Source organism: Flavobacterium sp. LC2016-23, from assembly GCF_009674775.1.
In the GTDB taxonomy this organism is placed as follows: domain Bacteria; phylum Bacteroidota; class Bacteroidia; order Flavobacteriales; family Flavobacteriaceae; genus Flavobacterium.
On record NZ_WKKE01000001.1, the window covers coordinates 288,356 to 345,504 of the forward strand.

Sequence of the window (57,149 nt, forward strand, 5' to 3'; positions counted from 1 at the left end):
TACAAACCTCTGCACCTTTGTAGCTCTGCCTCTTTGCACCTTAAAATCAAGATAACGCATCATGAAAAATAATTCCCAGAGTATGCCTTTCGCCGCTATGGATTTCGCTTACACCATGTCTCATATTCACACGATAATATCCTTTCGTGCCTTTTACAGGACGGAAATTTGTCGTAAAAACCAAAACATCTCCTTTTTTAGGTTTTAGTACAATTGCTTTAGATTGTGCTCTCGGCGTTTGTTGCGTTAATACAAATTCGCCACCGGTAAAATCTTCGTCAGGTTCATTTAGGAAAATAACAATTTGAATCGGAAAATAAACAGCGCCATATAAATCCTGATGGAGGGTATTAAAACCACTTTTGCCGTATTTTAATATTAAAACGGTTGCCTTTAACTGATTATTGGCGTGACATTGTTCAAGCAATTTTTCGTGTGTTTCAGGAAAAAAAGTGTCGATATTCAGTGCTTTCATCCACGCATTAGCAATTGGCGTTAGTTTGGGATAGATAGTAGCCCGTATGGTCTGAATTAAATCAGGCAGCGGATAATTAAAATATTTGTATTCGCCCAAACCGAAACGATAACGCTCCATTACAACCGTTTTTCGATATAAATTAGGATTATCATAATCGAATTTTAAATCTTCACATTGTTCGTTATCAAGTACATTCGGAATAATGGCGAACCCATTTTCGTGCATGGATTCGGTGATGCTGTCCCAGTTGAGGGAAGCAATTTTAGATTGTATATTTTGCATTGAAATTATTTTGAAGTAGAGCCGCACAGCAGTGCGTCTTGTTTATAGGTTTTCCTGTAGGTGTTCTTTAATTTCCGGAGTCAGATTGTGCACCTTCCCAACCAATAATAGCCGTTTTTCGGGTATTTCCCCACATATAACCGCCAAAGGTGCCTGAAGATTGAATAACGCGATGACAGGGAATTAAAAAGGCTACCGGATTGCTGCCAATAGCAGTTCCGACTGCTCTTGAAGCATTTGGTTTTTCGATTTGCTGTGCAATAGAACCATAAGTAGATAGCTGGCCCATTGGAATTTTAAGCAATGTTTCCCATACTTTCAACTGAAAATCGGTTCCTTTTAAATGCAGTTTTATTTCAGACAGTTTACTCCAGTCGTTTTGGAAAATAAATAAGGCATTTTGTTGTGCTAAATCCAGTTTTCTGGAAAATGTGGCGTTTGGAAATTTATGTTTTAAATCTTCAAACCCGATTCCTTCATTTTCGGCGAAAGCCATAAAGCAGACTCCCTTTTCGGTTGAAGCTACAATGATATTCCCAAACGGACTTTCGGCAAAGCTATAATTGATAAAAAGGTTTTTGCCCCCGTTTTTATATTCTGCCGGTGTCATTCCTTCGATGTTTACAAATAAATCATGTAGACGGCTCGTTCCTGAAAGGCCAGTTTCGTAGGCGGTGTCAGACAAAGTCGCCTGACTGTTTTCCTTAAGGATTTTCTTGGCATGTTCAACACTGATGTATTGCAGAAATTTCTTCGGACTTGTTCCTGCCCATTCCGTAAACAAACGCTGAAAGTGAAACGGACTTAAGTGTACCTTTTCGGCAACGGTATCCAGATTTGGCTGTTCGCGAAAATTAGCTTTTATATAATCGATCGCTTCTGCAATTCGATTGTAATTGATATTTTCCTGTGTGTTCATTTTTGTTCCATTTTATAGTACAAATGTCGACTGGTTTTTGCAGAGATAAAATCCGAAACTTGCTTTGTTTTTCTAACCGCAAAGAGCGCTAAGATTTTCGCAAAGCACGCAATAGTTTTTGCTGGCAAGTCATAAATTTATTTCGCAATATTGTCATCCTGACGGAGAAAGGATCACACAGGAAGCTCCGCAAAGAGAGGTATATTATTTAAGGTCTTCTTTTCTTAAAGAAACACTTATCAATTTATACCCATTTTCAGTTCTTAAAAACTCAAAATGATCTTGTCCTGAATCTGTTTTCTTCTTTGGCGAGATCACAATATTTTTAACCGGATATCTCCAGTCTTTAGGTTCATTGCAATTGTTGAAATAGGTTTCGAATTCGATTGTTTCGAAAATGAACTTATTTAAGCCATCAGTTGAAACAAAGTAGTCACAATCTGTGGAGTTAAGTTCCTGAAGTTTACGTTTTATAAAGGTATAATTTTGATTAATAAATTTAGTGTTCGACTGCTTTATCCAGCCATTTGGTTCTTTCCAGTAGGTTATGGTAGCAAAAGAATGTTTTAGTAAATTCTCTCTGGATAAATCAGAAAGTAAATTGTTTTTCAGCCACAATTTGAACTCCTTATCAAAATTGACAAATGAATAATATTCGCCATCAACTCCACGGAAATTTTCTCTTATTGGATCTTTACTTGGATCTTTAGATTTTTCTACAGAATAAAAGTCCAGTTCACTATTATATCCGAAATTTTCAATTAAAATTTTATTGTTACTATCGATTAGGAATTCTTTTCCTCCAGACCAGAAAAAATGTTCTCCATCTATTTCTTTTTTAGCATCTTTTAATCCTATGAACATTCCGTTTTTTAATTTGGTTAAATCACTATAGTCGGGTGGAATTGCAATTTTTCCGTCACCATTAAAGAAACCCATTTTATCTGTTTTAGGATCTCTAAAACGGATAAAACCTTCATTTTCACAATCAGGGCCATTATCAAAAATGTATAAGCTGTCGCGGCCAACTATTTTCCCGGTTTTGGTTAAATAATAGCTTTTCCAATTGTCGTTTTCTTTTTCAGAAACAGCAATTATATTTTCAAATTTATTTGCAATAGTATATCCTGTAAATTTTGGTTCGATTTTGATAACGCCGTTTTTATCTTTATATCCAATTTTTGTGGTGTCTTTGCTCCAAAATGAAATCCATATATCATTGGTTTGTGCGAATAGCGAAGAACTTAGAATAAGGAATATATAGAGGTAGATAATCTTTTTCATGAAATTTATTTATCGTAGATGAATTTCTAATTCATTGTTTTTTGCTTCTTCAAAACAATCGCTACACAACATTTTAAAATCAGCTTTAGCTTGAAAAACTTCGGTCCATTCTTCACCATTATCTAAAAGATATTGTTCGCATTCACCACACCACGCAATTTGCGGAAGATCTTCTTCGGCTTCTGAATAGAAGAAACCTACTTTTTCTTTCGGGTCTATTGCCGTTGCAATGTGAATACAGCTGAATGTCATTTCTTTAGATCCGTGTATTTCACATAAAATTTTTTCAATCATAATTTTATATTGGCGAGTTATTTAATTTCAAATTTAAACTGAAAATTTCAAATTTTAAATAGAAAACCCGACAGGTTTTTAAAACCTGTCGGGTTTGATATAGATAATCGAAAAAATCTAAAATCAGAAATCTTCAATCTAAAATTTACTAGTATCTGTAATATTCCGGTTTAAACGGACCTTCAACAGGAACACCAATATAAGCAGCCTGATCGTCACGTAAAGTTTCCAGTTCAACGCCTAATTTAGCTAAGTGCAAAGCAGCCACTTTTTCATCTAAATGTTTTGGTAACATATAAACGTCATTGTTGTAAGCAGCACTATTTTTCCATAATTCGATTTGAGCCAAAGTCTGGTTGGTGAATGAGTTACTCATTACAAAACTTGGGTGACCTGTAGCACAACCAAGGTTTACCAAACGACCTTCAGCCAAAATGATGATGTCTTTTCCATTGATAGTATATTTGTCAACCTGAGGTTTGATTTCGATTTTAGATGCACCGTGGTTTTTGTTTAACCAGGCCATGTCAATTTCGTTATCAAAGTGTCCGATGTTACAAACAACAGTTTTGTCTTTCATTTGTTCGAAATGACTTCCAAGAACGATATCTTTATTTCCTGTAGTGGTAATGATGATATCAGCAGTAGCAATTACAGTATTTAATTTTTTAACTTCATAACCGTCCATTGCAGCTTGTAAAGCACAAATTGGATCGATTTCAGTAACCGTTACAATAGATCCTGCACCTCTGAAAGAAGCAGCAGTTCCTTTTCCAACATCACCGTATCCGCAAACGATAACTCTTTTTCCGGCTAACATTAAGTCAGTAGCACGACGTACAGCATCTACAGCAGATTCTTTACAACCGTATTTGTTATCAAATTTAGATTTAGTAACAGAATCGTTAATGTTGATGGCAGGCATTGGTAAAGTTCCGGCTTTTACTCTTTCGTAAAGTCTGTGAACACCAGTTGTAGTTTCTTCAGAAAGACCTTTGATTCCGGGAACCAATTCCGGGAAACGGTCAATAACCATGTTAGTTAAATCTCCACCGTCATCCAAAATCATGTTCAATGGTTTTCTGTCTTCGCCAAAGAATAAAGTTTGCTCAATACACCAGTCAAATGACTCTTCATCAAGACCTTTCCAGGCATACACCTGAATTCCTGCAGCAGCAATAGCAGCAGCAGCCTGATCCTGAGTAGAGAAGATGTTGCAAGAAGACCATGTAACTTCAGCACCAAGAGCAATTAAAGTTTCGATCAAAACTGCAGTCTGAATCGTCATGTGCAAACATCCGGCGATACGAGCACCTGCAAGAGGTTGTTCGTCTTTATATTCAGCACGAAGCGCCATTAAACCTGGCATTTCAGCTTCAGCCAGTTCAATTTCTTTTCTTCCCCAAGCCGCTAGAGAAATGTCTTTTACTTTGAAAGCCACAAAAGGCGTAGTTGTAGTACTCATTTATAGTATATTTGTATATTGTAATTTTTTTGCAAATTTACGGAATAGCTTTTTAATTTTGACTACTTTATATAAGATTTGTGAAATGTTTAATTTCTTAATTTATAGAGTATTAGTCGATTGCCATGATTGCCATACTGAGCGCAGTCAAAATAAGAAGCTAATCGGGCTGTCCACTATATCTTTTAGAGCTATAAAGACCAGACGTTAAATTAGAAACTCAGTTTTAAAATCACCGAAATAATTCATAATTTAAAACTCATAATTCATAACTAAAAAAGGATGCCTTTATTCCAGACGATACAATTCAACGAAACAACTAAAATCTTAATTTGGGAAATAACCGAATCTTTTGACGAGTTATTGAGCAAAGTAGTATTGAAAGAAAAAACGCAGCTGCGATTGAACGGAATGAAATCCCAAATGCATCAGCGTGCTTTTCTGAGCGTTCGCATGCTGATTCAGGAAATGGGTTTTACAGATCATGATTTGCATTACGACGAGTTTGGAAAACCTTATTTTGATTGTCACAATCATATCTCCATAACACATTCGTATCATTTTGCAGCCATCATCGTCAGTCATGAAACGGTTGGAATTGATATGGAGTTACAACGGGAAAAAATTATTCGTATTGCCGATAAATTTACAGATTTCGAATGCGATTATTTAAAACCGGACCCTATTGAGAAATATGTAAAAAAACTCACTGTAATCTGGGGAGCTAAGGAAGCGATTTTTAAAATCAGAAACGAAAAAGGGATCAGCTTTAAAGATCACATCAAGGTTGGAGATTTCTCTTTAAATAAAAGCCAGACAGAAGCGAGCCTTCATTTTGATGATTTAATCAAAGATTTTGAGGTGCATTATGAAGAAATCAAATCAGATAATTTTGAAGGGAAATTTACTTTGGTGTATGCTTTTGAGAAACAGAATTGAATAAAATTCCAATTTTTAAATTCTAAATTCCAAAGTGTTTCATTTCGAGGAACGACAAATCACATTAGAGGATTGGCAAAGATTGGCGATTTTCTGTACTAAATTTTGTGTTACCCGAATGATAAAATGCGCTAAATAACCAGGATTATAAAGGATTCTCCATCATTTTTTTGCGATGTTCAAACATACTCATAAACAGGAAAGTTCCCATTTTTCGGGCACGTCGTTTTAGTGTTTCTGCATTTTCGCCTTCGAAGTGTTCTTCTAAAGTCTGAAACCAATAGTTGAGCCATATTCCAAACTCGTTTGACGTAATTTTTCCATCAAAATGTGCATCAACTTCATTGTGCACGGCATGGGGATTGCCTTTGTATTTTTTAACCGCAAATAAATTGGTCTCCCAAAAATCGGTTAGTTTTTCCAGATGTGCGTCCCAGTCTTTTATGATTGTATTAAAATAAGAGCCGATTTCCTGATCGGCTCTTATTTTAGCATAGAACTGATGGACTAGAAAAGAAATATCAGTTCTGTTTTCGATTTGTTTTTTCACAGAATGAAATTATTTAAAATGATAAGGGATACACTTAAAACGGCGCTTAGAATCAAAAGATTAAAAACAATTTTGTGTTTCATCTGTGCCAGTATTGAAGTGTTTACAAAAATACAGGCTAATACAATAATGGCCAGCTGAATCATTTGAGGAATAGAAGTTCCATTTGCTAAAACGTACATTGCGGCAGCACCACCTAAACAGCTCTGACCAATTACAGCCATTGCAGCAGAACCCATGTAACTTTTATTGAAATTTTCGAATGTTGTTTGATATAGTGTCATGATATTGAGATTTTTACACCACAAAGATACGCTCACAATACCGCTGCGTTTTATGACTTAAATCATAAAACAAGAACTTTTTTATCGATATACTTTTCTGTTAATAATCTTCAATTCACCTTTTTTTTCTAAAGCTTTTATGGCTCTAATCACAGTTTCTACGCGTAAGCCGGTGAGATCTCCGATTTGCTGCCTGGTAAAATTGATCAGATATCCGTTCGTCTCTTTCTTAAAATTAAAATAGAAAATGCCGTGATCAATTAATTTTAAAACACGATGTTCCGGTTCATGCGTAGAGATTTCGGCAGCCATTACCGATTTATAATACAACCGCTGCGCTAAATTTTCGATTATTTTAATGCTTACTGCCGGATTCTCTTCCAATAATTTCATGAAATTTGGTTTGGGGAGACAAAGAATCCAGGTTTCTCCAACAGCCACAGCACTTGCAGGATACTTTTGATTTAAGAATAAGGGCGGTTCTCCAAAAGACTGGTTTTTATAGAAAATTCCCTGAATAAATTCGCGTCCGTCATCATTGTAATTGTTCATTTTAATTTCACCTGACACAATCTGATAATAATGGGTAGGTAATTTTCCTTCTTCAAAAACAGTTGAGGCTTTCTCGTAAAATTTCTTTGAGGCACCATATTTTTCTAAAAGATCGGTAGCAATCATAATTCGGTTCTTAGGTTGTCAAAAGCGCTACGCAAATATAATTCATTCAAAATAGTTCTTGTGCATTAAAAAACTTTTACTTTTACGCCCGATTATGAGACAAAGAATACCGAATATTTACCAGCAAATTATCCAGGCCAAGATTAATGGGCAGAAACTGCTTGCTATTCTTTTGGATCCTGATAAAATTATCTGGGAGAATTTGGATGCTCTTTTGTTTAAAATAAACCAGTCACCTGCCACTCATATTTTTGTGGGAGGAAGTATCGTCCAGACTACTATTTTAGAAGAATTAATGACGGAATTAAAACAAAAAACAAACTTGCCCGTTGTTATATTTCCGGGAGATCCGTCACAGATTTCAGCTCAGGCTGATGCTATTTTGTTCCTGTCTTTATTGTCTGGCCGAAACGCTGATTACTTAATAGAATATCAGGTTCAGGCAGCACCAATTTTGAAGAAGACAAAACTGGAAGTGCTGTCAACAGGATATATTTTAATAGAAAGCGGTAACGAAACGGCTGTAGCCAGAGTGAGTAAAACACAACCGCTGGATCGCACAGATCTTGATCTGGTCCTGGCAACGGCGCAGGCTGGAGAAATGTTGGGAAATAAACTGCTCTATCTGGAAGCCGGAAGCGGTGCCAAAAAAGCTGTTCCGCTGGAAATGATAGCGTTAATTGCTCAAAATATTGAAATTCCGATAATTGTTGGAGGAGGAATTGTAGATTTGCAGGGAATTCAAAAAGCATATGAAGCAGGTGCAGATTTAGTAGTGATTGGAACTGCTTTTGAAAATAACAGCCACTTTTTTGAATCATAAAGAGTAAATAAAAACCCAAATAACCTGCTATAATGATTGATTTTTTTCTCGACAGTTATAAAAATGCTCCTTTATGGCATATTGCTTTGGAGTTTCTGGTTTTTGTCTGTGGAATTTTAAGTGTCTGGTTCGCGAAGAAAGAAAATATTTGGGTATATCCAACGGGTTTAGTTGCTACATTAATTTCGGTATACCTTTTATATGTTGCCGGTTATATTGGAGATATGATCATAAATGGATATTTTTCTATTATGAGTATTTACGGATGGTATGTTTGGGCAAAAGGAGGAACAATTGATGAAAATCTGCCCATCACACGAACTAATTTTAATGAAAAAATAATCGGGATTATACTTTTCATTGTGACTGTTTTTGTGGTCTTTGGTATTTATAAATATTTTGATTACGAAATCAAAAACGACAATTATGTTGATATGATTTCATCAGGAATATTTTTCGCAGGAATGTGGTACATGGCCAGAAAAAAGATCGAAAACTGGACACTTTGGATTATTGGTGATATTATTGTAGTGCCTCTTTACGCTTATCGTGGCTTAGGGATGCTGTCACTTCAATATTTAATTTTTACAATTTTGGCTATTTCAGCTTATTTAGAATGGAGAAAAATCTTAGACAGCAAAAAACAGCTATCCTGAAAATTGCTTTGTTTGGCCCTGAAAGTACAGGGAAAACGACTTTGGCAAAACAGCTTGCGGAATATTACGAAACGGAATGGGTTCCGGAATTTGCACGTGATTATTTGCAGGAAAAATGGGAAAAGAATCAGCATATATGTGAAGCTGATGATATGATGCCGATTGCTTACGGACAAGTTGCATTAGAAAATCAAAAACTTTCTTCGGCAAAAAAATATCTGTTTTGCGATACCAATCTTATGGTTACCAAGGTTTTTTCCGAAATGTATTATGGATTTTGCGATCCGCTTCTGGACGAAGCTGCACTTGAACATGAGTATGATTTATTTTTTCTTACCGATATAGATGTACCCTGGGAAAAAGACGACATCAGAGATACCCCTGACGGAAGGGAAACGGTGTTTTCTGTTTTTAAACAAACCTTAATCAATACCCAAAAGCCATTTATTACCCTTTCTGGCAATAAAGAAAATCGTCTGGCAAAAGCTACCGCTATTATCAAAAATCTGACAATTGCCAAAGAAAAAGGTTTCTCATCTGCTGATTTTGTTGAGATTTATGAACATGGAATTCCTTTTGAAAAAATAGTAAAGCAACTGGATATTTTTAAAAATGGCATTTCAAAGAGTAATTTAATAAGTCCGGCAACCAGTAATAACGGGATTTTAAGCCTGACAGAAAGTGATTTCGAAGAAAAAGCTGCTTTTTTTGATCTTCAGAAGGAGAATTTAAAACTGAAGAAATTTGTTCCGGCTTCCGGAGCTGCCAGCAGAATGTTTAAGTTTCTAACTGCTTTTCTGAACGATTTTGATATTCAGACAGAAACTATAAATGCCTATATCAATAGAAAAAAAGACAGTAATTTGTCCATTTTTATCGTAGCGATGGATAAGTTTCCGTTTTTTGAAGCTTTAGATAAAAAGTTGAGGGAAGTATATCCGGATTTTGAAACGCTGGATAGAGATTATAAAAATTATTATTTTATAAAATTGCTCTTGTCGCCTGATTACTTTGACTTTGCAAACAAACCAAAAGCAGTTTTACCCTTTCATCAGTATAAAACGCATATCGCAATTCCCATTGAAGAACATTTAAATGAATGTGTACATTACGCGACTGCAAATCAGATTTCGAATTTGCATTTTACCGTATCGGAAGCGCATCAAAGCCTGTTTGAAAAAGCGGTTGAAGTGGTTAAAGAAAAAGTAGAAAAGGATTCAGGGACTAAAATAAATATCGCTTATTCGTATCAAAATAAAAGCACAGATTCCATTACTGTTGATGCTAAAAATAAAATGGTAAGGGATAAAAACGAATCATTGATTTTCAGGCCAGGCGGGCATGGCGCATTAATTGAAAATTTAAATGAACTGGATGCAGACATTATCTTTATCAAAAATATTGACAATGTAATTCAGAATCATATTGATAAAATTACGCTCTACAAAAAAGCTTTGGCTGGAATTTTAGTTGAAATTCAGAAAAGAGTTTTTAGTTATCTGAACGCTATTGAAAGTCAGGAAATCAAAGAAGATCATATCGATGAAATAGTTCATTTCCTGACTAAAAAGCTGAATATTCAGATGACTAAAGATTTTAATAAATTTACTTTCGAGAATAAAATTATTAAAATTAAAGACCTTTTAAACAGACCCATCAGAGTTTGCGGAATGGTTAAAAATGAAGGAGAACCGGGTGGAGGACCCTTTTGGGTGATGAATAAGAAGGGAAAAATTTCGCTTCAGATTGTAGAAACATCCCAAGTAGATTTAACGAATAAAAAGCAACTTGAAATTTTATCGGCAGCTACACATTTTAATCCCGTAGATTTAGTTTGCGGAATAAAGAATTATAAAAATCAAAAATTCGACCTCAATGAATTTGTGGATTCGAAAGCAGGTTTTATCGTAGAAAAAAGTGTGGATGGGAATACCGTGAAGAGTTACGAGTTACCAGGTTTATGGAATGGTGCAATGGCAAATTGGTTAACTATTTTTGTTGCTGTTCCGCTACTCACTTTTAATCCGGTAAAAACAGTAAATGATTTATTAAAACCAGCACATCAGCCACAATAATGGACACCGAAAAAATCATATCAGAATTAAGTTTCAAGGCTGTCAGAAGCAGCGGAGCAGGAGGACAAAATGTAAATAAAGTGTCTTCAAAAGTGGTCTTGACTTTTGATCTGAATACTTCTCAGGCCTTATCTGACGAAGAAAAATTACTTTTACTAACCAATATTTCGTCACGCTTAACTTCTGAAAATATCTTAATTTTAAATTGTGACGAAGACAGAAGTCAGCTTAAAAACAAGGATATTGTTGTAAAACGTTTTTTAGAAATCATCAAAAAAGGATTATTCGTTCCTAAAATCCGTAAGGCAACTAAGATTCCAAAATCTGTAATTAAGAAGAGAATTAAGGACAAAAAGAATATTTCTGAGATAAAACAATCCCGTAGAAAACCGAATTTGGATTAGTTTTTTTATATTTCTCAGGATGACAGCAGATCAGTCTTTGCTTCATAAAAAGTTAAGTTTGATTTAAAACGCTGCGTTAAAAAATTGCAGAGTTACCAAAAAGTGGTAATTTTATAAAAAAAAATCAATTTTATGGGAAAGAACACATCCATATCTTTAGGCAATCATTTCGAAAGTTTTATTGAATCAAGTGTTTCAGAAGGCAGATTCAACAATGCAAGTGAAGTAGTAAGAGCCGGACTAAGACTTTTAGAAGAAGAAGAAAATCGCATCATCGCTTTAAGAAAAGCAATACACGAAGGACTTGAAAGCGGAAGAGCAGTAAATTTTGATCCAAAAGAACATTTGAGAAATTTAAAAGCCAGAAATAAATAATGGCTGAATTTTTTCTAACAAATAAAGCCGTTGAAGATTTAACCGATATTTGGGATTATACTGTTGAAACCTGGTCTGAAAATCAAGCAGAACATTACTACCTTTTGCTTATGGATTCTTGCAAAGAGTTGGCCGAAAAACCGGCAAGAGGAAAATCTTACGATACAGTTGATAAAAATCTTTTCGGGTATAAAACAGGTCAGCATGTTATTTTCTATCGAATACTTTCAGAGAATGAGATAGAAATTGCAAGGATCCTTCACGGTATGATGGACTTAAAAAGTAAAATCTGAGAAGCCGAACAAAATAAAGGGTAAACTATACTAAATAGTTTTGCAGGTGACTCGTTTGATTTTTGGAATTTGGAATTTTCATTTTTGGGAGTTTAATTTTTAAACACTACATTTGCCCCGTCTCAAAGGGGTGCTCTAAATAACGAGCTGAGATCATACCCAAAGAACCTGAGCAAGTAATGTTGCTAAGGGAAAAAACGACAGATTTTATCGCATAGTATCATTTTGTCGTGAAACAATTTTATTAATTTAACAACAAGAATAATTCCCCCTTTTATTCGTAATTTTTTACGGATGAAAACTATTATTAAAGGTACTGAGGTACTAAGTTACAAAGGTTCTAAGGTTCAAAATGCAGCCGGAACAAAATCTATTTTCTTTTTTCTGTTTTTTATTTTCTCAACTCTTTTTTCTTTCGCACAAGAACAGGACTCTACCAAGGTCAATCAGCTTGATGATGTGTTGGTTTCGGCTGTTCGTGTTACTACGAAAACGCCGGTTTCTTTTAGTAATATGGATAAGAAGGAAATTAAATTCAGAAATCTGGGTCAGGACATTCCAATTCTTATGAATTATTTACCCTCAGTGGTTACCACTTCCGATGCCGGAAATGGCATGGGCTATACCGGAATACGCGTACGTGGAAGCGATGCTACAAGGGTCAATGTTACGATTAATGGAATTCCGTATAACGATGCAGAAAGTCAGGGTACGTTCTGGGTAAATATGCCCGATTTTGCTTCTTCAGTTGAGAGCCTGCAGTTACAGCGTGGTGTTGGAACTTCAACTAACGGATCAGGAGCTTTTGGTGCGAGTTTGAACATGCTGACCGACAATTATGCTTCTAAACCTACGGGTGAAATTTCAAATTCTTTCGGGAGTTTCAATTCCCGTAAACATACGGTGAAATTCAGTACCGGTTTATTAAACGATCATTTTGAAATTGCAGGACGTTTGTCGGCTTTAAAATCTGATGGATATGTTGACAGGGCAAGTTCTGATTTAAAGTCCTATTTCCTGCAGGCCACCTATGTAGGGAAAACCACTTTAATTAAAGCCCTGGTTTTTGGCGGAACAGAGAAAACCTACCAATCCTGGAACGGAATTGATGGCGAAACATTAAACGATAACCGCACGTATAATTCGGCGGGAAAATTTACAGATGAAGCCGGTAATATTCGATTTTATGACAATGAAACGGATAATTACAAACAAGACCACTACCAATTGCACTGGAGCGAATCGTTTTCGGATAAATGGAATACAAATTTCGCTCTTCACTATACAAAAGGACTGGGCTATTATGAAAATTATAAATTTGATGAACCGGTTGCTGGTTATGGAGGAATTCAGCCCACTAAAATGGTTGAAAATGATAAGGGGGAATTGGTTCCGGGAACTGATTTAATTCGTCAGAAATGGTTAGACAATGATTTTTACGGAACGACTTTCTCTTTAAAATATAAAGATGAAAAGCTGGATGTTATTTTTGGCGGAGGCTGGAATAAATATGAAGGCGATCATTTCGGGAAAGTAATCTGGGCCAGAAATGCTGCGCAAACAGAATTGGGAGATCATTATTATGACGATTTTTCAACAAAAACAGACGGAAATATTTTTGCAAAGGCAAATTATCAGTTCACCGAAAAGTTAAGTTTCTATGGAGATTTACAATACAGAAAAGTAACTTACAAAGCGGATAGTTACGAAACAGGCGTAGTAGATGACCAATTCAATTTCTTTAATCCAAAAGCAGGATTAAATTATGAAATCAATCCAAAAAACACCTTGTATTTCTCTTATGCAAGAGCCAATCGGGAACCAAACAGAACAGATTATGAAGGGGGAAATGTAAAGCCGGAGAAATTAAACGATTTTGAATTAGGATGGAGATTTAATGCTGAGAAATTTCAATTGAATTCGAATTTCTACTATATGGGGTACAAAGATCAGTTGATTCTAACAGGAAGGCTGGACGATGTTGGATCTCCGATTCGTTCTAATAGCGAGAAAAGTTATCGTTTAGGTCTTGAAGTTGATGCTACGATTGTACTTTCAGAGAAATTCATCCTGCGTCCTAACTTTACCTTAAGCAATAATAAAAATGTAGATCTGGCTGTTGAAGGGCAAAATTATGGTACAAAAGATATCGCTTATTCCCCGTCGGTTATTGCGGGAAACATTATTGTTTACAGCCCGATGGAGAGTTTGCACCTTTCCTTATTGCAGAAATTTGTTGGAGAACAATACATGAATAACATCGAATTACCGGAAGCTAAACTGGCTGATTATTTTGTAAATGATTTGAATGTATCTTATGAAATAAAACCAAAAACAGTTTTCAAATCCATTATGATAACAGGTTTGGTAAATAACTTTTTAGACAAACAATATGTTTCAAACGGAGCAATGTACGATGTGTATCCGTACTATTATCCTCAGGCAGGTATTAATTTCTTACTTGGACTGACATTGAAATTCTAGTAGATTCAAAAATAAAAAAAGCCTGAAAGTTTTAAATTTTCAGGCTTTTTTTATTTTAGTTGTAAACGTGAATTACCGATCCGGCAACGTCAACTTTATATTGTTTCAGCGGATATTCTTTTCCACCCAGACCCGTAAACAGACTATATTCTGCTTTATCGCAGGAACAAACCGCATTAATGCCTTTTATAGTCATTGCAATGCATGAAGACAATTCCTGATTCGGACATGCAGCATCGAAAGCAGTATAACCAGCTCCGGTATTGAAAATAATAATCCCTTTTGCTCCATAACCGGATACAATAACACCATTACTCGGGTATTTAAGATCTGAATAAGCAGGTAAACTCATGTTTACAGATAAATTAACAGAATAATTCGGGATGTAAGGATTGTTATTACTACGTTCCTTATCGCTACAAGATAAAAACAGCGAAGTTAATACGATGAAGAGCCAGATTTTTTTCATTATTTTAATATGAATTAGTGAAACAAAATTAAATTATTTAGATTTGAATTCTATATGATTAACATATAATTATGTACTATAAAAAATAATAGTATATTTGTAATAAGAAATCCCGTCCTGATGGGATTTTTTGTATTTATATAAACGATGAAGTTATGAGTAAAGTATCTTATTATACAGCAGAAGGATTAAAAAAATTAAAAGATGAGTTGGAGCATTTAAAAAGTGTAATGCGTCCAAAGGCATCCCAGGATATAGCGGAAGCAAGAGACAAAGGTGATTTATCTGAAAATGCAGAATACGATGCCGCTAAAGAAGCTCAGGGATTATTAGAAATGAGAATTGCCAAGCTGGAAGAAGTATATTCAAATGCCAGATTAATAGACGAATCACAATTAGATGTTTCTAAAGCATTGGTGCTTTCGAATGTTAAAATCAAGAATCAAAGCAACGGCATGGAAATGAAATATACATTAGTTGCGGAGAGTGAAGCAGATCTTAAAACCGGAAAAATCTCGGTGACTTCTCCTATTGGAAAAGGCCTGCTTGGAAAATCGGTTGGAGAAGTAGCTGAAATCACGGTTCCAAACGGAGTTTTGAAATTTGAAATCCTTGAAATCTCAAGGGACTAAATTATAAATGTTTATTCGTTAAATCGTTTATTTGTTTAATCGATTTAACGAATAAACGGTTTAACAAATAAACAATGTCAACAATATTTACCAAAATAGTAAACGGAGAAATCCCGGCTTATAAAATCGCCGAAGACGACAATTATCTTGCTTTTTTAGATGTAAATCCAAATGCAAAGGGCCATACGCTTTGTATTCCAAAACAGGAAATCAATAAGATTTTCGAGATGGATGACGAATTGTATTTAGGGTTAATGAAGTTTTCTAAAAAAATAGCCATTGCTTTAGAAAAAACAGTTCCCTGCAAAAGAGTTGGAATGGCAGTTGTAGGTTTGGAAGTGCCTCATGCGCACGTACATTTAATTCCGTTGAACGAAATGGATGAAATGCGTTTTCAAAATAAAGTGTCACTTTCTAAAGAAGAATTTGAGACGCTGGCCAAAAGTATTCAGGCGAATTTGTAAAACATAAAGACGCTTCGACTTCGCTCAGCCTGATATTCTGACATAAATAAAAAAGTGCCGTAAAATTATTTTTACGGCACTTTTTTATTTAACTGAATCTGAAAAGTAGTCCCTTTTCCTAATTCAGAGTGCAGAACTTTGATCTTTCCGTTATGGTATTCCTCAACAATTCTCTTAGTTAAGGAAAGCCCCAGTCCCCAACCGCGTTTTTTGGTGGTAAAACCAGGCTCAAAGATGGTTTTGAACTGATTTTTCGGAATCCCTGTACCGGAATCTTTTACAATTATTTTTACATGGTGTGCATCCTGTTCGATCTGAAGATCTAAGGTGCCTTTTCCTTTCATGGCATCAATGGCATTTTTTACCAGATTTTCGATGGTCCAGCTGTGTAATGTCGGGTTGATCATGACAAAAATGGCTTCTTTCGGAACATGATGTGAAAATGCGACCTGTTTAGAAAAACGGGATTGTAAATATTCATAACTATTTAAAGTCTCGGTAACGATATCATGAAGTTCCAATGCCGGAACAGATCCGATTTTTGAAAAACGATCTGTAATGGTCTGTAAACGGTCTACATCTTTTTCAATCTCTACGGTAATGGACTGATCTATTTCTTCCGTTTTTAAAATTTCAACCCATCCAATCAGGGAAGACAATGGTGTCCCGATCTGATGGGCAGTTTCTTTTGCCATTCCTGCCCAGAGCTTATTTTGAATGGCCATTTTGGTGCTTTTATAAAAATTATAGATCAGCGCACCAAACAAAAAAATGATCAGCAATAAAGCAATCGGATAATATTTAAGTTTATTAAGTAAAGCTGAGTTGCCATAATACAGCTTCTGGTATTTTCCGGGAGCATATTCAAAAACAATAGGCTCGTTTTCGTTTTGCAGTTTATTCAGAAAAGACATTGATTTTTTTTCATCCTTTAAGACTGTTTCAGGGACATTTCTGGTCGTCAGAATCTTGTCATACATCGTCAGGATTACCGGAATAGAAGTGTTGTTGCTGGAAATCTGAAGCGGAAGTTCCAGATCCGTATTTTCATCAGCGTTAATTAAGGCAATCTGTGCATTTGCCAGCAGCTTCATTTTTATCCTTTCCTCATTTTTGAAAATTTGAAAAAAAGTATACGTATTCCAGAGAATCAGCGAAATGATTAAAAAGGAAATGCTAATGATAACCCAACGGGTAGTATTTCTTCTGTCCGAAAAAAACATATTTTAAATTTTGAGGTATAAATATAACGAAATAAACACATTTAATATTTTGTGTGCTGCGAAAGATTTTTGTTTTTTAAGTCTAAAACTATTTCTTAGTCAGTAACGATTTCTATACTTTTGTAGTCACCGAAAAGAGATTCGGTTAAAAAGGAAAAATATGATCAGTATTAACCCAAAAGAAATTCCGACTGCAAAATTGCACGGCTATCTGCAGAGTGCCGTCGGACCGAGACCTATTGCTTTTGCAAGTACAATTAGTGCAAAAGGAATTCCGAATTTGTCACCGTTCAGTTTCTTTAATGTGTTTAGTGCCAATCCGCCAATCCTGATTTTTTCACCTGCACGACGCGTCCGGGACAATACGGTTAAACATACTCTGATCAATGCCGAAGCGACCCGTGAAGTCGTAATAAATGTGGTCAATTATGATTTGGTGCAGCAGACCTCTTTAGCCAGTACCGAATACGGCGAAGGCGTAAACGAATTTATCAAGGCAGGTTTAACACAAATTCCTTCAGATCTGGTAAAACCTTATAGGGTAAAGGAATCCCCGGTACAATTTGAGTGTAAAATCACGCAGATTATCCCGTTGGGAACAGAAGGAGGAGCGGGTAACCTGATTCTGTGTGAAGTAGTAAAAATTCATATTCACGAAGCTGTTCTGGATGAAAACGGAGCTATCGACCAGCATAAGATTGATTTGGTTTCAAGATTGGGAAGTAATTGGTACTCAAGGTCAAACCAGGGACTTTTTGAAGTGCCCAAGCCACTTACAACTTTAGGGGTTGGAGTAGATGTGATTCCGAATTTTATACGGGAAAGCCCCGTTTTTAACGGAAATGATCTTGGAAAGTTAGGAAATATTGAAGCCTTGCCTACAAAGGAAGAAGTTAGTATATTTGTGAAAGAAAATTTTTCAGTGAAAGGAGTCCTAAGCTCCGACGATCAGGAAAAAATACATTTAGAGGCCAAGAAATATCTCAATAATGATGATATTGTATCTGCCTGGAAAGTGCTTTTGGCAAAAAAATAAGAAAAGAATCAATAATTAATATAAACGAAGATGGAAGTTACAGGAAAAGTAAAAGTGGTTAACCCGGAGCAACAAGTTAGTGCCTCATTCAAAAAAAGAGAATTAGTTGTTACTACTGATGAACAATATCCACAACATATTTTAATCGAATTTACACAAGATAAATGCGATTTGTTGAGTAGCTATAAGCAAGGAGAGGCAGTAAAAGTTTCTATCAATTTAAGAGGAAGAGAATGGGTTAATCCACAAGGAGAAACCAGATATTTCAATAGTATTCAAGGCTGGAGAATCGAAAGAGCAGGTGCAGAAGCGCCTTCACAAGCTCCGCCAATGCCTGCTGCAGAAGCTTTTGCTCCGGCTACAAATGTAAACGACGACGAACCGGACGATTTACCGTTCTAAAAGTTTAAATTACAAAGACTATAAATTCCAAATTCCAAATCATTAACGTATTTGGAATTTGGAATTTTGTTTTTGCATATAGTTTGTATCCTTTCGACCGAAGGGAGAAGATGCGGTTGGTTGGAATTTGGAATTTCAATATTGGAATTTCCCTTTTAATTTTATTGGAATTTTAAAAAATGTATTACGTAGATAAAGATTTATTTTTTCCGCCAGTTTCAGAAACCGATGAAGAAGGAATTCTTGCGATTGGTGGCGATTTGAGTCCGGAACGTTTGCAATTAGCCTACAAAAGCGGTATTTTTCCGTGGTTTAACGAAGGCGAACCCATCCTCTGGTGGTCGCCGGACCCAAGAATGGTTTTGTTTCCGGATGAATTGATTGTATCCAAAAGCATGCGGAATATTTTGAACAGAAATCAGTTTAAAGTGAGTTTTAATCAAAATTTTAAGGAAGTCATTTCTAATTGCCAAAGCATTAAAAGAGAAGGTCAGGACGGAACCTGGATTTCTAATGACATGATTGATGCATACTGTAAGCTTCACGAAATCGGAATTGCAAAATCTGTTGAGGTTTGGCAGGACGAAGTTTTAGTTGGAGGTTTATATGGTATCGATTTAGGTCATGTTTTTTGTGGTGAAAGTATGTTTTCAAAAGTATCTAATGCATCAAAAGTGGCTTTTATTGCTTTGGTGGAGTATTTAAGAAAAAATAATTATAAGCTTTTAGATTGTCAGGTTTATAATCCGCATTTAGAAAGTTTAGGCTGTTGCGAAATTGACAGAGCAGCATTTATGTCTATTTTAAAAAGTGAGTAAGATGAGTGCAATTCATATTGTAAAAGAAATTTATATTTATCCGGTAAAAAGCCTGGCAGGAATTAGCTGCAAGGAAGCTCTGGCCCAAGAAATGGGATTTGAAAATGATCGCCGATGGATGTTAGTTGACGCTGAAAATCAATTTATAACGCAGAGAGAACATCGCATTTTAAGTCAGTTTTATCCACAAATTTCAGATGGAAAAATCAGCATAACTTTTCGGGACCATCAACATGAATTTTCAATAGACGAGCATTTAGACATTCCAATCGAAACGAAAGTCTGGGAGGATAAAAGCGAGGTTGTTGAAGTGAATAAAACCACTTCAGAATGGTTTAGCAAACACTTGGGATTTGAATGTAAATTGGTCAAAATCATGAAAATTGGAAGTCGTAAACATGAAAGTTCAAGACTAAAAGAAACCTTCAGTGTAAGTTTGGCTGACGGTTATCCTTATTTATTAGTAGGATCAGAAAGCCTGGATTTTTTAAATGAAAAATTAAAAGATAAAATCACTGTTTTAAGATTTCGCCCAAACATTGTCATCAGCTCAAAAACAGCTCATGAAGAAGATGACTTTGATACTTTTAAAATCGGAAAAGTTCAGTTTAAAAATGTAAAACCCTGCGGGAGATGCATTATGGTCAATAACGATCCGCAGAATGGAAACCTGAAAAAAGAACCTCTAAGAACTTTAAGCACCTACAGAAAAGTTGAAAATTCAGTTTTTTTCGGGACTAATATTGTGAGTTTAAATGCCGGAGTTATTAGTGTTGGAGATGAAGTTGTTTTTTAAAAACTAAGTTTTGTAAAGCTCCAATCCAAAGTATTAAAAAGGACTAATTCATTTCTTAAAGTAGGCAGCCCTAAAATCAATTTAAGCGTTTCATGCGCCATCATCGTGCCGATAATTCCTGGCAAAGTTCCCAGAACGCCATTTAAATTACAATTCGGCACCTCTTTTGGATCCGGCATTTCAGGAAACAGATCACGTAAATTTTTACTTCCGTTATGATTGAAAACTGCAATTTGTCCTTCAAATTTTAAAATGCTTCCGTAGACCAGAGGTTTCTGAAATTGTACGCAAGTATCGTTTATCAAATAACGTGTTGAAAAATTATCAGACCCATCAACAATAACATCGTATTGCTGAATGATTGTTGCTGCGTTTTCAGCTGTCAACTTCAAATTAATAGCTTCAGCCTCAATTAAGGGATTTAATTTAGAGACAACTTCTTTCGCAACAACTGCTTTCTCTCTTCCGATTTCGTTTTCAGTGTATAAAATCTGTCGGTGAAGGTTGTGAATCTCAATAGTATCAAAATCCATTATTCCAATAAAACCCACCCCGGCTGTTGCAATATATTGTAAAACCGGACAGCCTAGACCTCCGGCTCCAATAACCAGAACTTTTGCTTTTTTGAGTTTTTCCTGACCTTCATCACCAATTTCGGGAAGAATGGTTTGCCGGTTATAACGTAAAAATTCTTGTATAATGCTCATTTTAATTTTGGAATTTGGAATTTGAAATCTGGAATTTGAGATTTGGAATATTTCTAATGATAGCTTTTATCCCAATCTTTCCAGACAGGTTCGTAGCCAGAATTTTTGATGACCTGCGCGATTTCTTTGGCGGAACGCTCATCACTGATTTCAAATTGTTCCAGGGATTGCGGGTCCACAACATAACCACCCGGATTCGTTTTAGAACCGGCACTCATACTCGTTGTCCCAATCGGGATAATATTATTTCTGAACTTTTCGTTTTCACGTGTAGAAATTGAAATCTCCAAATCTTCATTCCACAAACGATAAGCGCAGATAAGCTGTGTTAAATCTTTATCATCCATAATAAAATTAGGTTCAATAATGCCTTCAGCAGGACGTAATCTAGGAAACGAAACGGAATACTTGGTTTGCCAGTATTTCTTCTGGAGGTAGTCGATATGCAAGGCGTTAAAAAAGCTATCCGCTCGCCAGTCTTCCAATCCCAGTAAAACCCCCAAACCCATTTTATGAATCCCTGCTGTTCCTATTCTGTCCGGAGTTTCCAGACGAAAATCAAAGTTTGACTTTTTGCCTTTGGTGTGGTATTTTTTATACACTTCCTGATGATACGTTTCCTGATAAACCAGGATTGAATAAACACCGGCTTCATGCAAACGCTCGTATTCTGCTGTTGAAAGCGGTTGAACTTCTGCCGAAATAAGCGAAAATTGTTCTTTTATCTGGGCAATTGCATTCAGGAAATAATTAATATTTACGGTATAATTGGCCTCACCCGTAACTAGTAAAACATGGTCAAACCCTGCTTCTTTTAACGCCTGGGTTTCCAGTTTAATTTCGGCATCTGAAAGTGTTTTTCGCTTGATTTTATTATCAAGACTAAAACCGCAATACGTACAAATATTTTGGCATTCATTACTTAAATACAAAGGCACATACATCTGAATTGTTTTGCCAAAGCGTTTTTTAGTTAGCTCATGGCACTCCCGGGCCATGAGCTCCAGATAAGGTTGTGCGGCAGGTGAAATCAAAGCTAAAAAATCATCCAGATTTCGTTTATTTTTTGCCAGTGATTTTTCGACTTCACGGGCTGAAGTTTGGTATATTTTAGATTGAATGGAATCCCAGTTGTATTGCTCAAAAACCGATTTAAATGTTTTCATTGGATTGTTGTTTTACCGCAAGGGGCACTAAGATTTACGCAAAGTTCGCTACGCTTTGTGTTGTTTAAGTTTGATTAAAGAGTTCGTAAAGCTTAGCGAACTTTGCGCAAAAACCTTGCGAACTTTGCGGTTAAGCAAACTAGTCATATAAAAAAGACGTCAAAGGACTCGAAGCAGTTGCGTGATTTTGTTGATTGGCAATTTTGGCTTCGAACGCTTTTCGACCGGCAATTACTGCTTCTTTAAAAGCTTCAGCCATTAATTTGGGGTTTCCGGCCACGGCAATTGCCGTATTAACCAAAACAGCATCAGCACCTAATTCCATTGCCTTGGCAGCATCAGACGGAGCTCCGATTCCGGCATCAATAATGACCGGGACGTTGCTTTGCTCTATAATGATCTCGAGGAAATCAATAGTTTTCAGTCCTTTGTTGCTGCCAATTGGCGAGCCTAAAGGCATTACCGCAGCAGTTCCGGAGTTTTCTAAATGTTTGCACAAAACAGGGTCGGCATGAATGTAAGGAAGAACAATAAACCCCAGTTTTGCTAATTCTTCTGTAGCCTTCAAAGTTTCAACAGCATCCGGCATTAGGTATTTGGGATCCGGATGTATTTCAAGTTTCAGCCAGTTCGTTTCTAAGGCTTCGCGGGCTAATTGTGCAGCAAAAACAGCCTCTTTGGCATTTCTTGCACCCGATGTATTGGGTAATAAATGAATTCCAGGGTGTTTCAAATGTGTTAGAATAGCATCTGTTTCGGTCTCTAAATCAATTCGTTTTAAGGCAACCGTTACCAATTCGGTTTGAGAAGCCAAAATCGCTTCTTCCATTTCGAAATTAGAACCAAACTTTCCTGTTCCTAAAAACAATCGGGAGGTTAAGGTTTTATCACCAATTTTAAATAACGACGTTTGCATATAATTTTTCGTTTAATTGTTGAATGAGTTTTGCTTTCTGATGACTTTTTGTAATGAGTCCGGAGACGGCAATGCCATGAATTCCGCTTTCAATCAGTTTGTTGATATCGTCAGCGATAATTCCGCCAATAGCATACACAGGAATAGTAAGATCGTTTTCTTTTAATTTCTGAAGAATTTTATGATACCCTTCAAAACCGAGAATCGGACTTAATTGTTCCTTTGTTGTTGTGAATCGAAGAGGACCTAATCCAATGTAATCACAACCATTTTTGATATGATTCTGAATATCTTCGAAGGTGTTGGCAGTTGCCCCGATGATTTTGGTGTTGCCAAGAATGGCGCGGGCTTCTTCAATTTTGGTGTCAAGGAGTCCTAAATGCACGCCGTCAGCAGCAATTTGTTGCGCCAGGTATACATTGTCGTTTACAATGAAATTGGCCAGGTATTCTTCGCATAAAAATTTTACCGCTTCCGCTAAAGCGAAGCAGTTTTTCACGCTTTGATTTTTGAAACGCATCTGAATCCAGTCGCATCCGCTGTCCAGTGCGTCATGAATATTGTACAATTGCTTTTCGATTGTATTTCCCTGCGAGATGTATTGTAATTTATGGTACATAATGATAGCCTATTAAAGTTGATGTTGAACTCAGGTATTTTTCTATGTAGGCTTTCGCATTGATACAAGCCTCTTTTGGGGTCTGAGGGAATGCGAGATTTGAGGCAATCGCTGCCGATAATACACAGCCGGAACCGTGTTTTTCGAAGCATTTTTCTTCAGAAGGTAACAATGTTATCATTTCGTTTTTCAGGAATAAATAGTCGGTTCCGGTTTTAGCAGTATTATGTCCTCCTTTTACTAAAACGGCTGTTGGGATTTCATTTTTTTTCCACAGTTCCCGGGATAAAAAACCGGGGAATAAAAGCTCGGCTTCATTATAATTAGGGGTAATCAGATCAATTTGTGATAAAATCTGGTGAAGATCCAAATCAGCTGTAATTTTCAGAAACTCAAATTGTGTCGTGGATTTTAAAACCGGATCCCAGACAATTTTTGTGGCTGGCGAGGCGATTTTTATAGTAGAAATGATTTGGTTTAAATAATGCAAATCCGGTGTAATTCCAATTTTTACGGCTTTGATCGTATAGTTTTGAAATAAAGTTTCGACAGACCGAATAACAAAACTTAAATCAGTCCATTGAATGTCATAGAACTGATTTTCGGTCTGCAATGTATTTGCTGTCGAAATGGCAAAGCCGCTAACCTGATGCTGTTCGAAAGTTTTAATATCTGCTAAAACTCCTGCACCACCGGTCGGGTCAAAACCTGCTATAGAGAGTACGTATGGGCGATTTGCTGACATAATTTAAATTGGTTTACAGGATTTTCATGATTCCAGATTGCTCCTAAAACGGCAATGTCATCAAAGCCGTTTTCAAGTGCTTTTTGAATGTTTTCAGGATGAATTCCACCTAAGGCAATTCCTATTGTTTTGAAATTTGTTCTTGATTTTAAAGCCTCAAAAAGATTAGTTTTGGATTCATAATTTTCTTTTGAAATACTTTTAAAAACAGGACTTAAAAAGGCATATTCAAAGTTCTCGTTCAACGAATTAAAAGCTTCAATTGAATGTACAGAAGTTGAGATTATTTGTTTTCCTGATGAAACTTCAAACACTTCGTTTCTTTGTTTTTCAGAAAAATGAATTCTGTTAATTCCAAAATCTTGTGCTAATTCATGATGACTGTGCAAAACCAGATTAGCTCGAAATTTCAATTTTATCTGATGAATAAACAGCGCCATTTCAACCTCAGAAAAATCAGGTTTCCGAATGTGAAGCAAAGACAATCCTTCTTCAAATAGCGAATTGATAATACTGATTTCATTTGCAATTGCAGAAGGGTTGGTAATAACAATCATAGCCTGATTTATTTCTTTACTCTTTATTCTTTACTCTTTATTCTTTACTCTTTACTCTTTACTCTTTACTCTTTATTCTATTTCCTTTCCTCTTTATTCTTTCCTCTATTTCCTTTCTCAGATATAAATCTCTTTCCCCTGCTCAATAAACTCCTCTGATTTTTCCTGCATGCCTTTTTCAGCAGCAGCAACGTCACGAATTTCCTGAGAGATTTTCATCGAACAGAATTTCGGACCGCACATGGAACAGAAGTGTGCAATTTTAGCACCCTCCGCCGGAAGTGTTTCATCGTGAAATTCTCTTGCCGTATCCGGATCCAGTGATAAATTAAACTGATCTTCCCAGCGGAATTCAAATCGGGCTTTACTTAAAGCATTGTCACGATACTGAGCACCCGGATGTCCTTTGGCAAGGTCAGCGGCATGTGCTGAAATTTTATAAGTGATGACACCGTCTTTAACATCCTTTTTATTCGGCAGGCCTAAATGTTCTTTCGGAGTCACGTAACAAAGCATCGCACAGCCGTACCATCCAATCATAGCGGCACCAATTGCAGAAGTGATATGATCGTAGCCCGGTGCAATATCGGTTGTCAAGGGGCCAAGTGTGTAAAACGGAGCCTCATTACAATGTTCCAATTGTTTGTCCATGTTTTCTTTGATCATATGCATCGGTATGTGACCCGGACCTTCAATAAATACCTGTACATCATGTTTCCAGGCAATCTTCGCTAACTCTCCAAGCGTTTCGAGTTCGGCAAATTGTGCGGCATCGTTGGCATCGGCAATTGAGCCGGGACGCAAACCGTCTCCCAGGGAAAAAGCAACATCGTATTGTTTCATGATTTCGCAGATTTCCTCAAAATGGGTGTATAAGAAGTTTTCTTTATGATGAAACAAACACCATTTTGCCATAATTGATCCGCCTCGCGAAACAATTCCGGTGACACGATCGGCAGTTAAGTGAATGTAGCGCAATAAAACGCCCGCATGAATGGTGAAATAGGAAACCCCTTGTTCTGCCTGCTCGATTAAAGTATCGCGGAAAACTTCCCAGGTTAAATCTTCGGCGATGCCTTTTACTTTTTCTAACGCCTGATAAATGGGCACCGTACCGATGGGTACAGGTGAATTGCGAATAATCCATTCTCTGGTTTCGTGAATGTTTTTTCCAGTCGATAAATCCATGATGGTATCCGCTCCCCAACGGCAGGCCCAAACGGCTTTTTCGACCTCTTCCTCAATACTTGAGGTTACGGCACTATTACCGATGTTCGCATTTATTTTTACCAGGAAATTGCGGCCCACAATCATAGGTTCGCTTTCAGGGTGATTGATATTATTCGGAATAATAGCACGTCCGATAGCGACTTCACTGCGGACAAATTCAGGTGTAATTTTGCTTTTTGGCGTATTTGCTCCAAAACTATGGCCTGCATGCTGACATTGCATAGCTTTGGTTTGTTCGTTTAAAAGTTCGATTCGCTGATTTTCACGAATGGCGATATATTCCATTTCAGGAGTTATGATGCCTTGCTTTGCGTAGTACAATTGCGTAACATTGGCTCCTTTTTTGGCACGTTTCGGCTGATGTAAATATTCAAAACGAAGATGGTTTAAACTTTGGTCTTTTAGGCGTGTTTGTCCATAGTCAGAGGTGATTTCGTTTAGGATTTCAACATCATTTCTGTTTAAAATCCATTCTTCTCTCAATCGGGGCAGGCCTTTTCGGATGTCGATTGTGATATCCGGATCGGTATAAGCACCCGATGTGTCGTAAATGGTTACAGGTGGATTTTTTTCTGTCCCACCGTTTGAAAGCCTGGTATCGCTTAAAATTACTTCGCGCATGGCCACTTTGATCGGATGTATTGCTCCGCTGACGTATATCTTTTTAGAATTGGGAAAGGGTGTTCTGGATATTTTCTCTTCGTTAGTCATATGTTTTTGTTTTTTTGTTTCAGGTTTCAGGTTGATCTTGATGATGGATTTTACGTGTACTTTTAAACGTTCTGTGTGAAATTGGAATTTGGATTTTTTTTTATTGAAATTTAAAAAAACAACTATCCGCCTTGTGTGGCAGAAATAATTAAAATTTCGTCTGTTTCCTGAATAAGGTGTGAATTCCAGTGTAGTTTTGGAATTATGGTGCTGTTGACAGCCACGGCAATTCCGTTTTGTTTGTTTGGAATTTCGAGATCGAGCAATGACTGAACGCTAAGGGTTTCAGCATTGAATGTTTTGATTTTTTGGTTGATTTTCAGTTCCATTCCTTTTGGGTTTAGTATATAGTAATACTTTAGGAATGGCTGCAATTGCGCATAAAAATGCGCGAAGAAGTCATCTTACTTTTCCCTACGCTAGTATGAACTAGATCAGGTTCAGAGGGTAAAATCTCAGCCTGCAATGTTGCAGACACCCCTAAAGTGTGAAGCAAATGTAAGGAAAAAAAGTTTTCAGTCGCAGTTTTCAGTCACAGTTTTCAGATTTTCATAAAACTGAAAACTACAAAACTGCAAAAAAACTGAAAACTGCGACTAAGACAGGACTTGCAAAGAGACTGAAAACTGCGACTGAAAACTGAAAACTACTTCCCCTTCTTCCAGCAGTCTTCAATATGATCGTTGACCATGCCGGTAGCCTGCATGTGAGCGTAAATAACGGTTGAGCCGACAAATTTGAAGCCTCTTTTTTTTAAATCTTTACTAATTTCGTCTGAAAGTGGAGTAGTGGCCGGAACGTCTTTAGATGTCTTCGGATTGTTTAGGATTGGTTTTCCGTTGGTGAATTTCCAGATATACTCAGAGAAACTTCCAAATTCTTCCTGTACTTTTATAAAGGCTTGTGCGTTTGTAACTGCCGAACGAATTTTTAGCTTATTGCGAATGATTCCGGTATCGTCAAGAAGGGATGCAATTTTATCTTCGGTATAATTAGCTATTTTTTTATAATCAAAATGATCGAAAGCGTTTCTGAAATTTTCTCTTTTATTTAAAATGGTAATCCAGCTCAAGCCTGCCTGAAAAGTTTCCAGCATTAAAAATTCAAATAATGAGGCATCATCATACACAGGAACGCCCCATTCTTCGTCATGGTATTTTTTGTATAAATCGCTGGCAGAACACCAGCTGCATCGAATAGGTTCCATTTTTTATTTCAAATATAAAAATTCTCCATTAGTAAGTTTCAGATTCACTCTAATTGCTCCCGTTAAAAAAATCCAGCTTATAATCTGATCGCTTATTCGAATTTTGTCCGGATTCGATAAATCGATAATGACATTTTGTGAAAACTGAAGATTTACATTTTTTTTATTTATGGGGTACTTATAATTGTACTTCTCTAAAAAATAAATAAATAAATCGCCGTACTCTTTGTCATGATTTTTTGTTGTGTAAATCAAATGCTCCATACAAAATCGCGTCTGATTAGGTCTTTGCTTCCCCTTTATACTTTTTTAAATATTACTAATTCTGAAACCGTTTCTTTTTCGATTTGAGATATAATTCTAATTTTTAAAGTAGTATTATTGAGTATTATGATTTCTGAATCTGCTGGCTCCAGCTCTTCTATGTTATTTTTTATAAGAGAAAGAGTTGATCCGTTTTTTGTGTATTTCCCATTGTCTTCTAAAATCCTGCATTTTCCGTTTTCTTTGCTAAATAGGATCACTTTATAGGTTCCGTCAGAAAGAAACTCCATATAATCTTTGCCGCATTCCGTTACGTTAATGCGGTCTGTTAATACTTCTTGACCGATAGTCCCAATTCCATATTGTAAAAATTCCCATTTACCAACAATTGATGCATTGTTATCATTATCACTGTCGTTGCTGCAGCTTGTAAAAGTTAATCCTAGTGCTGTTATAAAAAAAAATAAAATGGTTAGTTGTTTCATTGTGGTTTTAAATAATTTTTAGAAATATATTTTTATGATTATTAAGAATAGTAATGTGATGAAATCTTTTAACTAAGATTGGCTTACGTTGTCATTTTCCAATTTGCCAGCGGTATCCTTTTACGCCCGGAATGTAAGCAGAACGGCCAATAATGACCAGCTCATTATAAATCTTCTTATCGTATTTGATGCCTATAGCAGTCCCCGAAGTGTATAATTTATTGGCTTTAAAGGTGATTTTCATCAGGCCGTCTTTGAATTTGGCATCAGAGATTTTTTCGATAAACCACGTCGAACGCCACTTTACGGCAATTTCATCGTCGTCAGTTTTGGTAATGCTTTTTACAAGTTTAACCGCTTCTTCCGGAATTTCAAGCCTTTGAGTGAGTTGCTCCTGAGTCAGAGTCTGCCCAATTTTGCTTCCGTAAAGTATTTTGCGCAAATTAACGAATGTTAGTAACGTTTTATTGGCCTCGGCGCTCAGGTCTAATTTAGTATTGTTTGTTAGCTTGTCCTGATTTTGAATTTGAGGGTTCGGTTCATTTCCTTCCTTTACTAAAAAAATATTGTTTTTGTCAGCAATAGGTTTTTTTGGGGAATTTGAAATAAGTGTAGCTTTAGGGACTGTTTTTTTAAAGATTTTTGCCGAAGCAGTTTTTAATTTACTTACAGGATAAACAGGCTCTTGTTTAGACCGTTTTTTTGCATCGTTACCACAGCCCGTAAAAAAATAGGCTATTGAAAGCAGCAGGATGGCAATTGTCTTTCTCATAACTACAAGGTACACTTAATCTTTAACAGATGGGTCTTCTTCCAGATATTTCTTGATTAAATGATGCCCGAGATAAATTAACGGAGTTAACAAAACTGCGACTGAAAGTTTGAAAATATAACCTGTTAAAGCTGAAGAAATAAAAGTGTCAAAGTTGATTTTTCCCGGCAGCCAAAAAGCAATTCCGAGAACAATAAAAGAGTCAAATAATTGCGAGATGACGGTAGATCCTGTTGTTCTCAGCCATATTTTCTTTTCTCCTGTGCGTCTTTTAAAAAACCAGAAAATCCAAACGTCGATAAGTTGAGAGGCCATAAAAGCGATAAGGCTCCCGACGATAATCCACATACTTTGTCCAAAAACGGCGAAAAATTGTTCGTCATTTACCGGACTGATCCCTTTTGCCGCGGGAATTATGATGGCCATAAATAAAATCAGAAAGGCATACGCGATCAGGCAAGCCGTTATAAAAGAAAGTTTTTTAACTCCCTTTTCTCCAAAATACTCATTGATTAAATCTGTTGTAAGAAAAACGACCGGCCAGGGCAAAATTCCGATACTCATTACAAAAGGCCCGATTTGAATTAATTTCCCTCCAATTAATTCCGCTACTACGGCATTGGTGATAAAAATTCCTGCAAGAATAACAAAGACAATTTCCTTTTTGGTTTTGAACATATCTTTTTGTGATTGAAATTTCAAATTTAAGTTATTTCTTTATAAACATAACATAGTTTGAATCTAAATTAAAAGCAGTTTGCTAAAAAATACTGAAAGTTAAATTTTCCTTTTCAATGGCGTTTTTTAGTTATTTTTGAAACACTAACAAAATTCATTTATATCAAGTAAATTAATGATAATGAAAAAAATAATAGGAATTTTTCTTATGGGTACAACTTTTTTTGCGTCACACGCACAAACCAATTCTGAGAATCCGCTGCTTAAAAAATGGATAGGCCCTTACGGTGGGGTTCCTGCTTTTAATGTGTATAAAGTATCAGATTTTAAACCGGCAATTGAATTTGCCATTCAGGAAAAGCTTAACGAAGTAGAGGCTATTGCCAATAATCCAAAATCGCCAACCTTTGATAATACAATAGCCGCTTTAGAGCTTTCCGGTAAAACCTTTACAAGAATTTATACAGTTTACGGAATTTACAGGTCAAATCTAAGCAGTCCTGAATTTAATGCCGTAGATACAGAAATGTCTCCAAAATTTTCTGAATTTAGTGATAAGATCAATCAGAATAAAAAGCTTTTCGAAAGAATAGCAACTTTATACAATTCAAAAGAGAGTAAAAAGCTTACTAGTGAGCAACAACGTTTAATTTGGCTGTATTACACAGATTTTGTTCGCGAAGGAGCAAAATTAAATAACGTGGATAAAGAAAAAGTAGCGGATATCAATAAACAACTCGCAACGCTTTTTACGCGATTCAGTCAAAATTTGCTGGCGGAAGAACATAATCAGTATGTGGAATTAAAGACAGAAGCAGATTTCGACGGTCTTCCGGCTGAAGTAAAAAATGCGGCAATTGCAGAAGCTAAAGAGCGAAAATTGGAAGTGATGGGATGTATTGCTAATACACGTTCTTCAATTGAACCTTTTTTAACCTTCTCCAATAGAAGGGATTTACGCGAAAAGGCTTTTGATATTTTTGTGAAACGCGGTGATAACGGAAATGCAAATGATAACAATGCAACTTTAGTGGCTATTTTGCAATTACGCGCGGAGAAAGCCAAAATATTGGGCTTCCCTTCATTTGCACATTGGAGTTTGTCTAATAAAATGGCAAAAGACCCTCAGAAAACGCTTGCCTTAATGGAATCGGTATGGGAACCAGCCGTTGAAAAAGTACATCAGGATGTTACCGAAATGCAAAAGATTGTAGATGCTGAAGGAGGAAAATTTAAAATTCAGCCCTGGGATTATCGCTATTATGCTGAAAAAGTCAGAAAAGCAAAATATGATTTGGACCAAAATGAGGTGAAGCCTTATTTGCAATTAGAAAATCTTCGCGAAGGAATGTTTTGGGTAGCAGGTGAATTGTTCAATTTGAGTTTTAAACAGATTACAAATGTTCCGGTGTATCATCCGGATGTGCGTGTTTGGGAGGTAAGTAATACACTTACGGGTAAAGTAGTCGGATTGTGGTATTTTGATCCTTATGCACGTACAGGAAAACGTTCCGGAGCCTGGATGAATTCTTATAGAGATCAGCAAAAACTGGATGGGGATGTGCTGACAATTGTCTCTAATAATTGCAATTTTATTAAAGGAGATACAAATGAACCTGTTTTAATTTCATGGGAAGACGCTACAACATTATTTCATGAATTTGGACATGCACTTCATGGTTTGTGTTCTAATGTTATTTATCCTAGTTTATCCGGTACATCGGTAGCCAGGGATTATGTAGAATTTCCTTCTCAGTTGTTAGAGCACTGGCTGGCTACTCCGGAAGTATTGAATAAATTTGCCCTTCATTATAAAACGAATCAGCCTTTGCCGCACGCATTGGTGGAAAGAATTGAAAGAGCAGCTAATTTTGGGGAAGGATTCTCTACAGTAGAAACCATTTCAAGTTCTTTAATAGATATGAAGCTTCATTTGGCTACGGAAACTATTAATCCTCATGAATTTGAAAAAGTGACTTTAGATGCCCTTCATATGCCTTCTGAAATTGTAATGCGTCACAGGATTCCACAATTTGGACATATTTTTTCGAGTGACGGATATGCAGCCGGCTATTACAGTTATTTGTGGGCAGATGTTATAAATGCAGATGCTTACGAGGCTTTCCTTGAAGGAAAAGGCCCGTATGACAAAGAAGTGGCCAAACGGCTTTATGAGACTGTATTTAGCGTTGGAAACACGATTGATCAGGAACAGGCCTACGAGAATTTTAGAGGAAGAGCACCTAAATCAGATGCTTTAATGAGAGCCAGAAATTTTCCGGTTACAGCTAAAAAGTAATCAGGTAAAAACTAAAATAAAAAAGCCCGAATAAATTAATATTCGGGCTTTTTATATTGAAAAAATAATATATTAACCTAGAGTAACTCTTTTGAAACCTGTAATTTCAACATTGAATCCTTTAACATAGTCACCAACTTTTTTACTGTCATCTTTGATGAAGTTTTGGTCTAGTAACGCTTTCTCCTGATCTAAAGTAGTATTGTCAGAGATGAAACGTTGCACTTTTCCAGGAATAATTTTATCCCAAATTTGCTCTGGTTTACCTTCCGCTTTTAATTCCGCTTTAGCATCTTCTTCAGCTTGTTTTAAAACTTCTTCAGTTAATTGAGAGTAAGAAATATATTTAGGTACATTTTTTAAAGTTTTTCCTAAACGTTTAGCTTCTTCATTATCCTTTTCGATTACAGCAATACGGGCAGCAAGTTCAGATTCAACGAAAGCAGGATCAAAATCTTTGTAAGATAATGTATCAGCTCCCATAGAAGCAACTTGCATAGAGATGTCTTTAGTTAAAACGTCACCATTAGCAATTGGCTCAGAAATTGCAGTTAATGCAGCAATTTTGTTAACGTGAACATAAGATCCAACGAAAGCACCTTCTAAGATTTCAAAACCACCGATTTCGATTTTTTCACCGATAACACCAGTTTGCTCGATTAATTTTTCAGCAACAGTAATTCCGTTGAAATCTGAAGCTAAGAATTCTTCTTTAGAAGAGAAGTTAATAGCTCTTTCTACCAATTCTTTAGCTAAAGTTACGAAAGCCTCATTTTTACCTACGAAATCTGTTTCGCAGTTTAAAGTGATGATCGCTCCTTTAGTTTTGTCAGCATTTACAAAAGAAACAGCAGCTCCTTCAGAAGACTCACGGTCAGAACGGTTAGCAGCAACTTTTTGTCCTTTTTCTCTAAGGTTTTGTATAGCTTTATCGAAATCTCCATCAGCTTCAACTAAAGCTTTTTTACAGTCCATCATTCCGGCACCTGTAGTTTGTCTTAATTTATTTACGTCTGCAGCAGTAATTGTTGCCATAATATTTTGAATTTTAATGTTAAAAGTAAAAATTCCATCTTTTAAATTCCAAATTCCAATTTTAATAAATTATCAACATTATGTTTTTAATTATTCTTGGATTTTGGAATTTAAAATTTGGAATTTAAATTGTTTATTTATTCTTCAGTTGCAGGAGCAGCAGCTTCAACAGCTGGTGCAGCCTCTACAGCAGGAGCAGCTTCAGCAGCAGCTTCTTCAGTAAACACTTCAGTTTCTTTGTCAGAACCTCTGTCAGAAAGACCTTCGATTACGGCAGCAGTTACTAAAGATAAAATTTTGTCAATTGATTTAGAAGCATCATCATTTGCAGGAATAACGTAATCAACCTCTCTTGGGTCAGAATTCGTATCAACCATTGCGAAAACTGGAATGTTTAATTTTTGTGCTTCTTTTATTGCGATATGTTCCGCTTTGATATCTACTACGAACAATGCAGCTGGTAGTCTTGACATGTCAGCGATTGAACCTAAGTTTTTCTCTAATTTAGCACGTAGACGATCCACTTGCAAACGCTCTTTTTTAGAAAGGGTCATGAAAGTACCATCTTTCTTCATTTTATCAATAGAAGACATTTTTTTAACTGCCTTTCTGATAGTTACGAAGTTCGTTAGCATTCCACCAGGCCATCTTTCAGTGATGTAAGGCATGTTTGCAGCTTTTGCTTTTTCAGCAACGATATCTTTTGCTTGTTTTTTGGTAGCTACGAATAAAATTTTTCTACCTGATGCAGCGATTTTTTTCAAAGCTTCATTAGCTTCTTCGATTTTTGCTGCAGTTTTATATAGATTGATAATGTGTATACCATTACGCTCCATATAAATGTAAGGGGCCATGTTTGGATCCCATTTTCTAGTCATGTGTCCGAAGTGAACACCTGCTTCTAGTAAGTCTTTTACTTCTATTTTGTTTGCCATTTTTGTACTAGTTTACGTTCTGTTGATTAGCAATGTATAAATGGCGGTTTCCCTGGCTTTATACATTTAGATGCTAAACTATTTCCTGCCTCGACAGGAGAGCAACAACAACTGTGTTTTTTAATTTCAATAAATAATTGATCATGTCTTGTCCCAAATGAACAAGACAGGTAATATTAACGTTTAGAGAATTGGAATCTCTTACGAGCTTTCTTCTGACCGAATTTCTTACGTTCAACCATTCTTGGATCTCTTGTTAATAAACCTTCTGGTTTAAGGATAGCTCTGTTTTCAGCATTTACTTCACACATAACACGTGCTAATGCCATTCTTACAGCTTCTGCCTGACCAGTTGAACCACCTCCGTAAACGTTTACTTTTACATCAAAGTTGTTTACATTTTCTGTCATAGACATTGGTTGTAAAACTTTGTATTGTAAAGTTGCAGTTGGAAAGTAAGTTGCGAATTCTTTTTTGTTTACAGTGATTTTTCCTGTTCCTTCAGAAACATATACACGTGCAACAGCGGTTTTTCTTCTACCGATTTTGTGAATAACTCCCATTACTTAAGATCGTTTAGGTTAACAGTTCTAGGTTTTTGAGCGCCTTGTTTGTGCTCAGATCCTACAACAACATTTAGATTTCTAAAAAGTTCAGCACCTAGTTTGTTTTTAGGTAACATTCCTTTTACAGCTTTCTCTACTAATAATGCAGGGTTTTTAGATTGCAATACTTTAGCAGTTAAAGTTCTTTGTCCTCCTGGGTAACCTGTATGACGCATGTAAATTTTGTCATTCATTTTTGTACCTGTAAGGTTAATTTTTTCTGAGTTGATAACAATTACGTTATCTCCACAGTCAACGTGCGGTGTGTAACTTGGCTTGTACTTACCTCTTAAGATCATTGCAACCTTTGAAGCAAGACGACCTAAGTTATGACCTTCAGCGTCAACAACAATCCACTCTTTCGTTACAGTGGCTTTGCTAGCTGAAATTGTCTTGTAGCTTAATGCGTCCATAATATTATTTTAATTAAACATTCCATCCCCAATAAAGGGGATGCAAAAGTACAATTAATTATTTTAAAACCAAATACCTTAAATGATTATTTTAACGGCTGATTTTCAGGAGTTATTTTTTCATCTAAAACAATAAAAAAACCATCTTTACAAAATGAAGTAAAGATGGTTTGTAAAAGGCTGATAAAAAAATAATTTACACTATAAATATATTGGCTATGTTTACAACTTGTTGTGTAGTAAGTGGTTCGTCATAAGCTTCAGATCCTGCCGAAGCACCAAATAAGGTTGCGGTATTATATCCTGCCTGCACGGTAACTCCTTCACCATCATAGACAGCTTGTGTCGCTTCCGGCATTCCGGCACCTCTTTCTGCATTTGAAATCCATCCTTTTAAACCGCGCAGTCTTCGTACTTCAGAAGCGTGACGTGCTTCAACAGAATGTATTTGTAATGCGGCAGTCAATAAATCCGGAGTCGAAATCAGGTTTGCGGCCTGGCCCTTATAGGCTCTTACACCTGTGTCTTCAAATGCCTGGGCTAATGCTAAAAATGTCTGATAATTTCCAAAAGGATCAAAAGCACCGCCCACCGTAAAGTCGAAAGTGGGTTTCGGAACAAAGTTAGCGCTCGAGGTGCCACCTAATCCCGCAATTAGGAATTTTACGTGATCGGCTTCATGATCGGCTATTTGCTGAAAAACTTTTAAATCACGACCACCATTTTCTGATGCCGGAATTACGCCTGAATCTAATGCCATCGCATAAAACTCGTTTTCGAGATATTCTAATGTCAGGGCAAATTGCAAAGCTCCGATTGGCGTTGCGGGAGTGGGAGTGATGTCTTGTGCCATTGCTTTATTCGCTAATGCTGATAAGCCGAATGGAATGGAGGCGAATGCTAAATTTTTTCCAAGATTTCCAAATTGTGTAAAACTGTCTCTTCTGGAACCTGTACTGGTCATAATACCTTCATTAGTAAATGACTCTATAAATTTTAATATATTCATAATTTCTAGTTTTAAAGTGCATTAATATTAAGGTAAAAATTTAGCTGTAAATGGTGTTGTAATAAATCCGCCTGCAATGGCTAATATTTTAGACGGGTCTTTTGCATCATCCAGTCCGGTAGTCATATTTACAATATCATCTCCTGCAAAATCTTTGGAATTAGGATTAATTAAGCTTCTGATTGCAGAGGCATGTCTGGCTTCTACGGAAACAATTTTTCCGGCTAGTAACAGATAATCAGCACTTTTAATTAGTTTGCCCGCACCATTGTAGGCAGCAACACCAGTATCTTCAAGAGCTTTGGCAGTGGCCAGTACATCAGTACGGCTATTAAAGTTTAATGCACCGTAATTAAAAGCCAGTGTTGGTAGTAACTGGGAACCCGGATCCGGCAAACCGCCAGTTAAAGCCGTTTTGAAGAAATCTCTGTGCACTACTTCATGATGGTATAAATCTGTAAGTACCTGTTTCTCGATTTCGTTAAAAGTGGTATTGAAATTTGAAGCGTTTACAACTTTAGTATAAAAGTCAGCTTCTAGTTGCTCTAAAGCATATGCATAGGTTAAAACGCCAAAATCTCCGGCGCCTAAGTCAAATTTTCCATTTCTGATTCCCGGTAACATATTGTCTACAACCGGGTCGTCATTATCATTATCACTACACCCGGCCATAAGTAACCCCGCACTAACAACTGTCAGTCCGCTCAGTTTGAGAAAATTCCTTCTGTTGTTCAATGAAGTGTCAACCTCCTGAATCCTTACTTCGTTTTTCATAATTAAATTTTTTAAGGTTATTAATAGCAAATCATATATTATCGGTACATAAGTATTAACGGAATTTTAAAAAGCATGGTTTTAGGTTTTTGTTTTTTTTAACACTCATTTCCTACTTAAAGGTAGATTATTTTTTTTGTAATAAAATTCTCTTTTAATTATTATAAACTTCTGATAATCTGTACGAATTTATTTTTTTTTACTCTTTTTCATCACTTTTATTTAAAATAAAAGTGCGTGAATGCTTATAATTTACAGGTATTAATGTAAGATTTTTTATAATTATTTTTTTTGGAATTTATGGTTTTATTTTAACATAAATATTTCCAATAAGTAGGTTTTTACTTTATAAATTAAAGTTGATTATGTTTGTTTTTTTTAAAGAAACGATCAATTTTTGATATTTTTTTTTAAAATAATTATAAAATAAGAGATGAATCAACTTTAATAATTTAACTCAGCTTTTACTTTGATTTTGTTGTAATTTCACTAATTCTACTATATTTGTACTAATTCCATAAATTATGATAGAATGAAAGCTAAAGCAACTTTAAAACAAATCGCGAAAGAACTTAATGTTTCTGTATCAACAGTTTCTAAAGCGCTTAATGATAGCCCTGAAATTAGTGAGCAAACCAAAATCAAAATTAAAGAGTATGCTAAACTAAAAAATTACAAACCAAATGTTATTGGTCTGAATTTGAAGAATCGTAAAACAAAAACCATTGGAGTTATTATACCTAATATACTAAACTCATTTTTTGCGAAGGTTTTTAGCGGTATCGAAAAAGTAGCGGACAAAAAAGGATATAACGTAATTACCTGTATTTCGAATGAATCTCTGGAAAAAGAAATTCATACACTTGAAATGCTTAGTAACGGAACTATTGACGGTTTTATATTGTCAGTTTCTGAAGAAGCGCAGAAACTACAGGAATACAATCATTTTTCAGCAATTATAAATGACGGAACTCCTATTGTAATGTTTGACAGAATTGCCGATGAAGTAGAATGTGACAAAGTGGTGGTTGATGATTTTGATTCGGCTTTGAATTCTACTCAGCATTTAATTAATTTAGGATGCAAAAATATCGCCCTGATTTCTTCTGTAGACAATTTAAGTGTTGGAAAACTAAGAGCTGATGGCTATCTGAAAGCTTTAAAAGACAACAACATTCCGGTAAATGAAAAAATCATTCTTCGTACTGATTCTGAAGACGACATGAAAGCTAAAATTGATTCCATTTTTGATAATAAAATTGATGCGATTTTTGCTTTGGATGAAAATGATTCAGTAGCTGCTTTAAGAGTGAGTCTGAAAAAAGGATTCAGAGTTCCGGAAGATATTTCAATAATTGGTTTTGCAGATGGAATCCTGGCTTCAAGACGCCTGTCACCAAGTTTAACCACAGTAAGTCAGCACGGAATAGAGATTGGCGAAGTTGCGGCCAAAAGGTTAATCAAGAGACTCGAAGAAAACGAAGAAGAAACCTCTGATTATGAAACAATTGTTATAAAAACAGTACTGAAAGAACGGGAGTCAACTCGTAAAGTATAGTTTAAAAAAGAGATAAATAAAAAAAGACTGTCCCGAAAAGGACAGTCTTTTTTTTTATTTGTGTCATTTCGACGAAGGAGAAATCACATAAAGTGAAGACGTACAGTTTGTCGTTCTCGGGATTTGGTTTCTCATCCGTCAGAAATGACAAGATTGCAGAAATCTACACTCTAAAATGAAATTAATGCGCTTCCAGCCAGTCTTTACCCATACCTAATTCCACTTCTAACGGAACGGCCATTTTAAAAGCATTTTCCATTTCGTGTTTGATCATGGGCTGGATTTTTTCGAGTTCATCGTTGTGAACGTCGAACACAAGCTCATCATGTACCTGAAGCAGCATTTTAGATTTCCAGTTTTCTTCTTTTAATTTTTTATGAATGTTGATCATGGCAATTTTAATGACATCAGCAGCACTTCCCTGAATAGGCGCATTTACGGCATTTCGTTCAGCAGCACTTCTCACCACTGCATTTGCAGAATTGATATCTTTCAGATAACGACGACGTCCCAAAATGGTTTGAACATATCCTTTTTCGCGGGCGAACTCAATTTGTTCTGAAATATAAGATTTCAGTCTCGGGTAGGTCTTGTAATACGCTTCAATCAAAGCGGCACTTTCACTTCTGGATAATGAAGTCTGGTTACTTAGTCCAAAAGCCGAAACGCCATAGATAATTCCGAAGTTTACGGTTTTGGCATTGCTTCTTTGTTCGCGGGAAACTTCCTCTAACGGAACATCAAACACTTTTGCGGCAGTTGCTTTGTGAATGTCTTCTCCGTTTTGGAAGGCAGCAATCATATTTTCTTCTCCGCTGAGAGCCGCAATAATTCGCAATTCAATTTGAGAGTAATCGGCAGAGATCAGCGTATGATTTTCATCTCTTGCGACAAAAGCTTTACGAATCTGACGGCCTCTTTCGGTACGGATCGGAATATTCTGCAGGTTCGGATTATTAGAACTCAAACGTCCCGTTGCGGCCACGGTTTGCATATAATCGGTATGAACACGTAAGGTTTTTTTGTCTACCTGTTCCGGTAAAGCCAGAATATAAGTGCTCTGTAACTTTACCATCTGACGCCAGTCGAGAATTTCTTTTACAATCGGATTGTCATTGGCTAAATACGTTAAAACTTCTTCGCCGGTAGCGTACTGACCTGTTTTGGTTTTCTTTTGCTTGGCGCCGCCTATTTTCATTTTATCAAATAAGATATCGCCCAATTGTTTTGGTGAGGCCAGATTAAATTTCTCGCCCGCAGTTTCGTATATTTTTTGCTCCAGAGATTTAATTTCAACATCCATTTCTTTAGACATGGCACTTAAAAATTCCACATCCAGACGGATTCCTTCGGTTTCCATTGCAGCCAGAACACTTACTAACGGAATTTCGATTTCATCAAATAACTTTTTAGTTTCGGTTTTATCTAATTCTGCTGTAAAAATTTCTTTTAACTGCAAAGTGATATCGGCATCTTCAGCGGCATATTCTTTGATTTCTTCAAGCGCAACATCACGCATCGAAATTTGATTTTTACCTTTTTTACCAATTAAGGTTTCAATTGATTTTGGTGAATACTTCAAATACGTTTCCGCTAAAATATCCATATTATGACGCATATCCGGGTTAATCAGATAGTGTGCAATCATAGTGTCAAAAAGTTTTCCTTTTACAGTAACGCCATAATTAGAAAGGATTTTCAAGTCATATTTTAAATTCTGACCAATTTTTTCGATATTTTCATTTTCAAAAAACGGAATAAATTTGTCTATCAAAGTTTGCGCTTCTTCCTGGCTTTCCGGAAACGGAACATAATATCCTTTTCCTTTTTCATAAGAAAATGAAATACCAACCAATTCAGCATGTAAAGCATCTAAGCCTGTAGTTTCGGTATCGAAACAAACTGAAGACTGTTTTTGTAAATTTTGCAGCAATAATTTTATACCCAAATCGCCTTCAACAGCCTGATAGGAGTGAGGGGTATTGTCTAATGTCGTGTAAAAAGAAGTTCTCGCGGTTTCGGGGTTTTCATCTGACGTTGCACTTCCAAAAAGATCAAACTGATCCTCGTTTTTAGGTTGTGGTTTTTTGTATAATTTGGCATCAGGTACTTCATTTGTAGTTGGAGCACCTCCTGTTTTAAACAAATTGTCAAACTGTTCCGCCATTCTTCTGAATTCCAGTTCCTGAAAAATAGCATCTGTTTTTTCAATATCCGGACGGGTTAATTCGTAATCCGTTTCATTAAAAACAACATCGCAATCTATAATAATAGTAGCCAGTTTTTTAGAAAGTATTCCTTTCTCTTTATTGGCTTCAATGTTTTCTTTCATTTTTCCTTTCAGCAAATGCGTATTGGCCAAAAGGTTCTCCATTGATCCGAATTCTTTCAGGAATTTCTTTGCGGTAACTTCTCCAACACCGGGCAGTCCCGGAATATTATCGACAGCATCACCCATCATTCCAAGGAAATCAATTACCTGCTCGGGTCTCTCAATTTCAAACTTGGCTAAAACTTCAGGTACACCCCAGATTTCAATTCCGTTCCCCATACGGGCCGGTTTGTACATGAAAATATTTTCAGAAACCAATTGTGCAAAATCCTTATCGGGTGTGACCATAAAGACTTTGTAATTTTGTTTCTCAGCTTGTTTTGCAATGGTACCAATTAAATCATCGGCCTCACAGCCATTGGCTTCAATAATTGGAATGTGCATAGCATTTAATAAGCTCTGAATATAGGGAACGGCAATTTTTATAGCTTCAGGAGTTTCGTCACGGTTGGCTTTATATTCGGTATACATTTCTGTTCGCACATGACTTCCGCCTTTGTCAAAAGCTACCGCCAAATGATCCGGTTTTTCTCTTTTGATGACATCCAGCAGGGAATTCATAAAGCCCATAATGGCAGATGTATCCATTCCTTTGGAGTTAATTCTCGGATTTTTTATGAAAGCGTAATAACCACGGAATATGAGCGCATAAGCATCAAGAAGAAAAAGACGTTTTTGAGTTGACATAAAAAAAAATATTAGTCTGTAAAAATAATCAATTGGGTCCTCAAAAATCAGACTAACAAGATTTTTTTTTAACCATGTAAGTTATGTGAGTTCATTTAAGCTTTATGAATAGGCGTAATGTTTAAACACACTGCATTACACCTTTACTTAAATGAACTTATATTACTTATATGGTAGAAATGCATCAAAAATCCCTGCTAAGTTAATCTGAAGTTAAAATTTCTAAACTGGCCGGTTTCTTCATTTGGTCTTCATTTTACAGAGGTAAATTTGATCTGTAATTAAAAAGGTTATTAATTTTAAATTGTAGAAATCATGAGAAATTTTTTAATGTTACTCGTAGCAGTTTTAGGAACTACAGCAATGGTTAATGCATTTCCGCCTGTAAAAGTTGGTCCTGTAAAAGAAGTTAAAGCAACTCCGGTAAAAGAAGTTAAAGCTACAAAACATCCGAGAAAAAAAGCTGAGAAAAAAGCAAAATCTGAGAAAAAAGAAGCTGCAAAATCAGAAGCCTCTGCTATGAAAAAATAAAGGTTGTTTTTGTTTTGCTTTCGAAGGATTGTAAGGGGAGCAAAACAGAAAGGATAATTATGGAGAAAGCTGATAAAGAAATTTATCAGCTTTTTTTGATTCGTTAATTTTTTAATAATAGGCAACAAGGCTTTTTATAATTGCTTAATTTTAGTTGCGCTTAGAATTTGTGTCTATGAATATTTTAATTGTTGAAGATAATAAGGAGCTTGCTGCAGAAGTGTATGATTTTTTATGCAATACAGGTTATGTGTGCAAGATAACCCACAATTGCAGTGATGCTTTAGAAGAGGTAAACAGTAATGATTATGATGCTATGCTGCTCGATCTTGGGCTGCCCGATGGCGATGGCTTTGAGGTTTTGAAGGCCGTTCGCAAAACCAAATCAAAAATGGCTGTGATTGTCATTACGGCTCGTGGCGAATTAGACGACAGAATCAATGGTTTGCATCTTGGTGCAGATGATTATCTGACAAAACCTTTTGCCTTAACGGAACTGAGTGCCCGCCTGTTTGCGGTTATTCGCAGAATGCATGGGTTTACTTTAAATGACTTAGTGGTTCATGGTTTTTCCCTGCAATTGCAGGACTATAAAGTGAGCTACAATGATATTCCGGTTAATCTGACCAAAAAAGAGTTTGATATTTTTCAGTATTTGGTGCTGAATAAAAATCGGGTGATTACAAGGCTGCAATTAACAGAGCACATTTGGGGAGATATTCTCGAAGTTAACTCAGACTCTAATTTTATAGATGTTCATGTTCGGAACCTTCGAAAAAAATTGGATAAACATACCGATATCAGCTGGTTTGAAACAGTCCGAAATGTTGGCTATCGAATTAACGAGTAAATAAGATACTGTGAAGATAAAACACCAATTGGCAATTTTTAATGCGCTGACAAGATTGCTGGTAATTTTGGTTTTGTGGTTAATGCTGCCCATTTTGGCCGAAAATGTAGTTTACAGCCATATCAATAATGGATTGCTTGAAAAAAAGAAAAAATTTATTGACCACTTAAATCAGGATGAGATTAATGATTTTATCGAAAATCCCAGTGATTCGACCGAAACCTATTCCCAATTTTCTACGCTGCACAGTGAGTTTCTGGTACTTTCAAAAGTTCCGGTTAAGCCCCATCAAAAAGAAACTACTTTTAGTAATGATTATCGCATTATTGAAGGAGAACAGAATGAGTACCGAATTCTACGATATCATTTCACCTATGAAAAAGAAGGATACCAACTCGAAATCGGAAGTGATATTAGCGAAGTAAACGATCTCACCTTTATCATTCGTCTGTTTATTATTATTGTTTTGGTGATTATACTTCTTGTTACATTCCTGGCGGATACGTTTTATATTGAATATCTGCTAAAACCTTTTTATAAAATTATTGATACTAAAATCCGGCGTGTCAATGAACCCGAAACTTTCGATCACACACCAATAAAAGCAAAGTCACGAGATTTCAGAGAGCTTGATTTGGTTTTGAATCAGATGATGGATCGTATTGGGGAACTTTTTAAAAAAGAAAAACAATTTATCTCCAATGTTTCCCACGAACTTCTTACGCCCATTGCTTTGCTCAAAAATAAGCTGGAAAATTTATTGCAGAATGATTCCCTGAATGATACTGCGGTGGATAAAATCGCGAGTTCTCTGAAGACATTGGACATGCTGAAAAAAATCATCAATAACCTGCTGTTGATTTCCCGAATCGAAAACAATCAGTATACAACCGAGGAAGAGGTTCATTTCTATGAAATCATAACAGACATGCAGGAAGATCTTCAGGACAGGATCGAAGATAAAGAGATCGAATTTTCGAATACAATGGAACATGATTTTAGTTTTAAGGGAAATAAAACGCTAATTCATATTCTCATTTATAATCTGATTACAAATGCAATTAAATACAATCATCAAAAAGGAAAAATTACGATTGCTGACGGATTCTTAAACCGACACTATTTTATTGCTATCGAAGATTCAGGAATCGGGATGGATCCTTCGCAAATCGAAAAGATATTCAGCCGTTTCGCCCGAATCAATTCAGATCAGGACGGGCAAGGCTTGGGACTTGCTATTGCAGACAGCATTGCTAATTTTCATCATATAGAAATTAAAGTGACCTCGGGAATTAACCAGGGAACAACATTCATGCTTTTGTTCCCTGAAACGGCAAAAACTTAAATTAAAGTTAATTTTTTTTAACACAACAAATCTTCATTTAATCTTCATTTAGTGATTCTATCTTTGGCTTATAAATAATCAAATAATAATAATTTATAAAATTCAAAGTCATGAAAAAATTAGTAATGTTAGCAGTAGCAGTTTTAGGAACAACAGCAATGGTAAACGCTCAGACCACTCCGGCACAAACCACTCCGGTAAAAGAAGCCAAAGCTCCTAAAAAAGAGAAAAAAGCAGAGAAAAAAGCTAAAAAAGCAGAGGTTAAAGCAGAAGCTGCCAAAGCGGAAACAAAAAAATAAAAAGTAATTTTTATTTGGTTTCAAAGCTTTTGGTTTGGCTCTGAAATGATGAATAAAGATAATTTTAAGCAGAGGGAAAGGCTGGTAAAGAAATTTATCAGCCTTTTGATTTATATTTGAGTTAAATTTTTGATAATAAAAAGCAATAAAAAATTCATTCTTTGTTACTTTGCTTAAAACTATACCTATAATGATTATTCGTTTTGTAATTCTTTGTGCTCTTTTTTTATTTATTGAGTTCTATTCTTATCAAGCCTTTCGTACTTTAATCAAACTAAGATGGGTTTTGGTGAGTTATCAAATTATAAGCGTACTGCTTTTAATTTTTATCATTTATTCTTTTTCACAGGTGGATCGTTCCGTTGGACAAACGAGACAGTTTATGTTTACCACTGGCCTGATGCTGTTGGTATACGTACCGAAAATTGTACTGACACTAATTATGTTTGGCGAAGATATTTTCAGGGCAGGAGCGGGAATAGTGAATTATTTTGTGTACAATTCAAGTGGTTCAGAAGCGATTCCGTCAAGACGAAAATTCATCAGCCAGATTGGTTTAGGATTGGCTGCGGTTCCTTTTCTGTCCTTAATTTACGGGATTTTTGAAGGCAAGTATAATTTTAAGGTAATTAAACAGACAATTTTCTTTCCGGATCTTCCTGATGCTTTTGATGGTTTTAAAATTACTCAGATTTCGGATGTTCACAGCGGAAGTTTTGATAATCCGGAGAAGATCAGTTATGCCATTGACCTGATCAATCAGCAGGAAGCGGACATGATTTTGTTTACAGGAGATATCGTCAATACACATGCAAAAGAAATGCATCCGTGGTTGGAAACTTTCAATAAAATAAAAGACTATAAATACGGTAAGTTTTCCGTTTTAGGAAACCATGATTACGGCGAATATGTTACCTGGCCGTCTGAAGCGCAAAAAGCAGAAAATTTCGAAGCCATAAAGAAATTATATGGCCAGATTGGCTTTAAATTGCTGCTAAATGAACACACTTACATCCAAAAAGGCGATGATAAAATCGCCTTGATCGGAGTAGAGAACTGGGGGCAGAATTTTAAAAAAGCCGGAGATTTGAACAAAGCTTCGCAAAATGTAGCTCAGGATGATTTTAAAGTCTTAATGAGTCATGATCCAAGTCATTGGGAATATGAAATCAAGAACCATCCTAAAAACTTTCACCTGACATTGTCTGGACACACTCACGGCATGCAGTTTGGTATTGAAATACCGGGTTATTTTAAATGGAGTATTGCCCAGTATATTTACAAACAGTGGGCAGGATTATATCAAGAGTTAGGCCGATATGTATATGTGAACCGCGGTTTTGGTTTTCATGCCTATCCGGGACGAGTGGGTATTATGCCGGAGATAACGGTCATTGAACTAAAAAAAGGCAAGAATGTGGCTTAATTCGTTAAAAATGCTACATTTGTATTAAACTATCTCTTTTTAATAGATTAAAAGAATTAAATTTTTGGTTTTATGTCAAAATTTGGAGAACTTATAAATGCTCAGGTTCCAGTGTTAATTGATTTTTACACAGATTGGAACGAATCATCTGTGTCCATGCATCCCGTTATTAAGGATGTGGCTGCTGCACTTGGCGATAAGGCCAAAGTTATTAAAATCGATGTAGATAAAAACCAGGAACTTGCTGAGGCGTTGCGTATAAAAGGACTGCCTACTTTAATGATTTACAAAGAAGGACAAATGATCTGGAGACAGTCAGGAGAACTGGATGCCAATACAATAATCGGAATTGTTCAGGATCAATTCAACTTATAATACTACAAGATTGTAGATGTGATTTAGTGAATAATATCAAAAGCAAATCCATTTTCTTTTAGGAAATGCAGTGTTTTAGGTAAGGCAAATTTTAAATTTTCTGAAGCTTTTACACTGTCATGAAAAACGATAACACTTCCGGATTTTACATTTTTAGTAACGTTTTCAAGGCATTTTTCGGGAGTAATACTCTGATCGAAGTCAGCACTTAACACATCCCACATTACTATTTTATAGCCTAAGTTTCTTAGAATCTTAGATTGCTCTTTTTTGATCTTTCCGTAAGGCGGACGAAAAATCAACGGATTTAGGTTTTTTTCTTCTGAAAGGACCGTAGCGCAATTTTTTACATTCTCAATATAATCATTGGTTTTGCTTTTCCACCCGTTAATATGGTTCATGGTATGATTTCCTATGGAATGCCCTTCAGTAATCAGTTTTTCAAATAAGGAAGAATTTGCTTTGATGTTTTTTCCGATACAAAAAAAGGTGGCTTTGGCATCAAATTTTTTCAATTCAGATAAAACCCAGTCTGTAACTTCAGGAGTTGGGCCATCATCAAAAGTGAGGTATATTTTCTTTTCATTGTTCGGAATATCCCAACAATATTTAGAAAACACCCTTTTGATGAATGCGTTAGTTTTTACCCAATAGAAGCTCATTTTTCAAAATGATTTAGTGATATGTAAAAATAAAAAATGTAGCGCTATTTATCTAACAGCGCTACATTTTTTTAATTGCTAATATTTTCGTATATTATTCTTTTTCTCTTCCAAAACGTTCGAAAACATTTACATAAGTATTAAAAGTTATTTTATGTTTTTCATAGAATGCCTGGTCGTTATTGTCTTTCATTACTTCCAGTAAGCTTCTGTAACGCTCAATTTCCGTAATAATATCAATGGCTAAGTCGGTTTGGTCTGAAGCGCTTAATGTTGCATAATAATTCAGTTCCTCTTTGTATTTCTGAATCAGTTTGTTTAGCAGATCCTGAGCTTTTGCTTTTTCTCCGACTTTATAATATCCGCCTGCGAAAGGTTCTACTAACGAATAGTATCCGAATTTGTCCAAAGGCATTTTTGTCATGGCTAAATTGATCACATTTTTAGCTTTGTCAATTTTCCCTTCTTCAATAAGCTGATTCATCAAACGAGACAGATTAGTGCGATATGTAATACTGTTTCTTCTTGTTTCCGGGTCGTGATAGATTTTAGTGCTTTCACTGTTGCCCCAGTCCCACTTCATTACAATATTGTACATTTTATCGGCATCAATTTGCCCCATGTCCATTGGTCCGCCCTCTTTTGAAGGGGTATTTTTAACAGGAACTAATTTGTAAACCATTCCGTCTAATTGTAAATAGTCTTTCAGCCACAAATAATCTTCGTCATCAAAAGCGCCTCCGCTAAAATAGATCGGTCTTTTCCAGTTATTATTCGCTAAAATATCCAACATCATTAAGCGGTTTTTGTATAACGCGCTTCCTTTGATGTTAATGTCCATATAAGGAACGATAGAGTCATTGTATTTTGGGTTGACCACTTTGTTTTTAATAATTAAAGCTTTGTCAACAGGAACCCTGATTTTGTTAGTTGGATAAAAATGAATCGTCTGCCCATTTTGTAAACCTACAGTCGATTTTGGATTTTTAATAAAACTAATAAAGTCATTGATGTTCCAACGTGTTTCTATTTTTGGAATATGAGCCACGTAATCCAGTTTATCACCCACATATTCGGCATGTGTAAATGATATCGGCAGTGGTTCAGATTCGTACGATTTGGCTTTCATCTGGTCAATGTACCAGTCCGTCATAAAAAGGCTCGTATTTACGATTTTCACATCTGTTCGTATACCTTCGATTTCCTGGGCATACCACAACGGGAACGTATCATTATCTCCAATGGTAAATAAGATGGCGTCTTTATCGCAGGAAGTTAAATAGGCTTTTGCCATTGCAACAGCTGTATATTTACCGGATCTGTCATGATCGTCCCAGTTTTGGGAAGCCATTAAAACAGGAGCGGCCAATAAACTTCCGGCAATAATAATCGGACCGGCAAGCTTAGGTGCAATATATTTCTGGATACTTTCGTATAAAGAATATACTCCAAATCCTATCCAGATGGCAAATACATAAAAGGACCCTACAAGTGCATAATCCCTTTCACGAGGTTCAAAAGGTCTTTCGTTCAGGTAAATTTTAAGCGCAATTCCGGTGAATAAGAATAAAGCCAAAAGCACGTAAAAACTTTTAAGGTCTTTATTGGCGTGATACATAAGTCCGATTAGCCCTAAAATAAAAGGCAGGAAGAAGTAAACGTTTCTTCCTTTGTTGTTGAGTACATCAGTAGGTAAATTATCCTGAGAGCCAAGATGCAGCGAATCAAGTGCTTTGATTCCGCTAATCCAGTTCCCGTCTAAATTATCGTATTTTCCCTGAATATCGTTCTGGCGTCCGACAAAGTTCCACATCAGGTATCTCCAGTACATATATCCGAATTGGTATTCGAACATAAAACTAAAGTTGTCTACAGTGGATGGTTTTTCGATAATTAAGTAATCACCGTAACTTTTGAGGAATTTTGTATAACCTTCGTTGTCAATTTGTTTTTGAGCATACGCCTTTCTGAATTCAGAAACCGTTTTCTCTACTTCATTACGCAACTGAGCAGTAGCTTTGTTGTACTCCTCTTCACTTAACTGACTGGCGTCAATTCCGTACTTCGCCAGATCATCTTCGTAAGGGTAATTTGGATTTATTTTGAAACTCGGAGGATTGGTAAAACTGATATAGTTCTGAATGTGGCTGGTTTCGGTACTCCACATTCTTGGCAGAATCGCTTTTTGATTGTCGTCTGTATTTTGTTCCGCGTTTTTATAATTGTTGGTGATAACGTATTTTCCGGTTTTGTAATCTCTTTCGTAGTTTGGATTTTTGTCTAAATATGGTGTTTTAGCGTCCAGACCGGCAAAAACTTCAGTATACTGAGGTCCGTAAAACAATGGATTAACGCCATATTGTTCACGATTATAGTAGGCTAAAACCTCTGTAGCATCCGATGGTTTGTTTTCGTTAATTACCGTATTGGCGTTAGCACGAACCGGCAACATCATCCAGGTGGAGAAACCTATTAAAATAAATAAAACACAAAGAATAATGGTGTTGTAGAAAATAAGCCCTTTTTGTTTGGTATATTTTAATCCGAAATAAAAGAAAGCAATAAAGAGCAATGCGACAAAAATACTTCCTGAATTGAAAGGCAGTCCCATGCTGTTTACCATGAAAATTTCAGTTTTACCAAAGAAAGCCATCGTTAAGGGTAAAAGTAATTTGAAGATAAATAACAAAATACCGATCACTACTACATTGGCAATTAAAAAGTTCTTGATCGTAACTTTTTCGTAATGTTTAAAATAATATAAAAATCCTATTGAAGGAATCGTCAGCAATGCCATGAAGTGAACTCCAAACGAAAGACCGATCACAAGTGAGATCACCAATAACCATTTGTTTCCTTTTGGTTTGTCCATATCCTGTTCCCAGCGAAGTCCAAGCCAGAAAAGCAAGGCAATTAATAAAGACGCCATTGCATACACTTCAGCTTCAACAGCATTAAACCAGAAACTGTCTGAAAAAGTATAGGCCAAAGCTCCTACAAAGGAACTTCCTAAGATTACAATTGAATTGCTTTGATTGATTTCGGCAAAACGAGCTATAATTTTTTTCAAAATCATAGAAGAAGACCAAAACAAAAACAAAATAGTGAAGGCACTTGAGAAAACAGACATCATATTTACCATCACGGCCACATGCTGATTGTCTATAGCAAACATGGCAAAGAAAGCGCCCATCATTTGAAATAAAGGAGCTCCGGGTGGGTGACCCACTTCCAGTTTGGCTGCTGTAGCAATATATTCGCCACAATCCCAAAAGCTCATTGTAGGTTCAACAGTTAGTGTATAAGTAATTAAAGCGATTGCAAATGCAAACCAACCAATAATTGTATTCCATTTATTGAAATTGAATTGTGCCATATTTAGGTGTTAAAATTTTGTTTGTTTTCTATCCTACAAAGAAAATGTTTTTTTGCGTAAAGAATGGAGCATTAACAAAAAATTCTATAAAAGTATTTCCTAATGGTAATATATTGTTTGTGAAATACTTGCAGAAATATTGCGGATTTTGAAGGGCAGAAAATGAAAAAAAATGATTTTTTTTCATCAAAAAGTTTGTGCAAACTAAAAAAAGCTTTAAATTTGCACTCGCTTAACAGCATTGCTGGTCTATGGTGTAATGGTAACACAACTGTTTTTGGTGCAGTCTTTCAAGGTTCGAGTCCTTGTAGACCAACATAAAAGCCTCTCAATCGAGAGGCTTTTTTTATGTAATAAAAATTTGCGCAGACTAAAAAAAAGATTTAAGTTTGCACTCGCTTAACAGCACTGCTGGTCTATGGTGTAATGGTAACACAACTGTTTTTGGTGCAGTCTTTCAAGGTTCGAGTCCTTGTAGACCAACATAAAAGCCTCTCAATCGAGAGGCTTTTTTTATGCAGTAAAGTTGTGATCTTAAACGCAAAGAAACAAAACGCAAGGTTCGCAAAGTTTAATAAATAAGCTTTGTGATCCTTGTGCAAATCTTTGCGTTCTTTGCGGTTAAATTAAAGCTTGGCAAGTAATACAGTATTATTTATGTAAAGTGGAGGGAGCTACCCCGAATTTCTTTTTAAATGAAAATGAAAAATGCGATAAGTCTTCAAAACCAACTCCAATATAAACTTCAGAAGGAGCTTTCCCTTTTTCCTTGATCAGATAATACGCTTCCTGAAGTCTTTTGTTCAGCAGCCAGTGTCCGGGTGTTTCCTGAAAGACTTTCTGAAAATCCCTTTTAAAAGTAGCCAGACTTCTTCCGGTGAGATAGGCAAAACGATTTAAGTGTACATTAAAATGGAAATTTCTGTTCATGAAAGCTTCCAGATCAATTTTACCGGGCTCGTTAAAGTCAAATAAGAGGTCTTTAAGTTCAGGATTTACTTTGAGTAGAAGATGAACGGCTTCTTTGATTTTTAAATTAAATAAAACTTCATTGTTTTCCTCTTCCACTTTCAGGTAAGACAGGAGTGAAGTCATAAAGGATTGGTAGAGCGGGTGTGGATTTAAAGGTATGATTGCAGCTTCGTCGGGTTTCTTCTCAATTTTAAATTGATATTCCTGGTAGATTTCACGCAGGATTTCCTGATCCAAAAAGAGTGATATCACTTTAAATTCGCCTCCTTCCGGCGGGATTTTTACAAATTTGGCCAAATGATTTCTTTTGCTGATTCTAAAATCACCTGGTTTGGAGTGATAAGTTTTTTTGCTGTCAGAAGCAATCATTTCGCCTGAAATCTGGTAGCTGAACACGTGTTCAGGTATAAAATGTTCTCCTTCGCGACTGCGTGCATAATAACAGGAGTACAATATCTTAGGTTTTGTATTTGCTTTGATCGATGACATACTGTAAAGTTACTAAAAAGACACAGAAAATCGGGTTTATAAAATTTTCTGTGCCTGATGGTTATTATTTTCTAATCAATGTTCTCGGTTCTAAATACGCTTCTAAACCTAAAATTCCGAATTCTCTCCCAATTCCCGATTGTTTGAATCCGCCAAAAGGTGCCATTGGGTCATGACTCAGTACATTCACCTGAACACGTCCTGCATTTATTTGTGAAGCAACGCTGTAGGCTCTCTCTTCGTTTTCGGAACTTACATACGCTTGTAATCCGTAAGTAGTATCGTTGGCGATTTCGATAGCTTCTTCTTCTGTTTTATAGGTGATAATAGATAAAACCGGCCCGAAAATCTCTTCTCTTGCAATTCTCATCTGATTATTTACGTTTACAAAAACGGTTGGTTTTACAAAGTTTCCGTTTTCCAGTCCTTCTGGTTTTCCTAAACCGCCAATCAGTATTTCGGCACCTTCCTCAATTCCGATCTGGATGTAGTTTTGCACACGTTCATATTGTTTTTGACTCACCATGGGGCCAACAGCGGTAGTTTCGTTTTTCGGATCACCCACAATTGTTTTGGATACTACAGCTGTAACCAGATTTTTCACCTCTTCCAATTTATGTTCAGGTACTAATAAACGTGTTCCTGCAATACAGGCTTGTCCGCTATTCATGAAGGCGGCAGCAATTGCCATCGGAATTGATTTTGATAAATCGGCATCGTCCAGGATAATGTTAGGTGATTTTCCGCCCAATTCCAATGTAATACGTTTCATGGTGTCAACCGCTTCTTTGGCGATCATTTTTCCAACAACAGTAGAACCGGTAAAGGAAATCTTTGCAATATCGGGATTGCGGCTAATTTCCGCGCCAACAACTTCGCCCAAACCATTCACGATATTAAATACTCCTTTTGGTAATCCGGCTTCGTGAAAACATTCCAGGATCAATTGGGTTTGCTGCGCGCTCATTTCACTTGGTTTGATTACCGCCGTACAACCCGCAGCAATAGCAGTGGCTAATTTTCCGCAAATAAAACCGTTGCTCGAATTCCACGGAATAATAATCCCTACGACGCCAACAGGTGCCATCTGTACTTCAGATTCCCCCATTGTTTTGCTGAAAGAATACGTATTTAGAAGTTTGATGGCTGAAGCGAAACTATTTAGCATATAACTATAGCTGATCGTGGCAAATTGAAGAGTTCCTCCGTATTCTTCAACTGTAATATCAATAAAATCCTGTTTTCTTTTTTCAATAGAAGCCTGCAGATTTTGTAAATACGTAATTCTTTCTGCTATCGTAGTCTTAGAGAAAGTTTTGAAGGCTTTTTTTGCGGCGTCTATGGCGTCAAGAGTGTCTTCACTGTTTCCTAAAATGACTTCTCCAAGTTTTTTATTGGTGGTAGGGCTAATAAGGTCAAAAAGATCCTTTCCTTTTGGAGTTACAAATTCTCCGTCGACGTAAATCTTGTCAATTATTCTCATGTTGTTTTTATTTATGATTTTATTTGACAAAGGTCGGCAGGAATGTAAGGTTCGGCTTTGTTGTAAAGCTCAAAGTAACTTTGTTTAAAAGCTCATGTTTTTGGTTGGGTTTTTGGAATAAAAAAAGCCTCCCAAACGAGAAGCTTTGTGCTGAATGAAGGTAGTTTTGTTTAGATTTTAAAAGTAATCACCGGTTTTATAGCGTGATTAACCAAACCTTCGCTAATACTTCCGTTAAAAAAATGCGCAAAACCGGTTCTTCCGTGTGTGCACATTCCGATAATGTCTGCATTTATAGAATTGGAGAAGTTTAAAATTCCCTTTTCGATATTGGTGTCATTGTAAATATGAGTAGAGTAGTTGGTCAGATTGAATTCAGCTACAAACTCATTCATGGCTTTTTGGATAGTATGGGTTGGTTTAAAACTATTGGGGGTACAAATCGTAACCAGGTGTATTTTTGAATCGAAGAATTGAGTGAAGTTTAAAAATTTTTCGAATGGTTTTTTGCTTTCGTCCGAAAAATCTGATGCGAAAATAATATTTCCCGGATTAAAGTTGGGAATATCTTTTTTGATTACTAAAACCGGAATTTCTGAATTTCGAACTACTTTTTCGGTGGTCGATCCTATGAGTAATTCCTCTACACCTGAAGAGCCGTGTGAGCCCATTACGATTAAATCTATTTCATAATCCTTGCTTACTTGTGCGATGCCGTGGATAGGTTTGTCCATTTTAACAATTTCAGTCACAGGAATTCCGTCCAGATAGGGTCTCGCAGAAAATTCGTCCAGCATTTCGTTGGCTTTTTTCATGAATAACATGGTTTCGGGAATGCTTGCGCCTCCGGTAATGGCGTCATTCATTTGATGCGGCAGTTCGAGCATGTGTAAAATCACGATTTCAGAACCGTTTTTTTTGGCAATTTGAGCAGCAACTTTTAAGGCGTCTTCAGCGTGTTCTGAAAAGTCAGTAGGTAGTAGAATTCGTTTCATAATTTTCGGGATTAAATAATGTGAATTTCCTTTGTTTTAATGCTTACATAAAGATAAGAAATATTTTCTTCGCCATCTATTTATTTTGATTTATAAAAAAAACACTATATTTGCACCGTTATTTATTAAAATCTAAATAATGAGGGGACTAAGTGTCCCCTCTTTTTATAAAATTATGACATTTAAAGAAAAAGTAAACGCATTAATTACAGAAGCACTTCTGGAAAAGCCATCAGTCTTTTTGATTGATTTGTCTATTTCTGATTCTTTTAAAATTAGTGTAGGTTTAGACGGGGATAATGGAGTGGCATTGCAGGATTGTATTGATATCAGTCGTGCAATCGAGAATAATCTGGATCGTGAAGAGCAGGATTTTTCGCTGGAAGTAGCATCAGTTGGAGTAGGATCTCCTTTGAAAATGACAAGGCAATACAAGAAAAATATTGGTAGAACGTTGATTGTTACTACAAATACTGAAAAAATTGAGGCAGAATTAGTGGAAGCTAACGATGTTTTTATAATTTTGTCTTGGGAAGCAAGAGAACCGAAAAAAGTAGGAAAAGGAAAAGAAACAGTTCAAAAAAAGCAACAAATACCTTATACAGAAATTAAAGAGGCAATTGTTACAGTAACATTTTAATTAAAGAATTCGCATGGAAAATTTAGCATTAATCGATTCATTCTCAGAGTTTAAAGATAATAAACTTATTGATCGTGTAACGCTTATGGCAATTTTAGAGGACGTGTTTAGAAATGCATTGAAGAAAAAATACGGTTCTGATGACAACTTCGATATTATCATTAATCCTGATAAAGGAGATATGGAGATATGGAGAAGGAGAGTAATTGTTGCTGATGAAGATCTGGATTTTGAAAACGAAGAAATTACCCTGACTGAAGCCAGAATGATTGAAGCGGATTTTGAAATTGGTGAAGAAGTTTCCGAAGAAGTTAAATTGATTGATTTAGGAAGAAGAGCTATTTTGGCCTTGCGTCAAAACTTAATTTCTAAAATTCACGAACACGATAATACGAATCTTTATAAGCAATTTAAAGATATTATTGGCGATATTTACACCGCAGAAGTACACCACGTGCGTCCAAGAGTTGTAATTTTGGTTGATGATGAAGGAAACGAAATTGTACTTCCAAAAGAAAAGCAAATTCCATCTGACTTTTTTCGTAAAGGAGATAATGTTCGAGGAATCATTGAAAGCGTTGAATTAAAAGGAAATAAACCTCAGATTATTATGTCCAGAACTTCTGAAAAGTTCCTGGAAAAATTATTTGAACAGGAAATTCCTGAGGTATTTGATGGTTTGATTACAGTTAAAAACGTAGTTCGTATTCCGGGTGAAAAAGCAAAAGTAGCGGTAGATTCTTATGATGACAGAATTGATCCTGTTGGAGCTTGTGTGGGTATGAAAGGATCTCGTATTCACGGAATTGTTCGTGAGTTAGGAAACGAAAATATCGACGTAATCAATTATACAAGTAATATTCAATTGTTTATTACAAGAGCATTAAGCCCTGCAAAAGTTTCTTCTATCAAAATTGATGAGGAAAACAAAAGAGCTGAAGTTTTCCTGAAATTAGAAGAAGTTTCTAAAGCTATTGGTAGAGGTGGTCATAATATAAAACTAGCAGGTCAGCTTACAGGTTACGAATTAGATGTTATTCGTGAAGGAGACGTTGCTGGTGCAACTGCAGATGAAGACGATGTTGAATTAACAGAGTTTTCAGATGAAATCGAAGACTGGGTAATAGAAGAATTTGCTAAAATAGGGCTAGATACTGCAAAAAGTATTTTAAAACAAGAAGTAGAAGATTTAGTAAGAAGAACAGATTTAGAAGAGGAAACTATTCTTGATGTGATGAAAATACTAAAAGAAGAGTTTGATAGTTAGTTATCTGCTCTAACAACACAACGAAAAAGGTAATAATAAAAAGGTTATATGTCTGAAGAGAGAGTAATAAGAATAAACAAGGTTTTAAGGGAATTAAATATTTCGTTAGAAAGAGCTGTTGATTATCTAAAAGATAAGGGAATTGCAATTGATGCAAATCCGAATGCAAAAATTTCTGATAGCGAATTTAATATCCTACAAAGCCAATTTGCGGGCGATAAGGGGAATAAGGAAGCTTCTAAAGAGGTAGGAGAAGAGAAAAGAAAAGAGAAAGAAGCATTACGTGTAGAACGTGAGAAAGAAATTGAGGACAAACGCAGACAAGACGAAGAGCGCCAGAAACAACAAGAAGTTATAAAAGCGAAAGCTGTTGTGACCGGGCCTGTTCAGGTTGGTAAGATAGATTTAAACCCAAGGAAACCAGAGAAGCCTGCAGTTGTTGCTACTCCTTCAGAGGAGCCGGTAAAAGCTGAAGAACCTAAAGTTGTTGTTGCTACTCCAGCTCAAGAGGAAAAACCTGTTCAAAAAGAAGCAGTACAGCCTGAGCCTGTAGCTCCTGTAGTTGCTGAGGACAAAGTTGAAAAACCTATTATTACAGAGAAAAAAGAAGTA

Annotated in this window: 59 protein-coding genes, 2 tRNA genes and 1 riboswitch (1 of these 62 cut by a window edge); of the genes, 27 read left to right on the top strand and 34 right to left on the bottom strand. The window is 36.1% G+C overall.

Annotation, left to right across the window (positions count from 1 at the left end):
- Nucleotides 1-46: 46 nt before the first annotated feature.
- The 5 genes from GJU43_RS01190 to ahcY form a co-directional block, all read right to left on the bottom strand.
- The gene (locus tag GJU43_RS01190) at nt 47-760 is read right to left on the bottom strand and encodes a 2OG-Fe(II) oxygenase (protein ID WP_154339034.1); all 714 of its coding nucleotides are present in this window, start codon (nt 758-760) and stop codon (nt 47-49) included.
- Nucleotides 761-827: 67 nt separating this feature from the next.
- Nucleotides 828-1,679 (bottom strand): methylated-DNA--[protein]-cysteine S-methyltransferase, encoded by an 852-nt coding sequence (locus tag GJU43_RS01195; RefSeq protein ID WP_154339035.1) that lies wholly within the window; start codon nt 1,677-1,679, stop codon nt 828-830.
- A gap of 204 nt (nt 1,680-1,883) precedes the next feature.
- Nucleotides 1,884-2,963, bottom strand: coding sequence for a WG repeat-containing protein (locus tag GJU43_RS01200; RefSeq protein ID WP_154339036.1), 1,080 nt, complete (start codon nt 2,961-2,963; stop codon nt 1,884-1,886).
- A 9-nt stretch (nt 2,964-2,972) separates the two neighbouring features.
- Nucleotides 2,973-3,257 carry a hypothetical protein gene (locus GJU43_RS01205; protein WP_154339037.1) on the bottom strand — a complete coding sequence of 95 codons (285 nt, stop codon included), beginning with the start codon at nt 3,255-3,257 and terminating at the stop codon, nt 2,973-2,975.
- Between the two features lie 148 nt (nt 3,258-3,405).
- Nucleotides 3,406-4,722: an adenosylhomocysteinase gene (gene ahcY, locus GJU43_RS01210; RefSeq protein ID WP_154339038.1), complete on the bottom strand. Its 1,317-nt coding sequence runs from the start codon at nt 4,720-4,722 to the stop codon at nt 3,406-3,408.
- A gap of 282 nt (nt 4,723-5,004) precedes the next feature.
- On the opposite strand from ahcY, the gene GJU43_RS01215 reads away from it, so the two are divergent.
- Entirely contained in the window at nt 5,005-5,661 is a 657-nt protein-coding gene (locus GJU43_RS01215; RefSeq protein ID WP_154339039.1) for a 4'-phosphopantetheinyl transferase superfamily protein, read from the top strand.
- Nucleotides 5,662-5,806: 145 nt separating this feature from the next.
- Here GJU43_RS01215 and GJU43_RS01220 read toward each other — a convergent pair whose 3' ends face one another.
- The 3 genes from GJU43_RS01220 to GJU43_RS01230 all read right to left on the bottom strand — a co-directional run bounded on the left by GJU43_RS01220 (nt 5,807) and on the right by GJU43_RS01230 (nt 7,173).
- Nucleotides 5,807-6,211: a group III truncated hemoglobin gene (locus GJU43_RS01220; RefSeq protein ID WP_370455464.1), complete on the bottom strand. Its 405-nt coding sequence runs from the start codon at nt 6,209-6,211 to the stop codon at nt 5,807-5,809.
- Nucleotides 6,208-6,495, bottom strand: a complete 288-nt coding sequence (locus tag GJU43_RS01225) for a hypothetical protein (RefSeq protein WP_154339040.1) — start codon at nt 6,493-6,495, stop codon at nt 6,208-6,210. Before GJU43_RS01225 ends, GJU43_RS01220 begins: the two co-directional genes overlap by 4 nt.
- Nucleotides 6,496-6,576: 81 nt before the next feature.
- Nucleotides 6,577-7,173: a Crp/Fnr family transcriptional regulator gene (locus GJU43_RS01230; RefSeq protein ID WP_154339041.1), complete on the bottom strand. Its 597-nt coding sequence runs from the start codon at nt 7,171-7,173 to the stop codon at nt 6,577-6,579.
- 94 nt (nt 7,174-7,267) lie between these two features.
- Between GJU43_RS01230 and GJU43_RS01235 the strand changes: the two genes are divergently transcribed.
- The 7 genes from GJU43_RS01235 to GJU43_RS01265 all read left to right on the top strand — a co-directional run bounded on the left by GJU43_RS01235 (nt 7,268) and on the right by GJU43_RS01265 (nt 14,283).
- Entirely contained in the window at nt 7,268-7,996 is a 729-nt protein-coding gene (locus GJU43_RS01235; RefSeq protein ID WP_154339042.1) for a geranylgeranylglyceryl/heptaprenylglyceryl phosphate synthase, read from the top strand.
- 32 nt (nt 7,997-8,028) lie between these two features.
- The gene (gene pnuC / locus GJU43_RS01240) at nt 8,029-8,652 is read left to right on the top strand and encodes a nicotinamide riboside transporter PnuC (RefSeq protein ID WP_154339043.1); all 624 of its coding nucleotides are present in this window, start codon (nt 8,029-8,031) and stop codon (nt 8,650-8,652) included.
- Entirely contained in the window at nt 8,613-10,727 is a 2,115-nt protein-coding gene (locus GJU43_RS01245) for a DUF4301 family protein (RefSeq protein WP_154339044.1), read from the top strand. The genes pnuC and GJU43_RS01245 overlap by 40 nt, the downstream gene beginning before the upstream one ends.
- The gene (arfB, locus tag GJU43_RS01250; RefSeq protein ID WP_154339045.1) at nt 10,727-11,131 is read left to right on the top strand and encodes an alternative ribosome rescue aminoacyl-tRNA hydrolase ArfB; all 405 of its coding nucleotides are present in this window, start codon (nt 10,727-10,729) and stop codon (nt 11,129-11,131) included. The genes GJU43_RS01245 and arfB overlap by 1 nt, the downstream gene beginning before the upstream one ends.
- A gap of 132 nt (nt 11,132-11,263) precedes the next feature.
- A complete protein-coding gene (locus tag GJU43_RS01255; protein WP_154339046.1) occupies nt 11,264-11,506 on the top strand; it encodes a type II toxin-antitoxin system ParD family antitoxin in 243 nt (80 codons plus the stop codon).
- On the top strand, nt 11,506-11,799 hold the full coding sequence (locus GJU43_RS01260; RefSeq protein WP_154339047.1) for a type II toxin-antitoxin system RelE/ParE family toxin: 294 nt from the start codon (nt 11,506-11,508) through the stop codon (nt 11,797-11,799). Before GJU43_RS01255 ends, GJU43_RS01260 begins: the two co-directional genes overlap by 1 nt.
- Before the next feature lie 294 nt (nt 11,800-12,093).
- Nucleotides 12,094-14,283, top strand: coding sequence for a TonB-dependent receptor (locus GJU43_RS01265; RefSeq protein ID WP_154339048.1), 2,190 nt, complete (start codon nt 12,094-12,096; stop codon nt 14,281-14,283).
- A gap of 55 nt (nt 14,284-14,338) precedes the next feature.
- On the opposite strand, the gene GJU43_RS01270 is transcribed toward GJU43_RS01265, so the two are convergent.
- Complete coding sequence (locus GJU43_RS01270; RefSeq protein ID WP_154339049.1) at nt 14,339-14,752, bottom strand: hypothetical protein; 414 nt, start codon at nt 14,750-14,752, stop codon at nt 14,339-14,341.
- Between the two features lie 155 nt (nt 14,753-14,907).
- On the opposite strand from GJU43_RS01270, the gene greA reads away from it, so the two are divergent.
- Entirely contained in the window at nt 14,908-15,384 is a 477-nt protein-coding gene (greA, locus tag GJU43_RS01275; RefSeq protein WP_029271926.1) for a transcription elongation factor GreA, read from the top strand.
- 74 nt (nt 15,385-15,458) lie between these two features.
- Nucleotides 15,459-15,848: an HIT family protein gene (locus tag GJU43_RS01280; RefSeq protein ID WP_154339050.1), complete on the top strand. Its 390-nt coding sequence runs from the start codon at nt 15,459-15,461 to the stop codon at nt 15,846-15,848.
- A 71-nt stretch (nt 15,849-15,919) separates the two neighbouring features.
- On the opposite strand, the gene GJU43_RS01285 is transcribed toward GJU43_RS01280, so the two are convergent.
- Nucleotides 15,920-17,071, bottom strand: coding sequence for a PAS domain-containing sensor histidine kinase (locus tag GJU43_RS01285; protein ID WP_154339051.1), 1,152 nt, complete (start codon nt 17,069-17,071; stop codon nt 15,920-15,922).
- 160 nt (nt 17,072-17,231) lie between these two features.
- Between GJU43_RS01285 and GJU43_RS01290 the strand changes: the two genes are divergently transcribed.
- From GJU43_RS01290 to GJU43_RS01305, 4 genes are all read left to right on the top strand, one after another.
- On the top strand, nt 17,232-18,107 hold the full coding sequence (locus tag GJU43_RS01290; protein WP_154339052.1) for a flavin reductase family protein: 876 nt from the start codon (nt 17,232-17,234) through the stop codon (nt 18,105-18,107).
- A 30-nt stretch (nt 18,108-18,137) separates the two neighbouring features.
- Entirely contained in the window at nt 18,138-18,509 is a 372-nt protein-coding gene (locus tag GJU43_RS01295) for a DUF3127 domain-containing protein (RefSeq protein WP_132031736.1), read from the top strand.
- A 179-nt stretch (nt 18,510-18,688) separates the two neighbouring features.
- Entirely contained in the window at nt 18,689-19,327 is a 639-nt protein-coding gene (gene aat / locus GJU43_RS01300) for a leucyl/phenylalanyl-tRNA--protein transferase (RefSeq protein ID WP_154339053.1), read from the top strand.
- Nucleotide 19,328: 1 nt separating this feature from the next.
- A complete protein-coding gene (locus GJU43_RS01305) occupies nt 19,329-20,123 on the top strand; it encodes an MOSC domain-containing protein (protein WP_154339054.1) in 795 nt (264 codons plus the stop codon).
- On the opposite strand, the gene GJU43_RS01310 is transcribed toward GJU43_RS01305, so the two are convergent.
- From GJU43_RS01310 to GJU43_RS01365, 12 genes are all read right to left on the bottom strand, one after another.
- Entirely contained in the window at nt 20,120-20,830 is a 711-nt protein-coding gene (locus tag GJU43_RS01310) for a HesA/MoeB/ThiF family protein (protein WP_154339055.1), read from the bottom strand. The genes GJU43_RS01305 and GJU43_RS01310 overlap by 4 nt on opposite strands.
- A gap of 53 nt (nt 20,831-20,883) precedes the next feature.
- A complete protein-coding gene (gene thiH, locus GJU43_RS01315; RefSeq protein ID WP_154339056.1) occupies nt 20,884-21,996 on the bottom strand; it encodes a 2-iminoacetate synthase ThiH in 1,113 nt (370 codons plus the stop codon).
- A 139-nt stretch (nt 21,997-22,135) separates the two neighbouring features.
- Nucleotides 22,136-22,912 carry a thiazole synthase gene (locus tag GJU43_RS01320; RefSeq protein ID WP_154339057.1) on the bottom strand — a complete coding sequence of 259 codons (777 nt, stop codon included), beginning with the start codon at nt 22,910-22,912 and terminating at the stop codon, nt 22,136-22,138.
- Nucleotides 22,893-23,531 (bottom strand): thiamine phosphate synthase, encoded by a 639-nt coding sequence (locus GJU43_RS01325; protein WP_154339058.1) that lies wholly within the window; start codon nt 23,529-23,531, stop codon nt 22,893-22,895. Before GJU43_RS01325 ends, GJU43_RS01320 begins: the two co-directional genes overlap by 20 nt.
- Nucleotides 23,521-24,276, bottom strand: a complete 756-nt coding sequence (locus tag GJU43_RS01330) for a hydroxymethylpyrimidine/phosphomethylpyrimidine kinase (RefSeq protein ID WP_154339059.1) — start codon at nt 24,274-24,276, stop codon at nt 23,521-23,523. Before GJU43_RS01330 ends, GJU43_RS01325 begins: the two co-directional genes overlap by 11 nt.
- Nucleotides 24,243-24,833 (bottom strand): thiamine phosphate synthase, encoded by a 591-nt coding sequence (locus GJU43_RS01335; protein WP_154339060.1) that lies wholly within the window; start codon nt 24,831-24,833, stop codon nt 24,243-24,245. Before GJU43_RS01335 ends, GJU43_RS01330 begins: the two co-directional genes overlap by 34 nt.
- Before the next feature lie 117 nt (nt 24,834-24,950).
- Nucleotides 24,951-26,774, bottom strand: coding sequence for a phosphomethylpyrimidine synthase ThiC (thiC, locus tag GJU43_RS01340; protein ID WP_154339061.1), 1,824 nt, complete (start codon nt 26,772-26,774; stop codon nt 24,951-24,953).
- Between the two features lie 122 nt (nt 26,775-26,896).
- Nucleotides 26,897-27,103: a sulfur carrier protein ThiS gene (gene thiS, locus GJU43_RS01345; RefSeq protein WP_154339062.1), complete on the bottom strand. Its 207-nt coding sequence runs from the start codon at nt 27,101-27,103 to the stop codon at nt 26,897-26,899.
- 65 nt (nt 27,104-27,168) lie between these two features.
- A riboswitch (TPP riboswitch) is annotated at nt 27,169-27,266 on the bottom strand.
- A 154-nt stretch (nt 27,267-27,420) separates the two neighbouring features.
- Nucleotides 27,421-27,981 carry a DNA-3-methyladenine glycosylase I gene (locus GJU43_RS01350; RefSeq protein ID WP_154339063.1) on the bottom strand — a complete coding sequence of 187 codons (561 nt, stop codon included), beginning with the start codon at nt 27,979-27,981 and terminating at the stop codon, nt 27,421-27,423.
- Between the two features lie 299 nt (nt 27,982-28,280).
- A complete protein-coding gene (locus GJU43_RS01355) occupies nt 28,281-28,730 on the bottom strand; it encodes a lipocalin family protein (protein WP_154339064.1) in 450 nt (149 codons plus the stop codon).
- Between the two features lie 91 nt (nt 28,731-28,821).
- Entirely contained in the window at nt 28,822-29,502 is a 681-nt protein-coding gene (locus GJU43_RS01360; RefSeq protein ID WP_154339065.1) for a hypothetical protein, read from the bottom strand.
- Between the two features lie 15 nt (nt 29,503-29,517).
- Complete coding sequence (locus GJU43_RS01365) at nt 29,518-30,180, bottom strand: queuosine precursor transporter (protein WP_154339066.1); 663 nt, start codon at nt 30,178-30,180, stop codon at nt 29,518-29,520.
- 181 nt (nt 30,181-30,361) lie between these two features.
- On the opposite strand from GJU43_RS01365, the gene GJU43_RS01370 reads away from it, so the two are divergent.
- Nucleotides 30,362-32,479: a M3 family metallopeptidase gene (locus GJU43_RS01370; RefSeq protein WP_154339067.1), complete on the top strand. Its 2,118-nt coding sequence runs from the start codon at nt 30,362-30,364 to the stop codon at nt 32,477-32,479.
- 72 nt (nt 32,480-32,551) lie between these two features.
- Here GJU43_RS01370 and tsf read toward each other — a convergent pair whose 3' ends face one another.
- The 6 genes from tsf to GJU43_RS01400 all read right to left on the bottom strand — a co-directional run bounded on the left by tsf (nt 32,552) and on the right by GJU43_RS01400 (nt 37,250).
- Nucleotides 32,552-33,514: a translation elongation factor Ts gene (tsf, locus tag GJU43_RS01375; RefSeq protein WP_154339068.1), complete on the bottom strand. Its 963-nt coding sequence runs from the start codon at nt 33,512-33,514 to the stop codon at nt 32,552-32,554.
- Between the two features lie 137 nt (nt 33,515-33,651).
- Entirely contained in the window at nt 33,652-34,449 is a 798-nt protein-coding gene (rpsB, locus tag GJU43_RS01380) for a 30S ribosomal protein S2 (RefSeq protein WP_154339069.1), read from the bottom strand.
- 176 nt (nt 34,450-34,625) lie between these two features.
- Nucleotides 34,626-35,012 carry a 30S ribosomal protein S9 gene (rpsI, locus tag GJU43_RS01385; protein WP_007808909.1) on the bottom strand — a complete coding sequence of 129 codons (387 nt, stop codon included), beginning with the start codon at nt 35,010-35,012 and terminating at the stop codon, nt 34,626-34,628.
- Nucleotides 35,012-35,467: a 50S ribosomal protein L13 gene (gene rplM, locus GJU43_RS01390; RefSeq protein WP_007808911.1), complete on the bottom strand. Its 456-nt coding sequence runs from the start codon at nt 35,465-35,467 to the stop codon at nt 35,012-35,014. Before rplM ends, rpsI begins: the two co-directional genes overlap by 1 nt.
- Nucleotides 35,468-35,663: 196 nt before the next feature.
- Nucleotides 35,664-36,476 carry a ferritin-like domain-containing protein gene (locus tag GJU43_RS01395; protein WP_154339070.1) on the bottom strand — a complete coding sequence of 271 codons (813 nt, stop codon included), beginning with the start codon at nt 36,474-36,476 and terminating at the stop codon, nt 35,664-35,666.
- A gap of 27 nt (nt 36,477-36,503) precedes the next feature.
- Nucleotides 36,504-37,250: a ferritin-like domain-containing protein gene (locus GJU43_RS01400; protein WP_154339071.1), complete on the bottom strand. Its 747-nt coding sequence runs from the start codon at nt 37,248-37,250 to the stop codon at nt 36,504-36,506.
- Nucleotides 37,251-37,782: 532 nt separating this feature from the next.
- On the opposite strand from GJU43_RS01400, the gene GJU43_RS01405 reads away from it, so the two are divergent.
- The gene (locus GJU43_RS01405) at nt 37,783-38,808 is read left to right on the top strand and encodes a LacI family DNA-binding transcriptional regulator (RefSeq protein WP_154339072.1); all 1,026 of its coding nucleotides are present in this window, start codon (nt 37,783-37,785) and stop codon (nt 38,806-38,808) included.
- Between the two features lie 181 nt (nt 38,809-38,989).
- On the opposite strand, the gene polA is transcribed toward GJU43_RS01405, so the two are convergent.
- Entirely contained in the window at nt 38,990-41,827 is a 2,838-nt protein-coding gene (gene polA, locus GJU43_RS01410; protein WP_154339073.1) for a DNA polymerase I, read from the bottom strand.
- Nucleotides 41,828-42,142: 315 nt separating this feature from the next.
- Here polA and GJU43_RS01415 point away from each other — a divergent pair, with 315 nt between their 5' ends.
- The 6 genes from GJU43_RS01415 (at nt 42,143) to GJU43_RS01440 (ending at nt 46,653) form a co-directional block, all read left to right on the top strand.
- Nucleotides 42,143-42,358 carry a hypothetical protein gene (locus GJU43_RS01415; RefSeq protein WP_154339074.1) on the top strand — a complete coding sequence of 72 codons (216 nt, stop codon included), beginning with the start codon at nt 42,143-42,145 and terminating at the stop codon, nt 42,356-42,358.
- Nucleotides 42,359-42,533: 175 nt separating this feature from the next.
- On the top strand, nt 42,534-43,208 hold the full coding sequence (locus tag GJU43_RS01420; RefSeq protein ID WP_154339075.1) for a response regulator transcription factor: 675 nt from the start codon (nt 42,534-42,536) through the stop codon (nt 43,206-43,208).
- 10 nt (nt 43,209-43,218) lie between these two features.
- On the top strand, nt 43,219-44,553 hold the full coding sequence (locus tag GJU43_RS01425; protein ID WP_370455466.1) for a sensor histidine kinase: 1,335 nt from the start codon (nt 43,219-43,221) through the stop codon (nt 44,551-44,553).
- Nucleotides 44,554-44,663: 110 nt separating this feature from the next.
- On the top strand, nt 44,664-44,852 hold the full coding sequence (locus GJU43_RS01430) for a hypothetical protein (protein WP_132031690.1): 189 nt from the start codon (nt 44,664-44,666) through the stop codon (nt 44,850-44,852).
- Between the two features lie 190 nt (nt 44,853-45,042).
- Nucleotides 45,043-46,278 (top strand): metallophosphoesterase, encoded by a 1,236-nt coding sequence (locus GJU43_RS01435; protein WP_154339076.1) that lies wholly within the window; start codon nt 45,043-45,045, stop codon nt 46,276-46,278.
- Nucleotides 46,279-46,350: 72 nt separating this feature from the next.
- A complete protein-coding gene (locus GJU43_RS01440; RefSeq protein ID WP_132031686.1) occupies nt 46,351-46,653 on the top strand; it encodes a co-chaperone YbbN in 303 nt (100 codons plus the stop codon).
- Nucleotides 46,654-46,676: 23 nt separating this feature from the next.
- Here the strand turns inward: GJU43_RS01440 and GJU43_RS01445 are convergent, their stop codons facing one another.
- Both GJU43_RS01445 and GJU43_RS01450 read right to left on the bottom strand, forming a co-directional pair.
- Nucleotides 46,677-47,315 (bottom strand): polysaccharide deacetylase family protein, encoded by a 639-nt coding sequence (locus GJU43_RS01445; protein WP_154339077.1) that lies wholly within the window; start codon nt 47,313-47,315, stop codon nt 46,677-46,679.
- Nucleotides 47,316-47,409: 94 nt separating this feature from the next.
- Nucleotides 47,410-50,691, bottom strand: coding sequence for a DUF2723 domain-containing protein (locus GJU43_RS01450; RefSeq protein WP_154339078.1), 3,282 nt, complete (start codon nt 50,689-50,691; stop codon nt 47,410-47,412).
- A 245-nt stretch (nt 50,692-50,936) separates the two neighbouring features.
- Here GJU43_RS01450 and GJU43_RS01455 point away from each other — a divergent pair.
- Both GJU43_RS01455 and GJU43_RS01460 read left to right on the top strand, forming a co-directional pair.
- Nucleotides 50,937-51,007, top strand: a tRNA-Gln gene (locus tag GJU43_RS01455).
- Nucleotides 51,008-51,103: 96 nt separating this feature from the next.
- Nucleotides 51,104-51,174 (top strand) — tRNA-Gln (locus tag GJU43_RS01460).
- A 168-nt stretch (nt 51,175-51,342) separates the two neighbouring features.
- On the opposite strand, the gene GJU43_RS01465 is transcribed toward GJU43_RS01460, so the two are convergent.
- From GJU43_RS01465 to GJU43_RS01475, 3 genes are all read right to left on the bottom strand, one after another.
- Nucleotides 51,343-52,152, bottom strand: coding sequence for an AraC family transcriptional regulator (locus GJU43_RS01465; protein WP_154339079.1), 810 nt, complete (start codon nt 52,150-52,152; stop codon nt 51,343-51,345).
- A gap of 64 nt (nt 52,153-52,216) precedes the next feature.
- Nucleotides 52,217-53,635 carry an aldehyde dehydrogenase family protein gene (locus tag GJU43_RS01470; protein ID WP_154339080.1) on the bottom strand — a complete coding sequence of 473 codons (1,419 nt, stop codon included), beginning with the start codon at nt 53,633-53,635 and terminating at the stop codon, nt 52,217-52,219.
- 170 nt (nt 53,636-53,805) lie between these two features.
- Nucleotides 53,806-54,630: a universal stress protein gene (locus GJU43_RS01475; RefSeq protein ID WP_154339081.1), complete on the bottom strand. Its 825-nt coding sequence runs from the start codon at nt 54,628-54,630 to the stop codon at nt 53,806-53,808.
- Between the two features lie 175 nt (nt 54,631-54,805).
- Here GJU43_RS01475 and rimP point away from each other — a divergent pair, with 175 nt between their 5' ends.
- The 3 genes in view from rimP to infB are tightly spaced (at most 48 nt apart) and all read left to right on the top strand, a layout consistent with a single transcriptional unit that may run on beyond the window.
- Nucleotides 54,806-55,270, top strand: coding sequence for a ribosome assembly cofactor RimP (gene rimP / locus GJU43_RS01480; protein WP_195760008.1), 465 nt, complete (start codon nt 54,806-54,808; stop codon nt 55,268-55,270).
- A 13-nt stretch (nt 55,271-55,283) separates the two neighbouring features.
- Nucleotides 55,284-56,537: a transcription termination factor NusA gene (gene nusA / locus GJU43_RS01485; protein WP_127337718.1), complete on the top strand. Its 1,254-nt coding sequence runs from the start codon at nt 55,284-55,286 to the stop codon at nt 56,535-56,537.
- A 48-nt stretch (nt 56,538-56,585) separates the two neighbouring features.
- Nucleotides 56,586-57,149 carry the beginning of a translation initiation factor IF-2 gene (gene infB / locus GJU43_RS01490; protein ID WP_154339083.1) on the top strand. The gene runs 2,322 nt beyond the window's last position, so 564 of the gene's 2,886 nt are visible here — the first part of the coding sequence; its start codon is at nt 56,586-56,588; its stop codon lies off the right edge, out of view.

Coding starts and splice junctions, on each gene's coding strand:
- arfB (WP_154339045.1), top strand. CDS start 10,727: ATGGACACCGAAAAAATCATATCAGAATTAAGTTTCAAGGCTGTCAGA.
- GJU43_RS01420 (WP_154339075.1), top strand. CDS start 42,534: ATGAATATTTTAATTGTTGAAGATAATAAGGAGCTTGCTGCAGAAGTG.
- aat (WP_154339053.1), top strand. CDS start 18,689: ATGTATTACGTAGATAAAGATTTATTTTTTCCGCCAGTTTCAGAAACC.
- GJU43_RS01445 (WP_154339077.1), bottom strand. CDS start 47,315: ATGAGCTTCTATTGGGTAAAAACTAACGCATTCATCAAAAGGGTGTTT.
- GJU43_RS01335 (WP_154339060.1), bottom strand. CDS start 24,833: ATGATTGTTATTACCAACCCTTCTGCAATTGCAAATGAAATCAGTATT.
- GJU43_RS01325 (WP_154339058.1), bottom strand. CDS start 23,531: ATGTACCATAAATTACAATACATCTCGCAGGGAAATACAATCGAAAAG.
- GJU43_RS01265 (WP_154339048.1), top strand. CDS start 12,094: ATGAAAACTATTATTAAAGGTACTGAGGTACTAAGTTACAAAGGTTCT.
- GJU43_RS01400 (WP_154339071.1), bottom strand. CDS start 37,250: ATGAAAAACGAAGTAAGGATTCAGGAGGTTGACACTTCATTGAACAAC.
- GJU43_RS01280 (WP_154339050.1), top strand. CDS start 15,459: ATGTCAACAATATTTACCAAAATAGTAAACGGAGAAATCCCGGCTTAT.
- GJU43_RS01230 (WP_154339041.1), bottom strand. CDS start 7,173: ATGATTGCTACCGATCTTTTAGAAAAATATGGTGCCTCAAAGAAATTT.
- GJU43_RS01295 (WP_132031736.1), top strand. CDS start 18,138: ATGGAAGTTACAGGAAAAGTAAAAGTGGTTAACCCGGAGCAACAAGTT.
- greA (WP_029271926.1), top strand. CDS start 14,908: ATGAGTAAAGTATCTTATTATACAGCAGAAGGATTAAAAAAATTAAAA.
- GJU43_RS01330 (WP_154339059.1), bottom strand. CDS start 24,276: ATGTCAGCAAATCGCCCATACGTACTCTCTATAGCAGGTTTTGACCCG.
- GJU43_RS01255 (WP_154339046.1), top strand. CDS start 11,264: ATGGGAAAGAACACATCCATATCTTTAGGCAATCATTTCGAAAGTTTT.
- GJU43_RS01285 (WP_154339051.1), bottom strand. CDS start 17,071: ATGTTTTTTTCGGACAGAAGAAATACTACCCGTTGGGTTATCATTAGC.
- GJU43_RS01225 (WP_154339040.1), bottom strand. CDS start 6,495: ATGACACTATATCAAACAACATTCGAAAATTTCAATAAAAGTTACATG.
- ahcY (WP_154339038.1), bottom strand. CDS start 4,722: ATGAGTACTACAACTACGCCTTTTGTGGCTTTCAAAGTAAAAGACATT.
- GJU43_RS01305 (WP_154339054.1), top strand. CDS start 19,329: ATGAGTGCAATTCATATTGTAAAAGAAATTTATATTTATCCGGTAAAA.
- GJU43_RS01370 (WP_154339067.1), top strand. CDS start 30,362: ATGAAAAAAATAATAGGAATTTTTCTTATGGGTACAACTTTTTTTGCG.
- pnuC (WP_154339043.1), top strand. CDS start 8,029: ATGATTGATTTTTTTCTCGACAGTTATAAAAATGCTCCTTTATGGCAT.
- GJU43_RS01320 (WP_154339057.1), bottom strand. CDS start 22,912: ATGCAAACGTCGTTATTTAAAATTGGTGATAAAACCTTAACCTCCCGA.
- GJU43_RS01195 (WP_154339035.1), bottom strand. CDS start 1,679: ATGAACACACAGGAAAATATCAATTACAATCGAATTGCAGAAGCGATC.
- rpsI (WP_007808909.1), bottom strand. CDS start 35,012: ATGGGAGTTATTCACAAAATCGGTAGAAGAAAAACCGCTGTTGCACGT.
- GJU43_RS01270 (WP_154339049.1), bottom strand. CDS start 14,752: ATGAAAAAAATCTGGCTCTTCATCGTATTAACTTCGCTGTTTTTATCT.
- GJU43_RS01440 (WP_132031686.1), top strand. CDS start 46,351: ATGTCAAAATTTGGAGAACTTATAAATGCTCAGGTTCCAGTGTTAATT.
- rimP (WP_195760008.1), top strand. CDS start 54,806: ATGACATTTAAAGAAAAAGTAAACGCATTAATTACAGAAGCACTTCTG.
- GJU43_RS01190 (WP_154339034.1), bottom strand. CDS start 760: ATGCAAAATATACAATCTAAAATTGCTTCCCTCAACTGGGACAGCATC.
- GJU43_RS01430 (WP_132031690.1), top strand. CDS start 44,664: ATGAAAAAATTAGTAATGTTAGCAGTAGCAGTTTTAGGAACAACAGCA.
- GJU43_RS01470 (WP_154339080.1), bottom strand. CDS start 53,635: ATGAGAATAATTGACAAGATTTACGTCGACGGAGAATTTGTAACTCCA.
- GJU43_RS01310 (WP_154339055.1), bottom strand. CDS start 20,830: ATGAGCATTATACAAGAATTTTTACGTTATAACCGGCAAACCATTCTT.
- GJU43_RS01205 (WP_154339037.1), bottom strand. CDS start 3,257: ATGATTGAAAAAATTTTATGTGAAATACACGGATCTAAAGAAATGACA.
- GJU43_RS01350 (WP_154339063.1), bottom strand. CDS start 27,981: ATGGAACCTATTCGATGCAGCTGGTGTTCTGCCAGCGATTTATACAAA.
- GJU43_RS01235 (WP_154339042.1), top strand. CDS start 7,268: ATGAGACAAAGAATACCGAATATTTACCAGCAAATTATCCAGGCCAAG.
- GJU43_RS01290 (WP_154339052.1), top strand. CDS start 17,232: ATGATCAGTATTAACCCAAAAGAAATTCCGACTGCAAAATTGCACGGC.
- GJU43_RS01215 (WP_154339039.1), top strand. CDS start 5,005: ATGCCTTTATTCCAGACGATACAATTCAACGAAACAACTAAAATCTTA.
- GJU43_RS01405 (WP_154339072.1), top strand. CDS start 37,783: ATGAAAGCTAAAGCAACTTTAAAACAAATCGCGAAAGAACTTAATGTT.
- nusA (WP_127337718.1), top strand. CDS start 55,284: ATGGAAAATTTAGCATTAATCGATTCATTCTCAGAGTTTAAAGATAAT.
- GJU43_RS01465 (WP_154339079.1), bottom strand. CDS start 52,152: ATGTCATCGATCAAAGCAAATACAAAACCTAAGATATTGTACTCCTGT.
- GJU43_RS01475 (WP_154339081.1), bottom strand. CDS start 54,630: ATGAAACGAATTCTACTACCTACTGACTTTTCAGAACACGCTGAAGAC.
- GJU43_RS01365 (WP_154339066.1), bottom strand. CDS start 30,180: ATGTTCAAAACCAAAAAGGAAATTGTCTTTGTTATTCTTGCAGGAATT.
- GJU43_RS01260 (WP_154339047.1), top strand. CDS start 11,506: ATGGCTGAATTTTTTCTAACAAATAAAGCCGTTGAAGATTTAACCGAT.
- rpsB (WP_154339069.1), bottom strand. CDS start 34,449: ATGGCAAACAAAATAGAAGTAAAAGACTTACTAGAAGCAGGTGTTCAC.
- thiH (WP_154339056.1), bottom strand. CDS start 21,996: ATGAAAACATTTAAATCGGTTTTTGAGCAATACAACTGGGATTCCATT.
- polA (WP_154339073.1), bottom strand. CDS start 41,827: ATGTCAACTCAAAAACGTCTTTTTCTTCTTGATGCTTATGCGCTCATA.
- rplM (WP_007808911.1), bottom strand. CDS start 35,467: ATGGACGCATTAAGCTACAAGACAATTTCAGCTAGCAAAGCCACTGTA.
- GJU43_RS01360 (WP_154339065.1), bottom strand. CDS start 29,502: ATGAGAAAGACAATTGCCATCCTGCTGCTTTCAATAGCCTATTTTTTT.
- GJU43_RS01245 (WP_154339044.1), top strand. CDS start 8,613: ATGGAGAAAAATCTTAGACAGCAAAAAACAGCTATCCTGAAAATTGCT.
- thiC (WP_154339061.1), bottom strand. CDS start 26,774: ATGACTAACGAAGAGAAAATATCCAGAACACCCTTTCCCAATTCTAAA.
- GJU43_RS01415 (WP_154339074.1), top strand. CDS start 42,143: ATGAGAAATTTTTTAATGTTACTCGTAGCAGTTTTAGGAACTACAGCA.
- GJU43_RS01355 (WP_154339064.1), bottom strand. CDS start 28,730: ATGAAACAACTAACCATTTTATTTTTTTTTATAACAGCACTAGGATTA.
- thiS (WP_154339062.1), bottom strand. CDS start 27,103: ATGGAACTGAAAATCAACCAAAAAATCAAAACATTCAATGCTGAAACC.
- GJU43_RS01395 (WP_154339070.1), bottom strand. CDS start 36,476: ATGAATATATTAAAATTTATAGAGTCATTTACTAATGAAGGTATTATG.
- GJU43_RS01450 (WP_154339078.1), bottom strand. CDS start 50,691: ATGGCACAATTCAATTTCAATAAATGGAATACAATTATTGGTTGGTTT.
- GJU43_RS01435 (WP_154339076.1), top strand. CDS start 45,043: ATGATTATTCGTTTTGTAATTCTTTGTGCTCTTTTTTTATTTATTGAG.
- GJU43_RS01200 (WP_154339036.1), bottom strand. CDS start 2,963: ATGAAAAAGATTATCTACCTCTATATATTCCTTATTCTAAGTTCTTCG.
- tsf (WP_154339068.1), bottom strand. CDS start 33,514: ATGGCAACAATTACTGCTGCAGACGTAAATAAATTAAGACAAACTACA.